Origin of the sequence: Robertmurraya massiliosenegalensis JC6 (assembly GCF_000311725.1) — a bacterium.
GTDB lineage: Bacteria > Bacillota > Bacilli > Bacillales > Cytobacillaceae > Robertmurraya > Robertmurraya massiliosenegalensis.
This window is the reverse complement of the sequence record NZ_HE978514.1, coordinates 428,840-486,510: the sequence shown is the minus strand read 5'-3', so window position 1 is coordinate 486,510 and position 57,671 is coordinate 428,840. Positions and strand designations below refer to the sequence as shown.

Below are 57,671 nucleotides of genomic sequence, written 5' to 3'. Positions count from 1 at the left end.
CCTCCATGCAAGATTTAGTAAAGTATATGGGTATCCATCGTCGTAGTTTATATGATACGTTTGGTGACAAGCATACTTTGTTTATAAAAGCATTGGATCGTTATAATGAAATAATAAGAACTAGAATAGAGAATGAAGTAAACCAGCTGAATTCGGTAAAGGATGCTATCAGGAATTTATTTGAAATGATAATTGTCAGAGATATACAACAACCTATTGGATGTTTGACCGTAAATACGGCAGTTGAGTTGTCATTACATGATGAACAAGCAGCAGAAATGGTAGTAAAGAGTTTTTCTAAGACCGAATTATTGCTAAACAATCTAGTGCTAAGAGGTCAAAAGTCTGGGGAAATATCTAAAAATCATGATGCAAAAAAAATGTCGGAATTTCTTCACAATTCCTTAGTAGGACTAAGAGTTATGACCAAAACTACTGATGACATAGAAAAATTAAATAATATTATTGATATGTCGCTCTCGGTATTAGATTAATTTTTTTTACCTTATTGAGAATGAACGTTCTCAAATGTAAATAATCAATCTAGCTGAACTTAACTTGTGAGATCTCAAGTAAAGTTCCCCTTTATATCTATTAATTCTTACTGATAAAGGCTAAATGATATTTTTAATTACTTTAATTTTAGGAGAGATAATATGAAATACACAGTTATTACTGGAGCAAGTTCAGGTATAGGGTATGAGACAGCATTAGCATTTGCTGCTCGGGGAAAAAATTTAATTATAGTTGCTAGAAGATTAAATAAATTAGAAGAACTAAAAACCGCAATTCATAATATAAATCCCGATTTAGATGTTATTATTTTCACAATTGACTTGTCTGTCACAGATCAGGCATATATCTTGTATGACAAATTAAAAGGGTATGAAATTGAGACATGGATTAATAATGCTGGTCTTGGTGAATCCGCATTTGTAGCAGATCAAAATTTAAGCAAAGTTGAAACGCTGTTACGGGTTAACATAGAATCATTGACAATCCTTTCTACATTATTTGTTCGAGATTATGCAGAGAAAGAGGAAACGCAGTTAATAAACGTATCATCGGCACTTGGATATGCAATTGCTGTTGGTACTATAACTTATTCTGCGTCTAAATATTATGTTAGTGCCTTCACTGAAGGTCTTGCAAAAGAACTAGAATTAAAAGGTGCAAAATTAAAAGCAAAAGTGTTAGCACCAGCAATGACGGAAACAGAATTCGCTACAAATGCTACTGGGTTGGATAATTTCAATTATAAAGAAAATTTACCTATGTACCATACAGCTAAGCAAGTTGCTGGATTTATGATGGAATTATACGATAGTAATGCGGTAGTAGGTATTGTAGACCAAAATTATGAATTTAAGATAAGGGAACAAATTTATCCAATAATAGGATAGGTTTTAAACAATCTTTAAATTCTTTTATTTGAAAGGTGAAAGAATGAATAGATACAGTGGAATGCAGAGAATACTTTCCATGACTTCATGTTTTTCTTTGAGCGTTCAACTAAAACAAAGAAATCTGCAAAAATGGCATCTTTATAGAGGAGTTGAATAGAAAAAAGCAAATTCCTTTTTTGTAATGCCAATTCTTGTGCAACCATTCCACCAATTGAAAAACAAAGAATCTCGATACCGATTAAAAAGGAGGAAGTTATATGAGCAAGTTATTTGAATCAGTCAGAATTGGAAATATAGAACTAAAAAACCGTTTAGGTATGGCACCAATGACAAGGAGTAGAGCACTACCAGATGGCACACCCAGTGATTTGGCGGCAGAATATTACGGCCAGCGTGCATCGGTTGGTTTAATAATAAGTGAGGGCACTCAACCCTCAGAGGATGGTCAGGGTTATACAAATACACCTGGTATTTATACAGAATCGCATATTGAGGGGTGGAAAAAGGTAACATCAAAAGTGCATAACGAAGGAGGACGAATCTTTGTTCAACTTATGCACGTAGGCCGTGTCTCACATCCTGACAATACACCTCATCATCGTCAAGCTGTAGCCCCTTCAGCTATTGCACCTAATATAGAAATATTTACAGCACAAGGGATGAAGGAAATTCCTACACCTAGAGCGTTAAGTGAAGGTGAAATTAAGGAAGTCATAAATGAATTTCGCCTAGCAGCAACTGCGGCGATTGAAGCTGGGGCAGATGGGGTTGAAATCCACGGAGCTAATGGTTACCTTATTCAACAGTTTTTAAGTGAAAATGCTAATCAACGTCAGGATGCGTACGGTGGAACGATTGAAAATCGCTCACGATTTGCCATTGAAGTAGCAAAAGCAGTTGTTGATGAGATTGGTCCAGAACGAACAGGTATACGTTTCTCTCCTCAAGGAACACTAAATGGAATAGAAGAGGGAGAATCAAGTAGTGAAATGTACCGTTATTTAATCGGTGAGTTAGATAAGCTCAATCTGGCCTATCTCCACATCATGCACTTCGGAAATGAATCATTATTACAAGAGATCCGTCAACTTTGGTCGCAAGCACTTCTTGTTAACCGAGCAGGACGTACTTTAGACCAACTTACGCTAGACTTGGATAATGAACTTGCGGACGTTATAACTGTAGGCACTTGGATGATAGCCAACCCAGATTTTGTCGAACGATTGAAATTAGATGCTCCACTAAATACTCCTGATAGAAATACCATTTATGCAGGAGGAGCAGAAGGGTATATAGATTATCCGTTCTTAAAAGAATAAGGTTTTAACAGTTAACTCACATAACAATTTAGATTAATATGGTGCTTTAGGATACATCGACTAGACTATATGAATGAAATAAATGAATGATAAAAAACCATCAATGTAAGAGTTGGTGGTTTTTTTAAAGGAGATTAAGAATATGAAAGCAGCTCAAATACAAAAATACTCAAAAAACATTGAAGCACAAATTGTTGATATCCCTATACCAAGTATTAAAGATAATGAAGTGCTGGTAAAGGTAAAAGTTGCTGCAGTAAATCCACTTGAAATATTGAATATTACAGGAAGTGTAAAATTAATACAGGACTATGATATGCCTCTTGTATTAGGAAATGAACTAACAGGAATTGTTGAAAAAGTGGGTAGTCATGTATCTGGTTTTAATGTTGGAGATTCGATTTATACAAGACTGCCTATTGAAAAAATTGGGGCATTTGAAGAATATGTTGCAGTTGACGCTAAATCCATATGGCACTTGCCGGAAAACTTAGATTTCGTTACTGGAGCCGGTGCACCTTTAACGGGTCTGACGGCATACCAAGGCCTAGTAGAAGAGTTAGAAGCAAAAAAGGGACAAACAGTGTTTATTCCGGGAGGATCAGGAAGTTTTGGCCAAATGGCTGTTCCTATAGCTAAAGCAATGGGATTAAAGGTTATTGTTTCTGGTAGTCCTACAGCTAAAGAGAGAACGATGAATGCTGGTGCCGATCAATATATTGATTATACAAAGGAAAATTATTGGGAAATACTAGACGAAGTTGATTTTGTCATCGATACTCTAGGTGCTGATGAATTTGATCGTGAGTTATCCATTATTAAGCCGGGTGGTCGGTTACTAAGTCTTCGTACTGGACCAAATAAAAAGTTTGCAATAGATAAAGGTCTGCCTAAATGGAAGCAAATTATTTTTGGATTAGTTGGCTCAAAATTTGATAAGAAAGCAAAGAAAAAAGGTGTTCAATATCGCTTCATTTTCGTTAGAGCTGACGGAAAACAATTGGAAAAAATCACAAAAATCATTGAAGAAAATAATATTGTTCCTGCCATTGACCCTACCAATTTTACAATTGATGACATTAATGCTGCACTAAAATTAGTGGCAAATGGACATCCAAAAGGTAAAGTAGTTATCAAATTTTAGGTATGCAGGAGGGGGAGTAGCAATGTCGGTTCATTATTCTTACATTGACGCACCTAACTTATTCATTCAGCATCAGAATGGGAAACGGTTTGCATATAGAGAATTAGGTGAAAAAAAAGGAATCCCAATTATTTTATTGACACATCTTTCAGCTAATCTTGATAATTGGGATCCTAGGATAATTGATGGTCTTGCTAAAAACCATTGGTTCATCGCATTTGATAACATGGGGGTAGGACTTTCCAATGGTAAAGTACCAGACAATATCCCTCAAATGGCAAATGATGCAATCACATTTATTAAACTATTAGGATTTTTAAAGATAGATTTGATAGCTTTGTCAATGGGAGGTATGATTGCTCAAGAATTAATCTTAAAGGAACCAAGGTTAGTTAGAAAGCTGGTATTAGTTGGTACGGGACCTCGAGGCGGTAAAGGTATTTCCAATGTCACGTATATTACAAATCTTGATTTAGTTCGTGCAATATTAACTTTCAAAGATGTAAAGACCTATCTGTTTTTCCCAAACACAAAGAATGGTAAGAAAAAGGCTAAAGAATTTCTAATTCAACTAAAAAGAAGAAAAAAACATCGAGACAAAACTATTAGTTTAAGAGCCTATAGAATGCAATTACATGCAATTAAGAAATGGGGCAAAGACAAGCCTGCGGATTTATCCAAAATTGTTCAGCCAACACTAATAATAAATGGAAATCATGATCGCATGGTTCCAACAGAAAATTCATATGACTTGGCAAATAGAATTGCTGATAGTAATTTAAAAATATTTGACCATGCAGGACACGGTTCCTTATTTCAATATCCAAGAGAGTTTGTAGAAATGATAAAAATATTTTTAAGATGATATAGCTTTATTGTTTGGATTTAACGTTAAACAATCACAAAACTTGGGGGCGTTGATCCGGAAAGGATCAACGCTTTTTTCGTTTAGTTTTCCTTGGTACTATCTAGTAGCATGAAGGCACAGGGATATTATGTCTCTCAAATAAAAGTTCCTGGTCTGAGATAAAATTAAAGGTTCTTAGATGAAAAATACATTCGAATTCAAAAGGTTTTTCTAGTGCTTTTTCCTGGCACACAATCGGTTTTTTTTTCGGTTCAAATTCTGAGGTTTATATGAAGTTTCACTTTTACTTAATTAGTTCATAATCTTTTTTAAGTTCATTCCAGCTACAAATTCCTTCTACTACAACTAAGCTACCATTCCAAGGGCATAGCATTTCATCAGGATGTACCCCTAAAGATAATAGCCTTTTTTGTTTATACATATCATATCGCAAATCATTAATACTAGCCTGTAATGACATATTAAAATCGTCATTGGGTATACCGAAAATTACTAACTCGCTTTTTTCTAAACCTTCTTCATGTAAAAATAGATAAGTTAATTCCTGTGTCATTTTTATACCTTCTCCTTCGTATTATGTGTTTGATTTATCTAGCAACGTAAAAATAAATTTGTTGAAAATCATCTTATGGTAGGACTAACCGAATAGCTAGTTGATAGTAATTACTTGTATACAAGGTAGAAAGGACTTATTAAATATATTTTTGCTCTTAAACCGGAACCTCTTTATATTATCTCCAAGGTTTTCATTCTTTTATAACTGGTCTTATCACTCAAATGGAAAGAACTTTTATATTGTTTGTATTCATACCATATTAGATATTCTAGTCAAAAATACTAAATATGTACTTTTCATAAATCAATTTTCAAACTATAATTAAAATTAGCGAACAACTGTTTGGAAGGTTGGGTCAATATGAATTACTTTTGCATACAAAAATATAAGCCATTTTTTATAAAACTCGTGTCCTAAAAAGGATGCGGGTTTTTTTGTTGGTTGCCCGTAGTCAAAATAGGGAGAAGGAATAGCCTGATCCAAAATATTATCAATTCCAAGTGAATTATTGTGAACATTTGAATCAACAATCCCAATCAAACAGTTGAGAGCAAAAGTCTTTTATAGAAGGGGAGTGAAATAGATGAAGAAAAATAGAGGGGTGCCAAGTGAATTTGCCGATTCAATGGAACATTATCGAATTAAGAAGGGGATTTCTCAAAATAAACTTGCTGATTCTATTGGGGTATCGTCTGGGTATTTATCCAGAATTAAAAATGGAAAGCGGCTGAACCCTTCTGTGCCAATCGCTATGGCAATTGCAAAAGAACTCGACATTCCGATGGAAGAACTAATGGTGATGCTAGGATTGAATAACGAGTTAAATGACATTTCTGAGTTGATTTCAGTAAGTGAGTTTACTTTTAGGGGGCAATTGGTTAATCCAGAGGCTAAGGAAGTAATCTTGGATATTTTGAGTAGTATCCTACCGCATATTATGAGAGGTGATACGGAATGAGTAAACAAGGTTCAAAGAAGGAAACAATTTTCACTCTTTTTTTGAAGGAGCACCCTGAAATCATTCAAGAAATTATAGGGATCCCTATTGAGAAAATGAAGATGGAATACAATAATGGCTCCCAAAGAGTAGACTTACATGGTGTTAATAAGGAGAAGAAAATTGACATTTATGTTGAATGCCAGATTACCACGGCGGATATGAATCATTTAGAGAAAACAAAAGATCTAATTAATAATACGGCAGAAGGATATGTAATATGGATTGCTGCAAAATTCCGCAAAGATTCTTATATAAAAGAAATACAGGAACTACTTCGGAATAGTCCGAGAAAGTACATCAATTTCTTTGCTGTTGAAATACATCCGGATGTAGTAGAACTGCTTAAATATCTCAATAATCAGTATGAACTTGATGTCCTCACGAATTTGAAAGTCATCAATAAAATTCAGCAACCATTAAGATTAGTGGCTGACCATTTGAAGATGCCACCTACTCATATTGGGAAAGCCTTTATAGGAGAACGTCAATATGATTTTAGTAGGGAAGATGAAATAAAAGACTATTTACTTGATCAACTTTTAGAAAGAATGCCCTATTACTTAAACTTCCACAATTCTAAGAAGCATTTACAAAATAGCAAAGTAATGCAGATAGGGGGCGGCTTAGATGAGGTGATATACCATTGTGCCGTGCGTGATGTACGAAACCGTGCATTTGTGGAAATACGCTTTGGGCGTAGTAAGGAAGAGTGGTATCAGTCTTTTAAAGACAGAGAGGATTTATTGAGAAGAGAAATACATCCATTAATCCGTTTCAATGAGAATAATAGAAGTATTGGCGTATACCTTAGCCCAAATCCAAACGACGTTCCTGGAGTGGTTATGAAGCTAGTAGATGTCTTTGAGAGGTTTATCAAATATTTCTCTCAATATACCTACGGGAATAAGCGAATAAAAGATTCAGCGTAGATTCACTGCTTAGGGTGTTGTTCTGAAAAATCAAACATGATTGATGTTAAATAAATTTTAGGAGGAATGAACAAATGACTAATGAAGAAATTAGAGTTCAACTTAAATCAATAGAGCAGATCGTGAAGGAAGGCTTTGAAAAACTGAATCAAAGGATAACAGCTTTGGATGAAGGGTTTGAATCTAACCAGGAGCGTTTTGATGTACTCGAGGAACATGCTGTTATGTTCAAAGACGATATGGATGAGTTAAAAAAGAAATATGATAGCTTGGAAAAGGTAATCTTAGAACGCCATGAGAAAAACATTGAGTGTTGAGAATGGAGGGCTACATACAGTGGACTCACCAACATATCGGATAATAAATATTTATGCCCAAACAGATAAGAGTGCTGAAAGTGTAATTGTGGGGTCCAGAGCGGGTTTAGAAGCACTGAGTAAGGCTTTGGAATTGGCACTGGAGAATGGAGAGAGCAGTTGCCGTGTAGCACCCAATGATATGGACACTTATGAAATAAGGGTTCTCCTCAATAATGAACCAATAGATTCTCCTTTCTGGAGTAAAATGAAGTTACCCTATAGCGAACTTGACGATTGCTGTAATGAAACCGTAAGTCCCAAGGAGTTTCTTGATTTTGGGATTAGAAATTCAGAGGACTTGATAAGGAAAGAATCATTGATGAAAAAAAATAGAGAGATCAGTGATAAAATAGGATTTTATTATTATGTAGGGGAAAAAGATACAAATCAAACAGATACAAGGGAACAAAATCCTTAAAAATCAATATTCGTTCAGGCTGGATCTTTAAGATCTAGTCTTTTTCTTTTTCCATACATCATTTATCAATAATACTAGGATTCCATTATTTTGGAACACTTACTTAACTCATGTTTTTATTCAGTTGGGTTTCTCACTCCATAGCCAGAGGGAGCATTTAACTTTAGTTGAAAGGAAGTATTAAAAGATTATTTTGTGAGTGTAAGAATGATAGACTATTATTTGTATTTTTATGGTAAGTTTGTAATGAGGATACAAGCAATAATTAATAGGATAACTCACAAGAAAAGGGTAAGCAAAGGAGTAAATACATGTTAGATTTTCTATTTGATTTGGATAGACACAGGAATAAAAGACAATATTCAAAAGAAAAAATAAGAGATTTAGATTTATTATTAGAATTGGAAACGAAGAAAATTGAAGAAGATTCTGAGAAGAGTCTTCTAAATGTTTTACACAAAAGCGGAGAACATATCATAGTTTACCGTGATGTCTTTGATAAAGAAGAAAAATTTGGTGTGTTTTATATTGCACTTAAAGTAATTCATAAAAAAGGAATTGTTTTGAACCGAATCCGATTAAGTGCAAATTACAAAAGTGATGAGGTAATTGAGATCTGTGATATAGAAGTTTTTGGAGAAAATGAAGGAAGGGGTTACGGATCAATTTTACTCAATTCATTAATCCATTTTGCAATTGAGAATTCTGTAAAGACAATTTCGGGGTGGATTTCACAGACAGACAAGGATCACTTTGATAAGCTAGATTATTTCTATAAAAAGCATGGTTTTGATGTTGTATGGGGTAATTCTAGTCACATTGCAAATAAAGCCGCAGACATTACATGGACCAATCCCATGTATAGATTGTCTAAATAGGAATCTTAAAATTGTACCACACATAAATGTATTTTTATTCTTTATTATTAAAGCAAGAGAGTGATGTGGCTAGAAGGACTTTGTGAAAAAATCCACTTAAAGTAACGGGCAGTTTAGTAAAAGAATGGATATTATAATATAGGTTGAATTATAATTTAGAAAATAGATTCTAAAAGGAGTAGACTTATAATGGAAAAGGTCACACCATTTTTAATGTTTCAAGAGGGCAAAGCAGAAGAGGCAATGAATTTTTACACATCTCTGATTGAGGATTCAGCAATTACAAATATTGTTCGATATGGTGCAAATGAAAGTGGGGATGAAGGAACTGTTATGCAGGCTACTTTCACCTTAAAAGGTCAAGAATTTATGTGCATAGACAGCAATATTAAACATCAGTTTTCCTTCACACCTTCATTCTCATTATTTGTTACTTGTAATACTGAAGAAGAACTTGACAATCTTTATCAGAAACTGATTGAAGGTGGACAAGCACTTATGCCAATAGGAGATTATGGATTCAGTAAGAAATTTGGCTGGCTAAATGACCGTTATGGAGTTTCGTGGCAACTAAATTTACCTAAATAATATGAAGAACTTAATACCCTATTCATACCAATAAAAAAAAGCATAAATTGTTAAACCAACGGGTGCGTAAGTTAATCAAAATAGTTAATACTATTCTACTGTAAGGCTGGATCTAATAATGACTCAGTCTTCTTCTTTTTGCTAATATCCTTTTAACCCTTATCACAATTAACTATGTTTAGTGTATTCATTACTTTTCCAGTTGCTTTCCTCGCCATATAAATTCAATGGATTACCAATACTATTCAGTGAGTTTCCTAACTTTAAATTCATTTCTAAATCTCAGAAAGTCATTATTTATCACCACTTTTTTACTCGATATTCCCCAAAAACGAGGTGAGCAAACAAATGAGATAGAAGAAGCTGGTTTCGATCGTTTTAAATATGTGTATACACTATATATTAATTCAAACTGAAAAATCAGATAGGTACTCACCACTTTTCCTTATTAAAACATAGTAGTATCAAGACCTCAGATAAAAAGTGTTAACAGTTTTGGTCCGTTTTAAAACTGTTAACACTTTTTAATGAATTTTGTATTATTCTTCAATTTCGACATCCCAACTATTTATAAAATCCTCACCGAGCAGGTTCTTTAGTTCTTCTTCTAAAGTATCACTATCTCTTCTCGCTTTAAGGTATTCAAACTCCTCTTTTGGTACGAAGTAATCTCCCTCTATTTGCTTTCCAGAAAGGTAACCTTCTTTAATCCAATTTTCCACTTTCTCTAATCTAACTTGATAAAAATCAGAGACTGCTTTTGCCGAAATATAAGGTATTTCAGTTTCATCCCTGCCGCCACGATTTTTTCTATCAATTTGCCGCAAGACTTCTTCTGCTCTTTCATCCTGTTCTCTTGTTGTGATGAAGTTAGATTTTGGTATCAGCCAATCTCCATTCTCATTTTGAAAAGCATTTGGGAATCTTCCCCTTATACACATGTTTATAACTGTAAGCTGATCTAAACCTAATTTTTTTGCTACCTCATCAATGTTTAAACTATCCATATTTTTCACCATTCTTTCCTTTGTTATTGTAATTTTTTGTCATGTATTTACCTTGATTATCGCATTTTTATAAATTATAATTCAATGTAAGACATTAAAAAAGCAGGGATAATCATGATAAATAAACATTTCATTCAAAATACATATAAAAAAGGGCTCGTATTCTAATCAAAGAATACGGGCTTTTTTATTGCCAATTGGCAATAAAGCATTCAAGAAAATGAAGTGATTTTACTTGTCTCTGACAATGGTTCTTGCCTACTGTCAATAAAGTAATGGAGGTCGATAATTATGGGAGTATACCTAGGATTGGAAATTGTATCAGATTATATTAATCAAGACGAATGGGAGAAGGTTTTCGAAGAAACATTGATACTTATTCAAGCCTACCCTTTTGCCACATTGAGTGTGGAACAAATGGATGATTACAAACAATTAGTTTTGGAGCCAACAAAAGAACAACGCTTAGTTGTTTATGGGGAAACGGAAAGGTATTGGCAGATAAATGGCGATTTAGAGAGTAAAGAAACAGGTGAAAGTTTCAATCTCAGCTCAAACATAGATAAATATAGTAAGCGGAAGGAAGATATACAAGAGGAAGACATTCTCTTATATCAATTAAGGAATAGTGAACGAGGAGCTTCAAAAGTATTCTATTCAAAGACCCAAGGATTGCCGTATCATATTCCATTACTAGCTATTGCTGCGTTGATTGAAAGCCGATTTCCTCAATATGCCTGTGTATATGGAGATATTACCAAAGAACAGGCTCAAAAGGCAGTGGAATGGGCAAATACGAAACTGGATCTGGATAAACCGATAAACTTACCCGTTAGAGTAGACACGTCAAAACTTTTAGAACGGTTGAAGATAATAGATTCCAAAGAAAAGCAACTTTGGAAGGCTCATCATCAAATGTAAGAAGGGTAATACTTTCTCCCGTTACGTGTTTAACTTGAGCAAGTATCTTGACCAGGCTGTTGTAAGAGAAGTTTTGCCTTGTGTTTATAGTGGAGAGAAGTTTGAAGGGTATGACCGAGTGCATTTGCCATTCCATCGATTAGCAGATATTTTTGCAGGCAGAATTCTTCCAACATACTATGAGGCACTTAAGAAAATCACGGGTGTGTATTGTTTGACAGATACTCATACCGGGAAATTATATATTGGTTCTGCTACAGGCGAAGAAGGAGTTGCTCAAAGGTGGGGTAACTACCTGGATTCAAAGCATGGTGGTAACAAGAAACTCATAGCACTTTTTGGGAAGAAAGGTGCAGAGTATTTTGAAAAGTATTTTACATATACCCTTCTTGAATATTTCGGACTCTCTTATGATCCAATAAAGATTCTTGAAAGAGAGCAGTACTGGAAACGCTGCTTTGATACAATCAAGAATGGATATAACGATAATTAATGAAAATTTGAATTTTGTCATTGTCACGAAGAGTAACATTGATGTCACGATTCATATATGGACCAACTGAGTTTATAGTAATACTCTATGAAAAAAAGAAAAGGAGTGAAGTTACTATGACACTAGGCAAAAGAATAAAACAATTAAGAACGGAAAAAGGTATTTCTCAGGAAAGGCTGGCAGAAAAACTAAATGTTTCCCGCTCGGCTATTGCAAAATGGGAAACAGATGGCGGTATTCCTGAGTTAGGCAATCTCTTACAGCTTGCGACCATATTTGATGTCAGCTTAGATGTATTGGCTGGGAATATGAAAAGTCAGGACGAAGAAAAAATACCTGTTTCAGCATCCCATTCCAGATATGATTTCGGAAATAAATACTATGACATTGAACTTGAAGGCTGGAACGATGGTGTATTCGATGTATTTATTTTGGCTGAAGATGAAGATTTCCTATACTATCAAAAGAATGTAAAAAATAAACCCGTATATGGAATGATCGGGAAAATGCATATTACCTCGGTTTCGCCAGCGAAAGGTACGGATACTGAGCGGAACCATGTAATAAGAGTAGATAGAGATTATTTCTGCAATAAGCCGGTGATGATTGAACAGGTGAAAAGAGAGGGCTTATTAAAAGGGTTCTTTGATTTTCGTGACGATGATTATCGCAATGTAGTGATTAGTGTGTTTGATTCGTCAATCATCCGCTTGCAGTTTGGCAAAGAAATCAATCTCAGCGATGTTACAAAGATTGAAGAATTGCCGGATTAGTCGTTATAATTCTAATTTTCCTATGAAAGATGGCTTAAATTAAGGATGTCATGGAGCATAACACGGATGTTTTGGTGCATTTCCTGTGTTATTTAGAATGATTAGTGTATCTTGAATTTAGAAATTAAATCCAAGGTGGAAATATTATGTTATCAGAAAAGTTGAAGTAATTACGAAGTGAAGCTGGATTAACTTAGGAACAGGCTGCAGAAAAAATGGGTGTTACAAGGTCTGCTGTTACAAGATGGGAAACAGATAAAGGAATTCTAGATATTTCTAATCTTATTGCAATAAGTGAACTTTATAACATATCTTTAGATGAATTGATAAAGGGAGAAAGTAAAGTCGAAAAAAAATAGAAGTTGACGGGAAAGCATAGAAATGGCATGCTGGTTATGGTCTATCTTATCGCCATAGTGGCATATATCGTTTATTTTGTAGTAGTTCATCATATTTTTATGATTGGTTTTTTGATTTCTACATTATTTATGTTAGGAATAGAGTTGTGGGTGTATTTTAGAAAGAAGGTTTAGTCAACAAAATTGTAATTTATTCGTTCTTAGAATGGTATGCCTTTTTATTAACCTGCACGATCAACAAGGCAACTCAAGGTTGTTATCGGTTAGACATACCGATTTTGGTGCAAAATGGGTGTTCCACAATTCCCGTGGACACTCGTTCAAATAGTGCTTCGTTGGAGAACCGAGCCACTGTGAAACGATCGCAAAGTTTGTTCTTACATAAATATGAGAGCCTTATCCCTTGGTGGATAAGGCTCTTTCAGTGTTTAGAACTTCACGAACAGAACGGGGATTCGAATTATTAATGATAAATAGAATGTAGAACAATGTATGAAACAAGATTTTTCGGGTGGTGATAGGCACTTTTTTAACCCATTCGGGCTATTATCTAGTAACTCAATTATATATATAATATTTTGGAGAACGAATGAAAACTCTTTGGGTAATGAAACGATCGTAACTAAGGAAGGATGCCGATGATAAATGAGTAAAGCTTTAAAGAAACCACAAATTGACCCTACTCAACGAAAACAACAAACAAACGGGAAAAATTTATACAATACTGTATGGAGATGGCACTTCTTTGCAGGTGTTTTTTTCTCGCCTTTAATCATATTTTTATCTATAACAGGAGCAGTTTACCTCTTTAAACCTCAAATCGAAGATAAAATGTACGAAGATTATTATTACGTACAACCAGGGGAGCAAAAACGATCATCGACTGAACAAATTGAAGAAGTAATGAAGAACTATCCAAATGGAGAAATAACAAGCTATACACCATCCTTTGAAGCGGATAGGTCATCTGTGGTTGGTCTGAGTACGATTGGTGAGAACCTATCTATCTATGTTAATCCCTACAATGGTGATATCATCGGAGATTTAAATGAAAACGATCGTTTTATGGCATTTGTTAAAAACCTTCATAATGGCGAATTTTGGGGCGGTACTTTAGGAAATTGGTTCGTTGAACTTGCTGCTTGTTGGACAATCATCTTAATCATTACTGGTGTTTATTTATGGTGGCCACGTAACCAAAAAACGATCTTTGGAACATTGCTACCTCGATTAAGAATAACTAAAGGGAAACGAGTCCTTTGGCGAGATTTGCATTCAACAACTGCTATCTGGTTATCTTTACTTATTGTAGTTCAAGTCGTTTCCGGACTTATGTGGTCAGGTGTTTGGGGTAATATGGCAAATAATCTTGTGGCCAAGACAGATGCTGGCAGTCCTGCAGGCGTGAACCCTTGGGAAAGCTATGCATTTCCGCAATCTACACTGCCAACAAAAGAAGTTGCCGATGATGTACCTTGGGCTGCAGAAAAAATGCCAGTCCCCCAATCAAATGACAAAGGAACAAAATCGATTTCAATTGAAGAAGTCATAGAAACAGTATCGGATAATAAAGTTCACCCAGGCTATAAAATAGTTTTTCCTCAAAATGAATCGGGGGTTTACACTGTATTTTTATCCCCTAACGCAATCTATCCTGATAAACCGATGCCTTGGACACAACAAACCTTACATATTGACCAATATGATGGAACTGTTTTAGCGAATCTTGGCTGGAAGGACTATGGAATATTAGGGAAATTAATGACACTGGGTATCGCTTTTCATCAGGGGGATTTTGGTTTAGTAAACCAACTTGTCGTTCTTGCTTTAGTTTTTGGAATTGTTCTGATTGCAATTAGCGGCTTTATGATGTGGTGGAAAAGAAGGCCTAATGGAAAAATGGGTGCTCCATCATTACCAGAAAACATTAAATTGATGAAGGGTGTAGCCATAATAGTTATTGTTCTAAGTATTTTCTTCCCACTAGTAGGCATGTCTCTGATTATAGTATGGATACTAGATTGGTTGATTATTAGAAGAATTCCAAAGTTTAAACGTTGGATTGGATAGAGTGATATTTTTAAAATTGGAGGCTCAAACATAAAATGAGTAAGTTACAATTAATAGTGCTAGGGTTAATTTCCACTTTCTTCCTTTTGTCAGGATGTACAGCACAAAACGGCCAACAAGCTAAAGAAGTACCTCAAATTATAAATGCAGAAATCATGATTCCAGCAAGAATTCCCCTTCATACAGAAAGTGAATTGAGTGTTAAAGTATCGCAAGGTACAGATGTAGTGGAAGATGCTGATGATGTTAAGTTTGAAATTTGGAAAGGTAATAGTCAGGAAGAAGGCGAGCTACTAGAGGCTGAATATAAAAAAGATGGAGTATACAGTATTCAAAAGACATTTAAAGAAAAGGGTTTATATTACGTCCAAACCCATGTAACAGCACGCGATATGCACGTAATGCCAAAGAAACAATTTATTGCAGGAACTGCTACTAAAGAAGAGCTTGAGGAATTAGAGAGAAATTCACAAAATCAAGAGGTGCCAAATGACAATGGTGATGACCACTCACATCATTAATTTGAATTATGAGTATGTCAGCGTTGGTATTGATGAGTACTTACTTTATTGAAGGGATATAAAAACATTTGTAGTAATATTGAAAAACCTGAGTTGAAAGCTGAAAGAATAAAAAGTTACGCTGAATATCTACCAAGGGATAAGTTTGATTTTGATTGTGTGAAGCAATTAAAGAGCCTAAATAGAAGTGAAGTAATTCCTTTGCTACCAGTTCTAATGGAATGGATTCAGGACATGAAGTGGCCAATAGCAGAGGAAGTTTCAGAACTCCTTTTAAAATAAATATGAATAAGATGGTAAGGATTAAACAATCAGGTTCGAATCGACTTTGAAGCATAATAATCATCTTATGGTGTTAGTTGGAAAGGAGTTTTTGATTTAGCAGCGAATAAAGTATAGTAAGAGTGCTATAATGAAAGTACTGAAACCAATAAGATGGCGGTGATTACTATGTTATCGCAACAAGAAATTCTTAATGAACTTTCTAGAAACTTGAAAATGTGGAAAGAATCATATGGTGTTAAGCGTATTGCTTTGTTCGGCTCATATACACGTGATGAGCACAAGGATAAAAGTGATATCGATTTATTAGTTGAATTTGATGAAATTGCTTTGACATTTGATAATTATATGGGTTTAAAACTTAATCTTGAAGATCTTTTTCAAAAACAAATAGATTTGGTCATTATCGATGATATTAAGCCAGCACTTAAACCAGCTATCTTAAGGAGTGCCAAGTATGCAGAGGGAGCCTAAAGTCATTTTAGAGGATATTTATTCTGCTGCGATAAGAATTGAAACCTACACAGAAGGCTTTTCATTTGATGATTTTGTTGAGAATGATTTAGTAGTCGATGCAGTCATAAAAAACATATTGGTTATAGGAGAGGCATCAAAGAGTATTCCTTTACAGATAAAAGAGGAAAACGCACAGATTGAGTGGAGAAAGATGGCTGGAATGAGAGATATGTTGATTCATGGATATTTCTCAATTAACTATCGAATTGTATGGGATGTTGTTCAAAATAAAATTCCCACGTTGAAGAAACAAATTCAAGAATTAATATAAAAAAGGCAGCCCACACTACTTGGTGAGCTGCCTTTTTTGGTGGAATGAAGAAAAAACATCCCCACTCTCACCCTTAAACACTTCTCTTAAAACCTAAATATCTTGTACCCTGAAAGGTTAGAATGCCATTATCTCCTTCTGCCAGTTGACCATATTCTGAGCCGGATAGCTGTAATTCTAGACGATCTCCGCTTTCAAATTCGAAAGTTGTAAAGTAGGTCGTTGTTGAACTGTGGCTATGATGGCTCTCATGATGATGCGTATGTCCACTAACATTTGTGCGTTTTATTTTTACTAGAGCTGGTACAGATAATCGTGGTGATTGCTCATTTACTCTCCATTGCTTAACACCTTTAAAAAGGGAAAATAAAATGGTTCCGATTACAATAATAAATACAATTCCGATAAAAATAGGAGCGAAGCTAAATAAAAAATCTCCAGCGGGATCATGAAACATCTCTCATTACCTCCAAATTCTACTTTGTTATAACTCCTTATACGAAAAAAGAACATGGAAAGTTTCGGTCCTAAAGGTACTAAAAATCACAAGGAACATAGGGGAGAAATTAAACGAAAAGGGAAAGGCTGCTTTTCGATTTATGAGAATTCCTATGCTATTATAGGTATCCATATACATTCATTTATCAAAACACAGGAGCAGCAAATGATTTCAACAAAAACCTACATCAAAGAGTGGCAGCAAGCACTGCAACAAGAAATAAATTACTTGAAAAAGTTTGGCGGAAGCCGTTATATGGTGACCAATGGACGGCTGTTATCGAATGATGGCGGGTATAGCTATTATTTTGATACAGTCACCTCCTTACGCATTCCCGTTGGTTCTACGATTAAATTGGAATGGGGTATGATGCAAAATAGTGGAAGAGTGCTATCTTCAGAGGGAAGAGGTGTGATCCTATTACTAGAGAAAAGCTTTGGAGACCTCATTTCGGATGCCTATTTACTACATGATCCTTGGGAGCTTCTCGAGCAATTAATTGAAAGGCTGGATGCCATTAAAAAGAGCAAGCAGAAGCGACTTCGAGTGAAAAGATTAATGAATCCTTCGGTGCAAACGAAGCATCCAAAAGAAAAGATTAAGAGCAATGTCCATGAATTGGTCTTGCGCTCAAAATACAATCCAGCAACGTTCGTTTGGGGACCGCCGGGGACTGGGAAAACGTATACTTTGGCGAGAGCCGCAGCCAACAAATATTTTCAACAGAAAAAAGTCTTGATTCTCTCACATAGTAACCAAGCTGTTGATGTATTGATGGGGGAAGTGACGGATTTTATCAAAAAGAAAAACCGATTCCGAGAAGGGGATGTCATCCGGTTTGGTGTGAACGTCGGAGATACGCTAAAAACCCATCAAGAAATCACGACCGCTCAGCTGATGGAGAAAAAGGACCCACTCCTTGCCCAAGACCGAGAGAGGCTCATAGAAGAACGGCGCCATTTAAAGAAAGATTTAGCCAGTTCTTTTAGCAAACGAGATTCGGAGCATCTACTGGAAATTGAAACACAGATTGCAAAGGTTTTGGATAAGGTACGGAAAAAGGAAATGGAGTTCATAAAAGATGCTCTCATTGTCGGGACGACGCTTGCAAAGGCAGCAAGTGATAGTGCGATTTACGAACAGGAATATGATCTTGTCATTTTGGATGAAGCGAGCATGGCCTATGTTCCACAGGCGGCATTTGCAGCTACAATGGGAAAGCGGATTATTATTTGTGGAGATTTTAAGCAATTGCCTCCGATTGCATCAAGTCGAGCGCCACTTGTGGAAAAATGGTTGAAAGAGGATGTGTTTCACCAATCAGGAGTGGTCGAATCATTGAATGAAGGAAAACTTCACCCACAGCTTCTTTTGTTAAAAGAACAGCGGCGAATGCATCCTGATATTTCGGCTTTTACCAATCAGTACATCTATCACTCCTTAGTGGGAGATCATGAAAGTGTTTCTAAAAGCAGAAATGAAATCGTAGCTCGATCCCCTTTTAAAAAGCAAGCGGCAGTGCTATTAGATACTAGTTTCACGGGATTGCATTGTATCTCTGATCAATCAACGAATTCAAGATTTAATCTTTGGCAATTGCTTTTGTCATTTCAGCTGATTTATGAAGCTTACATGGCTGGAATGAAATCGATTGGATACGTGACACCATACCGGGCGCAGGCAAATCTGATGGAATGGCTACTCGAAGAAATGTTTGAGAATGAACGCACTCAAGCGGATATGATTGCGGCGACTGTCCATCGATTCCAGGGAAGTGAGCGTGACGTGATGATCTTTGATACCGTCGATAGTGATCCTCAAGAGCGTGCAGGGATGCTTTTAACGAGCAAGGACAGTGAACGCCTTTTGAATGTAGCGATTACCCGAACAAGAGGGAAATTTGTCCACGTCAGCAACAGACATTTTATTGAAAAGCGTGTTTTTCAAGGAAAAACACTTAGGAAGCTCGTTGATCACCAAGTTCGGCATAATCAATCCGTCACGACAAAAGAAATTGGGACATGGATACAAAATCAGCACACAAAATTAAAATGGATACATGCGTTAAAACTAGAAGCCGTTTTTTTCGACGTAAAATCGGCAAGAACATCCATTTTGATCTCATTGCCTGAAGGAACGGCGTTATCTGAAGAATGGGTGAAAGAGCTAAGTAAAAGAGAATCATATGTAAAATGGACCCTCATTTCAGAGCAAATGTGGGGAAACCCCGATACTTGGCTAGACAGCAGTTTCCCGTTTCCATTTGTCATGATTGACGAGAAAGTGTTGTGGCTAGGACTACCACTTGAAGGGGCTAAAGGTATTCGACCACCTTATGTTGCGGCCAGACTCGATTCGAGCAAAGTGTGTGAGTACTTATTGAAGCAGGGAGAAATGTGACATATGAAAGAACGAGAGACTGAAGTAAAAACTTCTTCGTAGAGTAGTTCGAGTGATAATGTGTACAAGCGTTAAGGTGAGTGGGCGATGAATGAGAAGCTTGTTTATGACTTAGTGTGTGATAAATAAGCTTCTCATATTTGTTTTCTTTGCCAATAATAAATCGCCAGTTGTGTCCGATCACGGAACTCTAATTTATCTAGAATGACAGATAGTGTATTGCGGATAGTACCTACACTTAGGAAGAGTTGTTCTGCTATTTCTTTGTTTGAAAGACCTTGGGCGACTAATTCCACAATATCAGATTCTCGCTTTGTTAGGCCTTCCATCGCTTCTTTGTCTGGTTCCATGATTGTTTTTAAAACATCTGCATCTAAGACCGTTGAGCCTGTTTGTAACGCCCTGATTTGCTGGGTAATGGTGATTTGGCTTCCAGATACGACAACCTTTTTCACTCCAGCGATCTTCTCTAAGCTGTTAATGGGGACTCTTTCAGGATCAGTCACATCAATTTTCACTTTTTCTTCGTGCTGTACCGTTTGAATTAGTTCATCTACTTTACCTTCTTTAATGATTTGACCTTGGTCCATAATGACCACTCTAGAAGCAATGGATTGAACTTCTTCCATATAGTGGGTTGTATATAAAATCGTTGTACCACTGTCTCTCAATGTTTTTACCGCTTCTAAAATATAATTTCTTGATTGTGGATCGATGCCAACGGTTGGTTCATCCATGATTAGAAACTTAGGCCGATGTGTCAGTGAACAAGCAATATTCAATCTTCGCTTCATTCCACCTGAAAATTTGCTGGGCTTCTTCCTACCGCTATCTGTTAAGCCAACAAAATCCAATGCTTCTTCTACTCTTTTTCTCTTCTCTTCTCTTCTCCTTTTAGTCCATAGACTCCGGCAAAAAATTGTAAGTTTTCCTTTGCAGTTAATTCTTCAAATACTGTAATCTCCTGTGTAACAAGCCCAATTTTTTCCTTGATTTGATTGGAGAAAGGACTTTTTGACTGCCCAAACAGCTTGATTTTTCCTCTTTCAATAGGGGTCATTCCAGTTAAAGCTTGAATTAGCGTTGTTTTACCAGCCCCATTTGGGCCAAGTAACCCAATGATTTCCCCTTCATAAATATCTAAATCTATATAGTCTAGCACAACATGGGAGCCATAACGTTTGACAATACCGTGCATAGAAGCAATTGACATATTGTTCATCCTTTCTGTTATCATTACCTTTAGTATGACAAATTCTATTTTTGTTAGTAGTTACAATTGTCATTAAATAGCTACTTAATGATAATAAACTAAGCATGCTTTCCGAACTAAAGAGTCATGGTAGATCAGCTAAATGAAAAGTATCGGTTTGACAAACGTCTAGTCAAGTTTCGAAATACAAGCATACTTGGTTTTGATATAATCAATTTATAATTCATACGAATCAATTCATTGCTGATAACGAGAGGGACTTTCATTTCTCCTATTCATATATTTCATAAACTGATCCAATACTTAGAATATTGACGCCAAGGATAAATCCATAGTATGATATATGTACAGTCTTAGAGTTAGGATTGTACACATGTAAAAGTTAAATACTCCAAAGGGGAGTAGCTAACAGTTATGTCGTCATTACGTGATCATGTGATCACCGGCTTAACTGGCAACGAAAGTTGTTTGCGAGACCTTTGCCATTCGGTAAAGGTAATATAAATTGGAATTCAAGACCTTTACCAATCATATGGTGAAGGTCTTTTTGTTTTTATTTGGAAAAATCTATGCAAGAAAGAGGAGAAGTCATTTTTAATGGACCGTGATGATCATAGGAGATTATCTTTGTTCGTAACATTTATTGTCACCATCAAATTATTCGTCGTGAGCATGATTACGCTAGAGGTGCACTACCCACCGAGAAGTATTGCTATTTCATCTTTAGTGTCGACACCCGTTCACCAATCGCATAAATGAAACGTCACTAAAAATTCGATCAACTAATAAACTAATTATGGGCATCAGTCCATAAGTTTGTGAAATGAGAGAATGGAAGAGTTCATACCTACTTAAACGAAAACCAATTTAGAGGTGAAAATTTGAAGAATCATAACATTGAGAACGTAGTAAAGGATATTCAAGTGCAATCTTCAAAGAATAATAACCCTGTGACGGTAAAAGGGGATTCCGACCTATTAAAATGTGTAGGGGTCGGGACAGATGCAGCCGTATTCCATATCGAAGGGGATACACAATATGTGTATAAGGTATTTAGTGCGGATAAGCTAGAAACAATGGAAAGGGAGAAGCAAGTATATGAACGGCTCGGTGAATCTCCCTATTTTCCGATTTATTATGGGAAAGGTAGTAATTTTCTTATTTTAAGCTATGAAAAAGGGATTACTCTTTACGATTGTCTATTAAAAGGGATTCATATCCCAAGACAAGTGATTGCGGACGTAGAAGAAGCTCGTGCCTATGCGATTTCAAAAGGATTGAATCCAAGAGATATTCATTTGAAAAATATTCTTTTACATGAAGGAAGAGGGAAGCTTCTGGATGTTTCCGAGTACCTAAAGGAAGGAAATGACCACCGCTGGACCTATTTAAAAAAGGGCTATGAAGAGCACTATGATTTAATAGATGGAAAGGAAGTTCCTTTGTGGCTTATCGAAACGGTGAGAAAATGGTATAACCAGAAGCAGGACAGTCCGTTTGATTTTCAAGAATTTGTGCAAAAGTTGATAAGATTATTTCGAATAAAAGATACTAAGGGAGAGTAGAGAATGGATTCAAAAGATCAGCTCATAAAAGAATTAGAGGCCATACAAAAGTGGGAGGAAGAACAAAAGGGTCTATGGATTTGGGAGAGGCTAGGTCGTCTCCCCTTTAAACTCCTTGACCGTCTTACACCACAGTTCATTCACAAAAAAATAGGACAAGCCCTTGATGAATTGGGAAGCTATTTACAGACAGGCGGGCGTTATTTGACGAATGAAAAAGGCATTATTAAAAAGTATGTACAGAAAACAGGTGTTGAGGATATTTCTTTAGAAACGATTTCAGAATTACCGATCGTGATGATGGATGAAGTGAGCGATGAATTGATTCATTCAAGAAAGAACATTGCCATGACACAAGGAGCAACAACTGGAATAGGTGGAATCTTTACACTGTCGATTGATATTCCACTCCTTTTAGGAATCTCTCTTAAAACACTTCAGGAAATTGCCATTGCTTATGGATATGACCCAAATGATAAAAAGGAACGTATTTTTATCGTGAAATGCCTACAATTTACGTCTTCAGACATCGTTGGAAAGCAAGCGGTGTTAAAGGAGCTTTCGGCTTATTCAGATCCTGAACTAGAAACAAAAGATGAAACGTTATCGCAAATTCAAGGCTGGAGAGAAGTCATCATGACTTACCGAGATAATTTTGGCTGGAAAAAGCTATTTCAAATGATTCCAATTGCAGGCATGATCTTCGGTTCTTTTATTAATAAATCGATGATTCATGATATTGGAGAAACAGGAAAAATGCTTTATAAAAAACGCCGCATTAACGAAAAGCTTCATGCACTAAAATAGAAATTCGTATCTATCTAAAACAGCAATAGTAGCAATGATACGAAGTGAAACTCAGATAAAGTAAGCATCCTTTAATCACTCTAGGATGTGTTAATATCCAAGTAACGTTATCTAGTTAAGGAAGTGGATGCCAGTGAATCTTATCGGAAGGGTTATGTTTCAGTAGATGAGTACTTTAAAATCTGCAAGAGTAGCGAAAAATCACTATCCACTAGGCATCAACGTATATGAAGTAGAGATTTCAGGTTTCAACTCTGTGTAGTGCAAGAGTTATAAGTTCCTTGTTAAACCAAGAAAAGTTCTGTATAATTTAGGTAATTAGTATGAAGTTTAAAAAAGACTACCTGATGCCCCGACATCAAGTAGCCAACATAATAGTCGGTCTCTTCAAGGGGCTGGCTACAGTGGTAGAAGTAACCCATCTGAGCGGCTAACTCAATGATGGGTTATTTTTTATGACTGAATGAGAGTATTGTTATGATTAATGCTGCGAATGTTACGGCAAACATTAGTGTTTCAAATACTGTCACAGGCATCACCCCTTTCTGTAGGAGTGAGCCAACCATCCTTGAATTGTCAAACTATTATAGAATAAATTATAGCACATATGTTCGCATTTTTTGAAATTTTATATGAAATCAACTTTGTTTTTCTTTAGTCGCACATATCAACCACCATCGATTCCGCCAACTCTGCTCTGATCTTTGTAATATGGCCCTCCATCAATTCCTTTGCCTGATTAGCATTTCCGGATGCGATCGCAAGGTAAATCTGCTTATGTTCCTCCAATGTATCAGCATAACGTGACGGGTCTTTAAAGCGATGTTTCTGAGTTACCTTAATCGTGTCTTCCATATGTCCTCTGAGAGTATCAATTAATTCTATAAAAATAGAGTTATGGGTGGCCTTGGCTATTCCAATATGAAAATCAAGGTCTGCTTTTAGCCCAAGCACAGGATTCCTCTGGGCCATTGTCAACTGATTCAAAGCTGTATGAAGTATTTCTAGATCTACTGAAGTGGCGCGCATTGCTGCAAGGAAGGCAGATTCGACTTCTAATGCACGTCTTAATTCGAGCATTTCGAAAACGCGTGGATTTTCAAATTTAATTGTTGTAATAAACTCTTCTTTTTTCGATTGGAAGTCAGCTACTTTAATGTAACTTCCCCCTCCAGGTCGAATTTCAATAAGCCCATTTTGTTCCAAAGTTCTTAGAGCTTCTCTAATCGTTGTTCGGCTGACATTGAAATGGCTGGCTAACTTTCTTTCTGAAGGTAGTCGTTCACCCGATTTATGATTTCCTGCCAAATAGTATTTTGATATTTTATCTACTAAAACTAGGTAAGCCTTTTTCTTCTCTGCCATTTCCCGTTACCTCATTTCTAAATAGCTTGCGCTAAACTGCTCTAAATGTATCAAATCTCAAATCGATGAAGCAAGATTTAAAGAATCATAAAATAAAATTATTGAATTTTTCTGATAAGTTAGTATAATTGATGTAACTTGTCGGACCAATTATTCAATTGGTCTAACCAATTTTTTTCAGAAGAAAGAAGGAGCATAGGATGGGAACAGATACTGTAAATTTTGTAAACGCTTTAAAAGAGGTTCTTTCTGAGGAGCAGGTAACAGAAAATCAGACAGTTAGAGAATTGCATGGCAGAGATGAATCATACCATGAGGAGTGTTTGCCTGATCTTGTTGTATTTCCAGAAACAACAAAGCAAGTTAGTGAAGTTGTGAAGCTAGCAAATAACTATAAGATTCCAGTCGTACCTTTTGGCTTAGGATCCAGTTTGGAAGGGCATGTTATCCCATATGAAAACGGTATTACAATTGATTTTTCACGGATGAATCATATTTTAGAAGTACGTGAAAGTGATTTTCTTGTTCGGGTACAGCCTGGAGTGACTCGTACGCAGTTGAACAAAGGATTAAAAAAGTATGGGCTTTTTTTCTCAGTCGATCCGGGGGCTGATGCAACGCTTGGTGGCATGGCGGCAACGAATGCCAGTGGAACGACTTCCGTCAAATATGGAGTAATGCGAGATCAAGTACGTGATCTTGAAGTCGTGTTGGCAGATGGAGAGATTATCCATACAGGCAATCTAGCGGCTAAGTCATCATCTGGTTACCATTTGAATGGGCTATTCGTTGGTTCAGAAGGAACGTTAGGCTGCTTTACAGAACTAACATTAAAAGTATATGGGATTCCTGAACATATCATGGCGGCAAGAGCTTCTTTTCCAACATTAAATAATGCGGTCGAAGCAGTTGTTTCGATTTTGCAGGCAGGTGTTCCGATTGCCAGGGTGGAACTTGTTGATGAGACATCCATGAAACAAGTAAATGATTTTAGTGACACAAGCTATAAGGAAAGCCCAACCCTCTTTTTGGAGTTTCATGGTAATGAAGCTGGCTTGAAACAGGATGTGGCGTTCACAAGAGAAATTGTCAAAGAACATCATTGCCTTGATATTGAATTTGAAACAGACACAGCAGCAAGAAATCGATTGTGGGAAGCGCGACATAATCTTGCATATGCCTATATTCACGGCCATCCTGGAAAGAAAATGATGGTGACAGATGTATGTCTTCCCATTTCGGAACTTTCTGATGCGATAAGTCATGCTAGGGAGGCGGTAGATGCGTTAGGACTTAATGGAGGAATCCTCGGCCATGTGGGCGACGGGAATTATCATGTTCTCCTGATGATCGATATGGGCAATCCAGATGAGGTTGCCCGTGCTGAAAAGTTCAATGAACAAATTGTCCTTTATGCCCTCAAACGAGGTGGAACATGTACAGGAGAGCATGGAGTAGGGGTTGGAAAGCAGAAATATCAGCAAAAAGAACACGGGCAAGCTCTTCAAGTTATGGAAAAAATAAAACAAGCGCTTGATCCAGATAATCTTTTTAATCCCAATAAAATTATAAAGACAAAAGAAAGAGTGTGATGAGATGAAGGTATTGGAAGCGGTTAGTACGATTGCAGGAAAATATTTTGCTGTTTGGGTGATCATAATGTCCATTATTGCCTTCATGTTCCCGGAACCATTCTTAGGGTTAGGGGGCTATATCACGATCTTACTCGGGGTTGTCATGTTCGGAATGGGACTTACATTGAAGGCGGTAGATTTTAAAATCGTCTTGACGAAACCTCTACCTGTCATAATCGGGGTATGTGCGCAATACATTATCATGCCACTGGTTGCTTTTGCCATTGCAAAATTGATGAACTTACCGGCAGAACTAGCAGCAGGACTGGTGTTGCTTGGTTGTGTACCTGGGGGAACAGCTTCTAATGTGATGGTCTATCTGGCAAAAGGAAATGTGCCTTTGTCGATCGCAATGACATCCATTTCAACTTTACTTGCACCGATCATGACGCCATTGATTCTCCTATTACTTGCAGGTCAATGGATGCCAGTTGATGCGGTTTCGATGTTTATGTCAATTGTGCAGGTCATCATCGTTCCAATTGTTTTAGGTTTAATCATTAAACGATTTTTCCCTGTTGCAGTGGAAAAGAGTCTGCGGGTATTACCTCTTATTTCAGTTGCCGCCATTATTACAATTGTAGCCGCAGTTGTCTCAGGCAATTCAGCAACGATTGCCACATCCGGACTTCTCATCTTTACTGCAGTCATGCTTCATAATGGATTTGGACTGCTACTCGGCTATTTTGCAGGAAAAATGCTTAAGCAGGATGAAGTCAATCGCCGTGCCATTGCCATTGAAGTTGGCATGCAGAACTCCGGATTAGGCGTCGCACTCGCAACAGCACATTTCGGCCCATTAGCGGCACTCCCAAGCGTGCTAGCCGCCGCATGGCATAATATTTCCGGACCGATTCTTGCAACCTATTGGTCGAAAAAGCCGGTTGTCAATAAGGAAGAGGAGCCAGCAGATCGCCCGATTGGAGTAAATGTATAAATTCTGTGGATAGTGATTTTTAGATGCTAAAATATTGAGGGATTACAAGTTTACCACGGTGAAGATATGAGACCCATACGATTCCACTTTCGATTCAGGAAGTGGATAGTATGGGCTTCTAGCATTCACTCAAGCTTTCTGACTTATTTTTAAGTTATTTTAATATTTTATTATTATTCTATCTTGAAATTTATGTCCTTTTCTTTTTTCTAATAAATTTATACTTTTTTCTTTAATTTCTTTTAAACATTCGAGTAATTTTTCAGGTATTAAACTTTCTACATCTTCTAATTCCGTTCCTAAATGTATAACTTCTAATACTTCTTTTGAAATGCCCATAGTGTCTATTAATTCCATTATATAAGGGCTAAATAATATCTTTTCAGCATCTTCTATTGTGATCAAATTTTCATTTATTCCCTCAATCAACCCAATAATATTTAAAAGTATTACTTTTTCTAAATCTTCTTTGTTTGTAGCTTTTAATAATAAAGGATCCATATTACTAGTTAACACTCCAACCACTTTTGACTTTACCATAATATACAAAACGTGGATTACTTTGAAAATAGTGAATAGAAACTTTTTTCGTTTTTATCATAGCCATATTTATAAACCTTTTTCCATGTTCCACTTTTCAATTTGTTAACTAGTATAATATAAATTATTTGTAAATGTTTTTCAAAAAAGGAATTAATTAAGACATATAGCTTTAAATCCTTATTTTGGACATTTGTCATTGGGAGATGATTACGGCCACCGCATTTTGGTAATTCCCCCCACCCCCAAAACTCTACTAGTACGAACTCCCTACCGTATGCTAGAATAAACTGTCCAAAATAAATTTAATAGATCCTTACGAAATGGCAAACCTGTTGAAAGATGGGGACGCAAAGCCACAGGCCTAAAGCGAAAGTTGTTATGGCGGCTGGGTTACCGAATAAGCTGGTTTTATTTTATAAATCCACTTGTTTCGGGGTGGTTTTTTTTCTGTTTATAAGTTAAAAGGAGTGACAATAGTGAAATTAGTGTTTAAAAATACTTTAGTCATAAGCTTATTAATAACGATCTCCATGATTAGTATTTCTGCTTTTGGTTACCTCAAGGCTAAAGACTTTCTTTATGATCGGTTTGAAGCTCAAGCCTACGATCAGCTTGAATCTGTGAAAGCGAATATCGATCTTTGGATCAAGAGCAAAGAAGACGCAATGGAGTACATGGCTGAGGCGGATGAATTAAAAGCAGGGAATGTAGAAAAGGCAGATGCTTTAGGAATGAGAATTGCCGAAAGAATGGATAACCCTGATGGCTTTGCTTTTATTGATGCAGCAGGATTCTTATACTTAGGCGGAGCGAAGATTCCTGCTCATGATTTTCCTCATTATTTAGGTGGAATGAATGAGCTTACACAAGCCTATGATCCAGTTCCTTCAGAAACGCCAAGTCTAAATGGTGCTCCTATCGTATTAACGTCCACTCCTGTATATGGCTATGACGGAGAAGTAGTTGGGGTCGCTTCTGGTGGCGCTCCGATTGAAAGCCTATTAAATATTATCTCTAACATTCAATTAGGGAAAAGTGGATATGTAACAGTCTTTACGAACGATGGCACGATTGTTGCTGGTCAAAATAAAGAAGATACAATTAATAAGAAAATAGCTGACTATGAAAATAGTGACTTAGATAAATTAGTTGAAAAAAGTATTAGTGGTGAGACAGATGTCATTGAAACGAAATTTAATGGCGAAAATAGTTTAATTTTCTACAGCAAAGCAAGTGAGATGGACTGGGGGATTATGGCTTCCGTTCCAACAAAAGAGGCATATGCTGATGCGTTTTCATTGTTGAAATATTTTATAATTATTACGATGGTCTTCATTGTAATAGGTGCAATCATTAGTTATGTCATTAACCGAAGAATGCTCAAACCAATTAATGAGATAAATGAACGAATCGCAGAACTGGCAAATGATAAAGGCGATTTGACGCAAAGATTAACAATTAAAAGAAAAGATGAAGTTGGGGATCTAGCAACGAACTTTAATTCCATGCTTAATAGTTTACAGGAATTAGTGGGTGGCGTTCTCCAAAAAGGAGAGGCCGTTTCAGAGAATACGTCCGCCTTATCTGAAAGTGCAGAGGAAATGGTGCAACTATCAGGTGATGTTACGAAAAATGTGCAAATGTCTGCAGAGATTACTGCAGAGCAAGAAGAAGGTAATAAAAAAAATCTTGAATCGATTACGGAAATTACGCAAAGCGTATCAGAAATTAAAGACCACTCTTCATTAGTATCTGAGAAGACAAAGAATGCGTACAAAGAAGTGGAAGTGGCAAATGAAGAGATTAAATCGTTGATTGGGCAGATGTCCGAGATTCAGGATTCTGTAAGACATTCATCTGATATTGTTAGGAGATTAGGAAATCGTTCATCTGAGATTGGCAATATCGTTGAAATGATCACGGGCATTACTGAGCAAACGAATTTACTTGCCTTAAATGCGTCCATAGAAGCAGCTAGAGCTGGTGAACATGGGAAAGGATTTGCAGTTGTGGCGAATGAGGTGAAAAAACTAGCGGAGCAATCTGCAAGGTCAGCGAAACAGATTTCAGAACTTGTAAGTGAAATCCAATCCGAGACAACAAATGCAGTTGTGGAGATTGAATCTGGTACGAGCCAATTTGGAACAGGGATGGAAAGATTAAAAGAGGTAAATGATAGCCTACAAAGCGTCTATCACTCAACGGAAGAGTCGACAAAAGAAGTAGATGAAATTTTCATAGAAATTGAAAACCTACTTTCGAAGGTGAAAGATGTGGAGGGAGTCATTCATGAAAATTTAAATACATCTTCTGAGTCATCCCTATATATTCGCGAAGTTGCTGCATCATCAGAGGAGCAGTTATCGTCAATAGAAGACATAACTGGTTCTATAGAAGAAGCTGCGCATATTGCAAAAGAACTAAGAGAATTATTGAATCGATTTAAAATATAGAAGGTGCAAAGCTGTGTTAAAAGGTCATCGGTGATGATCTTTTAATACAGCTTATTTTTTGCTTTCTTTGCAAACATCGTTTTTTTAACATGAAAAATGATTTAATCATTATGTAAATTAAGAATGAATGATGAGAGCTTCCTATTGACATTTTAGATAGAGCCCTGTAATCTATATATGAACATATGCTCATATATAGAATGTAAGAGGTGATAATAATGAGTGATGAGAAGAAGTATGAAGGAAAGAGTAAAGAAGGGATGAGGGATTTGGATGAGGAGACATTATTTGTAGTCTCGCAAACATTCAAAGCTTTAAGTGACCCAACAAGAATTCGCATTTTGAACTTATTATGTACTGGGGAACATTCCGTTAATGATATTGCAGAGACACTAAATTTAGGACAATCGACGGTCTCTCACCAATTACGTTTTTTGAAAAATTTACGACTGGTCAAATATAGAAGAGCAGGAACAACTTTATTTTATTCGGAAGACGATGACCACATCATGAACTTACTGAAGCAAGCAATTGAGCATGCTACACATCATTAATTTGTTTGGAGGAACTTAAAATGGGACATAACCATGGGCATGACCATACGCATGGGGCCAATAAAAAGACATTAATGATCAGTTTTATCATTATTACAGGGTATATGATTATCGAAGCGATTGGGGGATTTCTTACCAATAGTCTTGCATTATTATCGGATGCTGGACATATGTTAAGTGATTCCATTTCACTTGGAGTTGCTTTATTGGCATTTACACTAGGAGAAAAAGTTGCTAACCATAGTAAAACATATGGGTATAAACGATTTGAAATACTGGCAGCTGTTCTTAACGGTGTGACACTCGTATTCATTGCCATCTATATTTTTTATGAAGCCATTCAGCGTTTCCAAAATCCTCCTGACATTGCTTCAAGTGGGATGTTGATCATCGCCACGATTGGATTACTTGTCAATATACTTGTTGCTTGGATTATGATGCGCGGTGGAGATGTAGAGGAAAATTTAAATATGCGTGGAGCCTATTTGCACGTGATCAGCGATATGCTAGGTTCCATTGGGGCCATCGTTGCGGCCTTACTGATTATGTTTTTCGGTTGGGGATGGGCTGATCCATTGGCAAGTGTTATTGTTGCAGCACTTGTATTGCGTAGTGGTTATTATGTTACGAAGTCAGGACTCCATGTCTTGATGGAAGGTGCGCCACAAAATGTGGATGTTGACGATGTGATTCATACAATCAAAAATAAAACAGGCATTGTTAGTGTTCATGATTTACATGTTTGGTCCATTACAAGTGGATTAAATGCATTATCTTGCCATGCTGTTGTTGATGCTCAAATGACCATTGCTGAAAGTGAACAATTGCTCCTTGAAATCGAACATGATCTTGAGCATAAGAATATTCACCATATGACGATTCAATTAGAAACAGTTGCCCATCTACACGACAATTCGATTTTGTGTAATGCGAAAGCTGTTACATCTGGTCATCATCACCATCATGATCACTGAGCGATTTTGATAAATACGCATTATGGAAAGAATTAATAGTAAATTTAGTGAAAGGGTATAGTTGTCCCATCATAGAAATCATTATGCCGAAAGTATGTAAGTTTAAAATCATTTCTTACATATTTTTGGTTTTTTATTTCAAACAATTCTCCTTCTCTTCTAATGATCCATAAAAAAATGGTATAGTCTAGATGGTATAAAAAGTTAAAGCTCTTTTCGCAAATATTGCTGCTTTTGGAAAATAATAAGTTCATAAAATGCCTATATCTCCTCGTAGGGACTAAAAAGAGAGGAAGCGAAAAGTGCCGTCGCACATTTAATGTATAGCAGGTAAAAACCGGCTTCTGGGTTTTTACGAAAAACCACAACCTATACGAAAATAGCCAAAGTTAAAGAAGTAAGGAGTAACCATGAAGGAAATTGAAAGTAAATTAAATAAAAAAATATACTATAGTATTGTTTGGACGGTCATTGCCATTATATTAACGGGCTTATTCGCTGACAATCCACGTCTAAATGAATTTGATTTGGGCTATGTATTTCAATTAATCACAGGGTTCTCCCTGTCTGTTTGCTTACTGCTTTATCCAAAGAAAGAGACGGATTTAATTAGAATATGTATCATTGTATTGGCATCGATTTATTTTTATACACTTTTTCTTTTATATCCAGAAACAAGTTCTAATTTTATTCTACTATGTTTTATTCCAGCGTTATCGATTCTATTTTTCAATTCTAAGCTCTTTTATTTCTCCCTCTATTTAAATGCGATATTAATATTGATTTTGTTTACGTATGTTCTGTGTGTTAGTAATGATCATGCTTATGTCAATTTGGAGCTAGATTTAATCGGGAATTTCATCAACTTTATTGCAAGCCAAGTCATTGTCTATTTCATCTTTCATTTAACCAATGCGCGAATGAAGCAACAGCAAATATATTATGAACAAATTCAGCAGTCTGAACGACTAAAGACATCTGGACAGCTTGCAGCAGCTGTCGCTCATGAAATCCGGAATCCTATCACCGTGGTAAAAGGCTTTTTACAATTGTTTAGAGAGGAACAAACATCGCTAGAGCGAAAGCGACATTTTAATTTAATGATCGATGAATTAAATACAGCGGAGCAAGTAATTTCACAATTTTTATCTATGGCTAAGCCAGAACAAGAGAAAATAACGGAAATTGTGGATGTTAGAGAAGTTCTCCAAAGTGTTACAGATTTGCTGCACTCCTATGGACTTTTGCATGATAACCGGATTGAATTAAAGGTCAAAGGCGACTGTAAAACTTCAGCTAACATTATAGAATTAAAGCAACTTTTCATTAATCTTATTAAAAATGCGATTGAAGCTTCGAAAATAGGTGATCTCGTGGTAGTATCAGCAGAAGTGGAAAATGACTTTGTGATCATAAAAGTTATTGACCGTGGCAGAGGAATGTCAGAAGCGGAAGTTGCATCACTCGGCACACCTTTTTATTCATTAAAAAGCAAGGGAACAGGCCTAGGTTTGATGATTTGCTATAATATCGTTGAAAAATATAACGGCATCATTGACTTTGAAAGTAAACAAGGTGAGGGAACCACCGCAACCATTCGCTTTCCGGCTGTTAACAAGAACTAGAGGTTTGGCGAGTTTCACCATATCGAAAAATAGAGCCTAAGAATCCGACTTCTAATGGCTCTTTTTGATGTGCTTTTTATTTTTTTGATTATAAGAAAGTTTCACGAAAATTCCGATGGATCCTGATCTAGTTATTATATAATACCAGTATATAGGAAGTAATTTGACGATCCGTTTCATATACGAAATCTTTGGAAAGACGAGATGATAATATGAAAAAGAATTTAGTTGCCATTCTTGAGCAAGCAAAAAGGTCCACGATCACACTTAGTGACCTAGAAAAGGTAGCAGGACCACAGAATACGTATGATGATTTTGCAGCGAACGTTCGAATATTAATGGATGAAGGTTTTTTGACCGCTGTAAAAAGTCATGGCGTAAATTGGTGCGGGTTGCCAAATCGTTTCCGCATTCAAAAAGGGAAAGTGAAGCAACCATTAATTGAAGAAATTCAAGAGATGCAATTTAAAGTTCATCCTGCTATGGACTTACGGCCCTATTTCTCTGCAGCTAAAAAGAAATGGAGCGAGGATCAGCCATGGATATGGAAGCTCAATGAGTATTTACAGAGAAATGGATTACCTACTACCTATACGAATAGTTCGGAACGTTCCTATGAATTAATGAAAGACGAGAAATGGATAGATGAAAAGGGTGGCAAATCCATATTAGAAAAAATAAATCTATTTGATAAGTTAAAAATAATGAAGACGCCAGATCCACTCATGTTTGCCTTAAACCCGACCCAATTACTATCGAAACATGGTGTACATCGACACCTCGTTGTTGAAAATAAAGCAACCTATACAGGATTACTCGATAAATTACGAGATACTGATTTTACTACATTAATCTATGGTTCAGGTTGGAAAATTGCTTCAAGTTTGAATCAATTAACGAAACAACTTGGGCTTACGAATAAAGATATTCAACATGATATTTACTATTTTGGAGACTTAGATTATGAGGGGATTAGTATATTCCATCACCTTCATGAAAAATATGATGTGAAATTAGCGACCGATTTTTATGAGGCAATCATTCGAAAACCGTTCTACAAAGGGAAAGAAAACCAGACAAGAAACGATGCAGCGGTTCAACATTTTTTACAATATTTCAATGAGGAAGATCAAGAAAAAATTGCATCCATGTTCAAAGAAAATGGTTATTATCCTCAAGAAGCGTTAGCGAAGGAAGAGTTACATACTATTTGGAGGAAGGCATTATGGACACACAATTAAAAGGGATAACGGAAAATTATCGTGAACGTATGCAGCGATTAGCGTTATTCGATCCGTTATTCCGACTAGAAAATAAGCGAGAGAAGGATGAAAATAATCAACCGATTGATTACTTCGGTTATGGTCTCTTAACGCTCTTATTTTTCTTTGAAAATATGCTAATTCGAAACAAAAAAACGAGTATACAGGATTTAGCCCAGTATTTATATGAACTAAATCAAGGAAAATATGTATTATCGCTAGAAGGTTTTGAAAAAATTGCGCGAAACGTAGTGGATACCTTTCGTCCCCCAAGCGGAAAGCGAAATGAAAAGACCTTTTATAACTGGGAAACAAGAGAATATGAATCGGTCCAGTTATCAATATTGAAAGCTGATCGATCAGATATGGGTACGAATACTCAATATTATCAATTAGCTGACCAAGGGTTAGAGCTCGTTTTTGCCACGAAAGAGTATTTTACCGAGTTTCAGTTGTCCATTAACCAATTAGTCTTAAGGAAGCAATTAGAAAAAGGGGAATTTGTAGGAGCGTTAAGACAAATTGATGAAATGCATATTGATGTGGAATCGTTGCGTAATCGAATGACTGTTGTCAAACATGAAATTCAACGAAATATTATATCTGATGAAACGTATGAACGATATAAACAAATGGTTGAGGATATTAATGCCCGACTCACCAGAGAAAATGAAGAATTTAGTGAATTGCATACATTTGTAAAAGATACGAAGAACCGCTTAGCATACGATATGAATTCGGAAAAAGATCGAAAAGCGTATGAGTTGATTTTACAAATTGATCGAGAGCTAGGGGAAGTTCATCATGATCATACGATGTTATTGAAGGAAAGCATTGATTTAAAAACGACTGCGTTGCATGCAGCACAGGAAGCTCTCTATTATGTTGGAATTGACTCCTTTAACTTTAAGCAAGAGATCGCCGCACCACTAGCAAGCAAGCCTTTGCCTTTAGTCACATCGAAACGATTAATCGAACCATTTCTAACGATTGAACAAAGTGAAACGTGGTCACCGCTCGTTATTTTTTCAGAGCAACGAATTGAAACCCAGGACGGGATTGAGCGCACGACTGACTTTGATGATCTCTCAGATGAGGAACTACAGGAGCTAGAGAATGCAAAGGTTCGAAAACAATTTGGGGAGATTATGACGCTCGTGTTAAAAGCCATGGAAGGTAGAGATACAATAACGTTAAAAGAAGTAGTTGGGCGGATGTGTGAGGAAGATGGGGAATGGTTAAATAGACGGATTTTTTACCAATTTTGGTATGTGATGCATCAACGTTCGCCCATCATGTATGAAAAAACAGATGACCGCCATGAATCATTATTCGAAGAGGTTTTAGAATTAATTAAACACCAATATTCCTATATCGAAGTGGAAGAAATACAAGAAATTATAAAAGCAACGGAGCGCTTTTCCATTCAGAATATGGTGTTGCGTTTAAGGGTAGGTGAAAATGATGGATTATAGACAAGAAGACGTGATAAAGGCCTTTCAAATTTACGCAAAAATTAGTCAAAAAGGATATAGCGAGGGCGATGAACTTCGATTGTATTTAGCGGAAGACAAAGTGCGAGGATTGGTTGATCAATTCGCTAATGAAGTAGATTGTACGATTTTCTCTGTTGGTGAACGCCTCTATTTTGTTCCATTAGCACTTAATTCTCCCTTTCATATATCGAATGACACGTTGAAGAAAACCTATTTTACTGGAAGAACCGTTAACGCAGATATATATTTCATGTATGTGACGATCATTATCCTTATTGGAGAATTCTATGATAGCTACCAAACAACGGAGCCTACACGTGATTTCATTTCCATGAGTGACTGGTTGGAGCAAGTAAATGAACGACTAGAAGCATTACAAGCCATTGATGAGGAAGAATTAAAAGAGTTAGAAAAAGAATATGAATACAGCTGGGGTGCCATTATTGAAAAATGGGCAGATATGGATGACTTAAAAGAGACTGCAAAGGCACAGACAGGAAGAACAATTAGTCGACTTAGCTTTCTCCATACGGTGAAACGATTTTTAGTGGCTCAAGAATTAGTTCAAGACATCGGAAATGATGAGTTACAATTGACGGAAAAAGCAAAGGTTATCGTTCAAAGGTACTTTATGGAGTTGGAGTACAACCGAGGGATTTTGGAATTTATTTATTCATTTGCTCAACGAAAGGAGGAAGTGTAGATGCCTTCGATTTCAAAAATTAGATTCACCAATGTCGTCTATGAAGGTGGAGCAAAACGTTATAATGACGACATTTTCCTTTTTGATAGCCACAATGGTGCAATTTTGTTAGAAAATGGGGGTGGAAAGACCGTATTTATTCAGACGGCTATCCAGGCGATTCTCCCCAATGCGGAACTTGCAGAACGTAAAATGAAGGATACTCTTTCATTAGAATCTTCGAGTGCGCATATTGCGATTGAATGGATTATCAATGAAAAGCCGAGGCGCTATGGGCTCACAGCTGTTACCTTATTTATGGCGAAAGAGGGAGTAAAATCATATCGTTATACCTATGAGTATGAAGAAGGGGACAAGCATCGAATTGAGGAGCTACCCTTTGTTAGGCAGAGTGTCGATAGCAAGGTACGCCCTGCAAACCGTGATGAGATGAATGAATATTATTCTATGATGAAATCCACACATCCATTGAAAGCAAATACATTTGATACGGTGAAAGGCTATCATCAATATTTAGAGGAACGATTTAAAATCATTGCTTCGGAATGGAAAAAAATTGCGGTTATTAATAGCTCAGAAGGTGGAGTAGAGAGCTTTTTTGATGGTTGTAAAACGACTTCACAGCTTGTTGACCAGTTACTGATCCCGACAGTAGAAGAAGCGATTGCTGGCAAAGGCTCTACCGATTTCGTCCAAACTTTTGAGAAGCAGCGTGAGCATTTTAAAGCACATAAACGGTTAAGACGAGTGATCGAAGAGAACAAACAAGTAGAAAAGCAAATTGAGAGTTACGTGTCTTCTTTTAAACAATTAGACGAAGTAGAAAAACAATTAGAAGAACAAAAAGTGAATGCGAAAGCTCTATATCTTCATACAAAGCAAGAGCAAGAAGAAACGAAAGAAACTCTATCAAAAATTCAGACTAACCTAGAAGATTGGCAGGCTGAAAAGAAAGAGTGGGAGCGTAAGGAGAAATCTTATGAAATTACACTTTTAGAGCAAAAGAGAGATGAAGCCTTTGAAAAATACAAAATGGAGCAGGATGAATTAGAACAACTAGTGCAGGACGGAAAAGTAAAAAAAGGCCGATTAGCACAGCTTAGAGTTTCGAAGGTGAATGGGGAAATAACAAGAAATGAACAATTGCAAAGCCATTTTAAAGAGCAGTTAAATTTACTAGAAAGAGATGAAGAAACGAGCGACCTAGAGGAACAGTTAGCAGACAATACGGCTTATTTGAAAGGGTATTTCCTTAATGAGGAAGAGAAAATTCAAAGAGATATTAAGCAAATAGAGTTGCAACAAGGTCGGAAGCAGGATGAAATTACTATAAGTAAAAAGGAATTACGTGGTCTTGAACAAGAGATAAGAAACTGGCAACTAAAAGAAACGGATCAAAATAGTAGGAAAGAGTTCGTTGAAAAAGATATGCTCGAATTGGCAAAAGAGATTTTGGCTAATCCTTTAAAAGAAAGAGTAGAGGATGAATTTCCAAAATGGGAGCATGACTACCAGAATTACGATAAAGAGATCATCTCTTTTGAAAGACATATAAAAGAACTGGAGCAAACAAAACGTGAGCTTAAAAATACTTTGCCAATTATACAAGCTGAATACGAACATTTCCGCAAAGAGACAATCACGTACAAACAACAAATAAACGTAATTGAAGACCAGCAAAACGAGATTTTATCTGAAGTGATTGTTCAAATGCCTCAATGGCATCATTACACTTCGATTTATGAAAAAGAAGAAACGATGATTACTCAGCTTGAGGAAAAAGTAGAGAAGTTATTAAGAGAAAAAGAAGAACTCTTATTTAAAGAAAGACAAGCAACGAGATCTGCAGATGACTATGCAAACAGTACTACATTTACTGCTGACCCGAAACTCGAAATTTGGAAAAATCGTTGGCGAAATCAGTTTGCATATCTTGAGCTAGGGGCCGATTTCGTTCAACAGGCTGCCCGTTCATTGGGAGATGCAATAGAGGATTATCATTCTATTTATCCGTATTGGGCTATTACGTTCATTGTGACAGAATCAGAAATACAGAAATTACGAGAGAAACTACTTTCTGTCGAGATGGAGATGACACATCCAGTCTATATTTGCACGGAAGAAGAAGCACGGATGCTCATTCGTGATCAGAAAGAATCCAGTGACCAGCATATTTTTCCTCGTATTTGGAAGGAAAATCTGTCTAATGAGAAGTTTAAGGATTGGAAAATGGAGGTTCAAAAGTTAGCGGATCAATCAAAGGAAGAGCGATTGAAAAAAGAAACAGAACTTCACAGCTGGAGAACAATTTTGTCAAAAGTTCGTGAATTTGTAATGAAGTATCCGTTTGAACAGTACGCTGAATTAAAAGAGCAGTTTAAAATAGCTTCTGATGAAGAAGCAAAACATAAAAGGGTATTGCATGAAAGAACGATACAAATTGAACAGAAAGAAAAAGAGACAGTCGATTATCAAAAGCGATTATCTGAAGTTAGAGATATTTATCAAGGCTTAGAAGCTCGGCTTTCGAAAGGAAGAAATTACTTTTCGAAAAAGAAAGACTTTGAGTTTTTTAAGCAGGAACTAATAAAAATTCGCGAGGAAATCGATAAAGTATCTAAAAGGCTGGAACGCTCTGGGAGGCTTCATGCAAATCTAGAGGAAGAACTTAGTGCATTAGTTTCACAATTAACTTTGGCTAAGGAGCCACTATATAATTTAAAGGGTGATGCCTATTATAAAGAAGTCATGGATGCTCAACCAAAGTACGCTGCCAAAAGCAAGGAACTTTTAGTAGAAGAACGGAAATCATTAAGTAATAAGCTACAAGATAGGCAACAAGGAAGAGAAATAATAGAAAGTAATCTACAAAATGTCAAAGAGAAGCTTAAGGAGCTAAGCAAAGAAAAGACATTGTTCATACAACAATACGGATTAGTTGATGCAATCGAGTTTCCAGCTCATGGGGACGAAGAAATCATCCGGCTTAGTCAGTTAATTAGGAAACAAGAAGAAAGAATGGAGTCAATGAAACCTAAAGTAGATCGACTTTGGGAAGCGTGGAATAAAGCCAAAAATGAATATGACCTCCGTAAAGATGATTTTCAGCAAGTTTACCAGGAAATCGAAGTGTTTAAAGAGTCTCTCACACAGGTAAAGGAACAACTTAAGCTTGAGCAAAAAAGATTGGATGAAAGATATCAGTTTTTAACGAGTGAACTAAAGAGATATCAGACTTTAGAGAAGATCATTGAGAAAGCCATCGTAGAACTAGAGAAGCAAGATATGCGCTTTGCTTTTTTACATGAAAATGTCCGTGAACATCTATTAGAAGATCAAATAAAAAACGATTATGCGTATAAGCGAATGAAGATTATTTCAGAGCTAGTGAAAACCATCACCTCTATACAAGATAAAGTGACCTCTCTGGAAAAAAAGAGAAATGAAGAAAAAGGACATTTCGTTAAGTTCTGTAATAATCACATCATAGACATTAAACTACGAAATACATGTATCACAGGGATTGAACATAAAACGACATATGACGATGTGATCGAGTGGCAAGAAAAAATGAGCGATCGGATTTATCGTACAGTAAAGATTGCCGAGGAAGATATGAGGGAGCATGATAAGCAGTTGCAACAATTCATTTCCCATCTGCATCTTTATCTCCAAACCATTGCAGATGAATTAAGGTTAATTCCAAAGCAAACGCGTGTGAAAGTGGAGGATAAAACAAAAGACATTTATATCTTCTCGGTTCCAGATTGGGATGAGCAAGAAGGAAAAGAAGCCCTCCGTCATCATATCGATTGGATGGTGATCCAACTAGATAAAGAAGAATATAGAGACGATGAAGGAAAAGAAGACGAGTCGCTAATTCGCAAACAAATTGAAAAATGGCTCCATACAAAACAGTTACTGAAGAATGTGATGAAAGAAAAAGATATCAGCGTAAAGTGTAGAAAAGTCAGCAACGATGGAAAAGTAAGCGGTGCACTGACTAGCTGGGAAAAATCAAATGCTTGGTCTGGTGGAGAAAAATGGAGTAAAAACATGACACTCTTCCTTGGCATTCTGAACTATTTAGCAGAAAAGAGAGTACCACTACAAGGAAACCAAAAGCGTCATCGAACAGTTATTGTCGACAATCCTTTTGGAAAAGCATCAAGTGACCATGTGTTAGATCCAGTATTCTTTATTGCTGAACAATTAGGTTTTCAAATTATCGCCCTTACTGCTCATGCAGAAGGGAAGTTTATTCGAAAATATTTTCCTGTCATTTACAGCTGTCGCCTTAGAGAATCAGCAAGCGGAGAAACAAAAATCATGACCAAGAATAAAGAAATCCGAACCGCATTCTTTAAAGACAATGACCCTGAAGCAATGGTAAGACTAGGGGAACAGGAACAGATGGCATTGTTTTAAGAGCCAAAACAAGGCTGCTCTCTTAAATCTGGTAACCACTACAGTACGATAAGCGGAGAATTTCCTGTTACATCCATAATGGAGATGGTTTTGGAGAAAATAGGGGAAGAATTTCCGCTTATGTATAACAAAAACGTCAATTTTCACGTTTTTTCAATTGATAGACGGAAATTCTCCTGCTATTTAAGCTTGTTTTCAAGTTATTTACTAATTAAGCGGAATTTTTCCTGTAATATATCAGGATCAAACTTGAGGGTCTCGCTTGTCTTGAGCTTCAATCCCGTTGGGGGCATTTATTTGTTGGTAACGTTCCAATAAAAGAGTCATTAACAAGAAAGCAAGAGGAGAAAACAACCCGTTTTCTCCTCTTGCTTTCTATCATGGGTTTTTAAATTCTAGATATTTGGGAGCAAAGCAATATGTACAATTAATTTGCACAGCAACTAGAGTTTGAATCAAAATGTTTTATGAAGTCAGAAGCTTCACCAAATCATTCATTGGAAGTGGTCTACTATAATAATATCCTTGAATTTGATCACAATTGATGTGGCTAAGGATCTCATCTTGTTTCTTTGTTTCAACTCCCTCAGCAATTACGGTCATGTTTAGGCTGTGAGCGACTTCAATCAAGGCTTTGACAATCGTTATATTATCTGTATCCTCTTCTAGTTCTCTAATAAACTCACGGTCTATTTTTAATACATCTACTGGGAGCAGTTTTAGATAATTTAAGGAAGAGTATCCCGTACCAAAATCATCTAGAGCTAAATCTACTCCAATTTCTTTCAGGCTATATAGTTTTGAAATAACGTACTCTGGTTGAGACATTGCTACGCTTTCAGTGATCTCGAGCTTTAATTGATCGGGCGCAATATCAAAATTATGCAGAGCATTTTCAACTGATTGGATTAAATCTTTGTGAAGGATCTGAATCATTGATATATTCACAGACATGGTTAGCGAATTCCAACCAGAATCTTGTAAGGATTTTAAGTCCTTACAAGCCTTATTTAATACCCAGTCTCCGATTTTTATGATGAGCCCAGTTTCTTCGGCAACAGGGATAAATGTACTTGGTGAAACAAATCCAAGGGTTGGATGTTGCCACCGAATTAATGCTTCCAAGCCAATTATCTTTCCCGTTTCAATGTTTACTTGAGGCTGATAATACAAATTTAGTCGTTCTTCTTCAATGGCTATTCTTAATTCGTTTTCAATAACGACTCTTGATACAATATCTTTATTAATTTCGGTACTATAAAATGTATAGTTATTCTTTCCGTTGTCTTTTGCTGTGTACATCGCAATATCCGCATTTTTGATTAATGTGTCGAGGTCTTTACCATCTTCAGGATAAAGACTGATTCCGATACTTGCAGACAAAAAGTATTCATTTTCCCTTACCTTATATGGAATACTTAATGATTTCACTAGATTATCAGCTATTTCTCTGACTTCAGATATTGCGTCAATTCCAGGTACGAGAATAATAAATTCATCCCCACCCAATCGTGAAATAATGAAATGGTCACTGCTGATTTTTTTAATTCGATTGGATACTTCTAATAATAATGCGTCTCCGGCTTATAATGGAATACCGATGACAAGAAAAAATAAAATGGTCCATAACGTAAAACTTTTCTTAACCTTGTAATATAGGGCTGCAATGACAGAAATCTCTATCACTAAGTATAACATCCCGTAGAGGTTATTCCATAAAAAGACAGTATAAAGACCTGAAATAATGGCTGCAAAAACAGTAAGTTTAAAAGTAAAATAACGAATAATAATTAACATAAAAACTGAGCCAAAGATAAAATTGATTCCTAAAAATAGATCTACATTAAAAAAATTTCCTAGAACTCCTAAGATCACAAGGATAATGTAGCCTATCGTTCTATTTCTATTATTAAACATATAATGTCTCCCATGATGACGGTAATTGAATTCGACATGATTCGCATTTATAATTATAAAGGTTTTCAGAATGGATTTAGGTGTATTTACGAAAAATTTACATTGAGATGTATGCAACAAGATTTAGGTAAAAATATAAAAAATTGTAGGAGAATAAGAGATAGATTCGGTCTGGATTAATTTGGATCTAAGATTGAAATGGAAGAGTATCAGGTTATAAGTAATCCAGTTAGTTATGAAGATTTAATGTTGTTCTTACTTAAAAAGGGGCAATTTCTTTGTAAAGAGCATCAGTATAATGGTGTGTGATTCGAACAGTTCAGGTGGACAGCGTGGGCACTATAATTTCTCCTTAAAACAAAAAAACCACTCGCAAATGATAATGCGAGTGGTTTTTCATATCATTACTTACCTGCTAATTGAACGTCTTTTTTCTCAGTGTTTTTTACATCGAAACGGTCAGCGTTCATTACTTTAACCCAAGCAGAGATGAAGTCACGAACGAACTTTTCTTTGTTGTCGTCTTGTGCGTAAACTTCAGCAAGAGCACGTAGAATAGAGTTAGAACCGAATACTAGGTCAACACCTGTTGCTGTACGTACTAGCTCACCAGTTCCGCGATTACGACCTTCAAATACGTCGTTACCTACTGGAGTCCATTTAACATTCATGTCAAGTAAGTTAACGAAGAAGTCGTTTGTTAGTGTACCAACACGGTCTGTGAATACGCCGTGCTTTGTTCCACCGAAGTTTGTACCAAGAACACGCATACCGCCGATAAGGACAGTCATTTCTGGAGCTGTTAGCCCTAGAAGTTGTGCCTTGTCAACTAGTAATTCAGCAGAAGCTACGCTGTACTGTTGCTTTTGATAGTTGCGGAAACCATCTGCAATAGGCTCAAGTACGGCAAAGCTTTCAACATCTGTTTGTTCTTGAGTAGCATCACCACGACCTGGAAGGAACGGAACGGTTACATCAAAGCCTGCATCTTGAGCAGCCTTTTCAATTGCAGCAGTACCACCAAGAACGATTAAATCAGCTAAGCTAACTTTCTTGTCTAAATGACTTTGAATTCCTTCAAGTACAGTTAGAACTTTTTCAAGTTGTTCTGGTTGGTTTACTTCCCAGTTCTTTTGCGGTTCAAGACGGATGCGAGCACCATTCGCTCCACCACGCATATCAGAGCCACGGAATGTGCTTGCAGAAGCCCAAGCTGTTGTTACTAGCTCACTGATTGTTAGCTCAGAGTCAAGAATTAATGCTTTAATTTTTGCTACTTCTTCTTCAGTTAAGTCATAATCTACTGTTGGAACAGGATCTTGCCAGATGAACTCTTCTTCAGGAACTTCTGGACCTAAGTATCTAGCTTTTGGACCCATATCACGGTGGATTAATTTAAACCAAGCTTTTGCAAATGCATCAGCAAACTCTTCTGGATTTTCATGGAAGCGACGAGAGATTTTTTCATATATAGGATCATGACGTAATGCAAGGTCAGTTGTAAACATAATGGTTGGAACTTTAACAGATGGATCCTCAACATCTGGAGCAAGGTCTTTTTCAGCTGGGTCTACTGCCATCCACTGATATGCACCTGCTGGACTCTTAGTAAGCCACCACTCATATCCAAATAATAGATCGAAGTATCCATTATCCCATTGTGTAGGATTAGCAGTCCATGAACCTTCAAGTCCACTAGTGATGGTGTCACGGCCTTTACCGCTACCATGAGTGCTTTCCCAACCTAGACCTTGAGCTTCAAGAGGAGCAGCCTCTGGCTCAGGACCTACTTGAGCAGCATCACCTGCACCATGTGCTTTACCGAAAGTATGTCCACCAGCGATTAATGCAACTGTTTCTTCATCATTCATTCCCATACGGCCGAATGTTTCGCGAATATCACGAGCGGCAGCAATTGGATCAGGCTTTCCGTTTGGTCCTTCTGGGTTTACATAAATAAGACCCATTTGAACGGCAGCAAGTGGATTTTCAAGCTCACGATCACCTGTGTAACGCTTATCATCTAACCACTCTTTTTCAACACCCCAGTAGATATCTTCTTCAGGATGCCAAATGTCTGGACGACCTGCACCAAAACCTACTGTCTTTAAGCCCATATCTTCAATCGCTACGTTACCTGCTAAAACAAGTAAGTCAGCCCAAGAGATTTTGTTGCCATATTTTTGCTTGATTGGCCATAATAGGCGACGTGCTTTATCAAGGCTAGCATTATCAGGCCAGCTGTTAAGAGGAGCAAAACGTTGGTTACCACTGTTACCGCCTCCACGGCCATCTCCAGTACGGTATGTACCAGCAGCATGCCAAGACATACGAATGAAAAATGGACCGTAATGACCATAATCTGCTGGCCACCAATCTTGGCTATCTTTCATTAAAGCTTTTAAATCGTTTTTGAGAGCATCGTAATCTAGTTTCTTAAATTCTTCTGCATAATCAAAGTCTTCTCCCATAGGATTAGATTTCTTATCATGCTGACGTAGAATGTTTAAGTTTAATGAATTTGGCCACCAATCAGTATTTGTTGTACCACTAGTTTTTGGGCTAGTAGCACCTCCATGAAATGGGCAGCCTTCAATGTTAGCACTGTTTTTGTTGTCCATTACTCTTCTCTCCTTTAATATATATTTATTTATGAATCTAGTCGAAACTAGAACATAATAATAATTATTATTATGTAATCATTATATTAATCTATTTGAAAAAAGAAAAGCAATAACTCTTAAAAAATGAAAAAAATATTAGAAACCTAGTAATGGAAAGGGACGGGATTAGTATAAATAACTAACTGATTACGTGAATAATGAGGTAAATAAGTTGAAACACACTTAATGTTTTCTCAAAATATTGAGAATGAATAGGTACAATTAAAAATGGTTCTATTTATTTTCTAGTGGATTATGTAGGAACGGAAATTTTCCTTTTGGAAAAGATCCCCTCTATATGATAGTCCATTCACGGTCGTAACTCAACAACTAAACTAGTTTCAGAGAAAGAATTCACTTAAATTTCAAAATTATATAGTAAAGTAAAAATACATATTTTAAATACGAGTTGACAGGTAGGAATAATGTGGTTTATGATTTGGATAATTAATTTTCAGAATTATAGGATGGGGGAGGAGTAGCCATGAAAGAAATTTTCCCAGTTATGGAAGGGGCTGAATCCTTTTTTCTAAAAGGGAATGAGATTGGACTGTTGCTTTCACATGGATTCATGGGAACTCCTCAAAGTGTTCAATATTTGGGGGAGAAATTTTCAGAGTTGGGGTATACAGTCTACGCACCAAGATTAACAGGACATGGAACCGCTTATCAAGATTTGGAGAATGCTACGTATGTAGATTGGTTTTTAGAACTTGAAAAGGGATATCATTTATTAAAAAAGCAATGTTCGACCATCTATGTGATGGGACAATCGATGGGAGGGACATTAACGCTTTGGCTTGCGCATAAATATAAGGATATAAACGGGATCATGCTGATTAATCCAGCCTTGACTCTACCCAATTATGAAAAATGGAACGGAAAACAGGAGCCGAAATATCTTGATGAGACAGCACCAGATATTAAATTAAATGATGTTCATGAAATCACCTATCCTAAAGTTCCTCTGCAAGCGATCCATCAACTGCAAGAATTAATGAAGAAAACGCCTGAGATTTTACCAACAATCAAGGTTCCAATACTAGCTTTTAAATCAGCCATCGATCATGTTGTTCCACCCGAAAATACGAAATATATATATGAAAAGATTGGTTCCGTTGAGAAGGAAGTGGTCACCTTGCATAATTCCTATCACGTTGCTTCAATGGATCATGATCGTGACAAAATTATTGCTCAAACGCATTATTGTATTCAAAGGAAAATAAGCGAAAGAGTGAAAAAGTTGTCTTGAAGGGAAAGACCATTTTTTTTAAAAGTAATTCAGACTTTACCAATAGGTTTTAATGTATTATAGTAGTGAATGTTGTTAATTTATACATAAGGAGGAGACTTAATTTGAATACGTTTCTTGTTATCGTCAATATTGCTATTCTATTAGCGATTATTATCGGTTTATATATCATGCAAAAGAAACATGTGACATTCTCAAAGCGAGTTTTCGCAGGGCTTGGTTTAGGTATTCTATTTGGTATTATTATTCATCTTATTTACGGTACATCATCTGAAGTAACGGATACGACGATCCAGTGGTTTAATATCGTTGGTTCAGGTTATGTTAGCTTGCTTCAAATGATTGTCATGCCGTTAGTATTTATTTCTATCGTTGCGGCATTTACGAAAGTTACGGTTTCAAAAAATCTTGGTAAAATTAGTTTTTACGGAATCGGAATTTTGTTAGTTACAACAGGGATTGCAGCTGCAATCGGAATCGGAGCTGCACTAGGATTCGGTTTAGAGGGTGTTCAATTGCAAGCAGGAGATGCTGAAAATGCGCGCATTGAATCACTTACAGAGCGAGTGGCAACAGTTGAAGGGATGACGATTCCACAGCAAATTCTATCGTTTATTCCAACGAATCCATTTGCAGACTTAGCAGGTTCTCGATCTACATCAACAATTGCAGTCGTCATTTTTGCATCCTTTATCGGTATTGCTTACTTAGGGGTAAGAAGAAAGCAACCTGAACAAGCAGAATTATTCGCAAAAATTGTGGAGTCATTCTACGCAATCGTAATGCGTATCGTGACATTAATATTGCGTTTAACACCATATGGAGTATTAGCATTAATGACAAAAGTAGCGGCAACGAGTGATTATGCTGCGATCATGAATTTAGGGAAATTTGTGATTGCATCATATGTAGCGCTTATTGCGATGTTCCTTGTTCACTTATTAATGATTAGTGTTGCAAAGCTAAGTCCCGTTACATTTGTGAAAAAAGCTTTACCAGCTTTAACGTTTGCATTTACTTCTCGTTCAAGTGCTGGGACATTGCCACTTAACATTAAAACGCAAACAGATGGTTTTGGAGTTTCTCCAGGGGTTGCCAATTTTGTCGGACCATTCAGCTTAACGATTGGGCAAAATGGATGTGCAGGTATCTATCCAGCGATGTTAGCGGTTATGGTTGCACCAACTGTGGGAATTAACCCATTAGATCCTGGCTTTATCATATCGTTAATTCTTGTCGTAATTATTGGATCATTTGGTGTTGCAGGTGTAGGTGGTGGAGCGACATTCGCTTCTTTAATCGTACTTTCAGTATTAAACCTACCTGTAGCAATCGTCGGTCTATTAATTTCAGTTGAACCACTTATCGATATGGGACGTACCGCTTTAAACGTAAGTGGTAGTATGACATCTGGTGTTCTAACTGGAAAAATCACAGGCGAATTTGATGAAAAAGTATACAACGAAAAAGGCGGCTTGGACGATGTAGTCGAAGCGTAAGGCAAAAAGGAAAGGCGGTGCTTATCAACTGCCTTTCCTTTTTTTATGAAAAAATCAATGGGTGTTAAACTATAAAAGGAGAAAGGAGTACTGTAACGATGAAAACGATCCAATTAATTTTAGATGAAATTCAAGGTGTAATGAGGAATGTGGATGAACATTCATTAGAAGAGGTGGCTGCCCTTTTAGCTAGTGGTAAACGAATTTTTGTCATTGGTGAAGGAAGATCAGGGTTTATGGCCAAATCATTTGCGATGAGATTAATGCATTTAGGCGCAAATACTTTTGTGGTTGGAGAAACAACTACACCATCAATTGAAGCAGAGGATATGCTAGTAGCTGTTTCAGGTTCAGGGAAGACGAAAAGTGTTGTGTGGACCGCTGAAAAAGCAAGTTCTGTAGGTTGTGAAGTAGTTGCTATTACAACTGATTCAAATTCAGAACTGGCATCACATGCATCATTTGCGGTTGTTGTACCAGCTACAACGAAATACCGTAATAGTGAAACTGAACAATCAATTCAACCATTAGGAACATTATTTGATCAAAGTGTCCATATCATCTTGGATGCAGTTTGTTATCTGTATTCTAAGGTATCAAGTTTAGAACATGATGAGGTATTTAGACGGCATAGTAATCTAGAATAGAGGAAGTAGAGTAAGGTCATATTCAAAAAATGAATATGGCCTTTTTTGCATGTAAATGTGACCGTTATTTGTAGCCTTTTCGAGCATTTTATTAAAATTTTTTTGTAAGCGTTAAAATTTTATTTGAATTCTAGGACATCCATGTTATGATTTCTATAGCAAGATAGTATTCTAGAAATATATTTTTTAACGCAAATGAAAACGATTCCAATAAGGGCGTGATAGTAATGAGGAATGATGACAATACTCAAGTATTTGATTTAGCTAAACGTACAGCAGATATGCTCGTAAAAATGTTTGGACGACGCTGTGAGGTTGTGGTCCATGATTTTCAAGACTTGAAAAAATCTTTAATATACATTGCTGGTAATGTCACAAATAGAACGATTGGTTCACCCATAACGGACCTTGTTCTAACTGAACTAAGAAAAGACCCGTCCGAAATTGAAGATATTCCAAATTACAAAACACAAGCACGTAATGGGACGTTATTGAAATCTGCAACGGTGTTTTTAAGGGATACGAATGAAAAGGTAATTGGTGCTTTATGTATCAACTATGATATTTCTCAAATGGAGTTGAATGTAAGAGAGTTGGAAGATTTCCTTTCTTTTAATGTCCATGAAGATAAATCAGAGAATTTCCATACAACTGTGCAAGATGTCATCCATGACATGGTTCATCAAGTTTTAGCAAACTTCAAGAAAGCGCATACACAATTGAGTCTTGAGGAGAAAGTGGAATGCGTTCGCTTACTAGAGGAAAAAGGTGCTTTTCTAATTAAAGGATCAACTGAATATTTAGCGAGCGTACTGGGAGTTTCAAAATTTACGATTTATAACTATCTTAACAAAATAAGAACACAAAATGAGTACCAGTTTGAGGAAGACATTAAATAAATATAGGGGGTTTATTAGATGGATATTATTAAAGGTACAGCACTTTTATTATTAGTATTAGCAGGTTTTTCTCTATTTAGTTATAAAGCACCAAAGGGGATGAAGGCGATGGCTGCCCTCGCTGGTGCAGCGTGTGCAGCATTTCTAGTTGAAGCATTTCAATTGTATGTCGGAGGCGATTTACTAGGCATTAAATTTTTAGGTGAAGTCGGAACTGCAGCAGGAAGTATGGGTGGAGTTGCTGCTGCGGCTTTAGTAGCCATTGCAGTTGGGGTTTCTCCTGTATATGCTCTATTACTAGGTGTTAGCTGTGCAGGACTTGGATTATTGCCAGGATTTATCGCAGGCTATTTAGTTGCTTTTCTTGTAAAGTTGATTGAGAAAAAAGTACCTGGTGGCCTAGACTTAATTGTTATTATTTTATTCTGTGCTCCGCTTGTTCGTTTAGTTGGCGAATTAATGTCTCCTGTCGTAAATGCAACGCTTTTGAATATCGGCGGAATTATTACGGAAACAGCAAACAGCAACCCAATTTTAATGGGAATTATTTTAGGTGGGGTTATCACAGTAGTAGCGACTGCACCACTAAGTTCAATGGCTTTAACCGCTATGCTTGGATTAACAGGTGTTCCAATGGCAATTGGTGCATTAGCAGTGTTTGGGTCTTCATTTATGAACTATATTCTATTTGACCGAATGAAGTTCGGGGATCGTAAAACGACAATTTCTGTTGCTATTGAACCGCTAACACAGGCACATATCATTTCTGCAAACCCAATTCCAGTGTACGTAACAAACTTTGTTGGTGGTGCTAGTGCAGGTGTCATTATCGCCTTGTCAGGTTTAATTAATAATGCAACAGGAACGGCGACTCCAATAGCAGGATTAGCTGTTATGTACGGTTTCAATGACCCAGTAAAAGTGACACTTGTAGCCTTATCATGTGCAGCAGTTGGCCTATTATGTGGATTCCTCGGTTCCATCGTCTTTAAAAATTACAAAATTAAAACAGTCGACCAATTACAATCGATTGAGACGGAGAAAGAATCTGCGGCTTAAAACAAGTAGAAAAAAGTGGGCACTATTGTAGGTGCCCTTAATGATAAAGGGGAAATGTACGATGAAATATCGATCAGCGTTTGATATTATCGGTCCAGTGATGGTGGGACCGTCTAGTTCCCATACGGCTGGAGCGGTTCGAATAGGAAGAGTGGCTCGAAGTTTATTCGAAAAACAGCCGAAAAAAGTAGATATCTATTTATATGGTTCATTTGCAACGACGTACAAAGGCCATGGGACGGATTTAGCATTAGTAGCCGGGCTTTTAGATTTTGATACTTTTGATGAAAGAATTCCTCATTCGTTGAAAATGGCCGATGAATCTGGAATGGAAGTATTTTTTCATACAGAGAAAGCGATACCGGATCACCCGAATACCGTTAAATTAAAATTAGAAGATGGAGATCAAACGTTAGAAATTATTGGGATATCCATAGGCGGTGGGACGATTGAAATTATAGAGATCAATTCGTTTAAGCTAAAACTATCTGGAGACCCAGCATTTCTCGTTATGCATCAAGATCAGTTTGGGGTCGTTTCTTGTGTGACATCCATTTTATCAAAGTATAAAATAAACATTGGCCATATGGAGGTCTCTCGTAAAGAAAAAGGGGACATGGCGATTATGGTGATAGAGGTCGATCAAAAAATAGAGGAAACCGTATTAAATGAAATTAAAGAGCTTTCTAATGTAAAAGGAGTCATCCGAATGGTTGCTTAATCCATCGATTTCATCATGGAGAACATCAAGTGGAAAATCATCTAGACATTATGAAATCAATTTAACTCACAACGGGATTAATGGTAAAGAGTAGGAGGACAATATATGTTTCGAAGTGTAGCTGAACTTGTTTCGTTGGCAGAACAACAGCAAGTGAAAATTGCAGAAATTATGATTCGTCAAGAAATGGAAGTATCCGGGTTAACCAGAGATGAAATCATTGCCAAAATGGATCAAAATTTAGAAGTTATGGAACAAGCCGTGGAAAGAGGGTTAAACGGTGTGAAATCACAAACTGGATTAACAGGTGGTGACGCTGTTTTACTCCAAAATTATATTAAAAGTGGCAGAGGATTGTCAGGGAATCTTCTATTGGATGCTGTCAGTAAGGCAGTAGCGACAAATGAAGTTAATGCGGCAATGGGGGTTATTTGTGCAACACCAACAGCAGGATCAGCTGGAGTAGTACCAGGAACCTTATTTGCGGTAAAAGAACAATTGAATCCAACTCGTATGGAAATGATCGAATTTTTATTTACGGCAGCGGCCTTCGGCTTTGTTGTCGCAAATAATGCTACTGTTTCAGGAGCTGCTGGAGGATGTCAAGCAGAGGTAGGTTCTGCTGCTGGGATGGCGGCAGCTTCGATTGTCGAGATGGCCGGAGGTACCCCGCAGCAAGCAGCTGAAGCAATGGCCATTACATTGAAAAATATGCTTGGGCTTGTATGTGATCCGGTTGCAGGACTTGTTGAGGTACCTTGTGTGAAGCGGAATGCTATGGGGGCATCGAATGCGTTAACGGCGGCAGATATGGCGTTAGCAGGAATTACAAGTAGAATTCCATGTGATGAAGTAATCAGTGCGATGTATGAAATTGGGAAATCAATGCCATCTGCTTTAAGAGAAACGGCACAAGGTGGATTAGCAGCAACACCAACTGGCCGAAGATTAGAGGCAGAGATTTTTGGACAGCCGAAGGAGAAGTTGAAAGATTATTTAGTCGGAGCAATTTAATGATATTCAGGTCCAGATTTCGAGAAAAAATATTTTTTCGAATTTGGACCTATTTAATTTTTATAATAGGTTAGATGAATCAATTTCATAAAGGTACTTCACAAGTTAAAAAACGAACGAAAATTTTTGGACTAGAAATGTTCATTTTTTCACTTCGAACATTGTGAAATCGACTCAGATACCTAATAAATTGCCATCTGATACAGTACACCTTCCTCAATTTTACATATAATGCTCAAGAAACAATATAAATGAGGAGGTTTCTGTATGTATTATTATGCCCACCCTTATGTAAACCCGTATTCATATGGATATCCGATGGTGCACCAAACATATGCGTATCAACATGAAGATATGTACCGTCAACCTGTAGATTTAGGGAGATGGTGGCAGGTGGAAGAAGGTTCTTGGAGTGGCGTCTGGACACGTAGAGGGAATAGCAATGTCTTTGATGCCAGATGGACGAGGCAAGGAGCAACACCGATCACAGCTGTGATGACGATGAATGTGTTTGATCGATTTGTAAGCATTTCTCGTCGAAATAGTAGTGACGGTAACAACTGTCAATACGTTGGAATCATTGAAGGTGACAGAGTTAGAGGAACGAGTGTGTGTAATCGTGGTGGCGGCTCTTGGAGTGCAACAATTCAAAGAAGACCAGTAACACCAAGCCTGGGCAGAAGATGGGAAGTGCAAGAAGGTGGTTGGCGTGGTGTCTGGACGCGTCGAGGAAACAGCAACACCTTTGATGCAAGATGGACCAGACAAGGGGCGACGCCAATTACTGCGGTTTTAACAATGTCTCAGGACGGTAATAATGTTCGCATCTTAAGAAGAAACAGCAGTGACGGCAATAACTGTGAGTACAATGGTCAAATGGATGGGAGAACGGCGAGCGGTACATTCACCTGCAACCAAGGTGGAGGAAACTGGACCGCGAATATTAGCTAATTAGAATGAAAAAATCAAGAGTTAATATGAATCAAGGTAGCCTAATTTAATGAGAAGGCTGCCTTTTTATATTTTTAAACGAGTGGACCAGAGCGATTGCGATTTTTGCGATTTCCGGAATTATTGGTCGATTTTCCGGAATTAATTTAATTTTTCCGGAATTATGGGTGAAAGTTCCGGAATTAAGTTGTTTTTTCCGGAATTATGGGCAAAAGTTCCGGAATTAATGCTTTTTTTTGACTACCTGAAAAATATCTGGATAGAATGATCTAAGTTTGTATTCATGTTAAAATGACGATAAAAATCAGAACGGATGGGGAGGAAAAATGACTAAACAAAAAATCTTAATCGTCGAGGATGAGGAAAAGATTGCTCGAGTTCTAGAATTAGAGCTTTCGTTTGAGGGGTACGAAGTGGGAAAAGCGTTAGATGGTTTGTCTGGATTTCAGCTCTTCCAAGAGCAAGACTGGGATCTCATCATATTGGACGTCATGCTTCCGGGGATCAGTGGGATTGAGTTGTTACGCCGAATTCGTTCTGTAGACAAGCATACGGCTATTATCATGCTAACGGCTAAAAATTCGATTGAAGATAAAGTGTCAGGACTTGACCTTGGTGCCAATGATTATATGATAAAGCCGTTTGAGATCGAAGAATTGCTTGCACGCATTCGAGCAAATTTAAGAACTCAAACTCCAGTACAGGTTGTTGAAAAACATGATGAATGGATGACAGTAGGCGATTTGCAGTTAAATGAAGTGACCCGTGAAATTGTAAGAAGAGATCACGCAATCGAATTAACACCGAGAGAGTTTGATTTATTGGCATATTTAATGAAGCATGAGCGACAGGTTTTGAATAGGGAACAAATATTGAATGCCGTTTGGGGATATGATTACTACGGAGACACCAATGTCGTTGATGTTTATATCCGTTATTTACGTAATAAAATTGATAAGCCCTTTGGAAGAGCACTCATCCATACGGTGCGTGGAGTCGGCTATGTAGTGAAGGATTCAAAATGAAGCTTAGGAATAAGATCAATCTTTATACAACCGTATTATTTATTTTTCTATTGGTAGTAGTGAATGGTGTTATTTATTTTTCTTTTAGCAAAATGATGTATGAGAATGAGCTGGAGCGGACTTTAGCTCAGGGCCTGCGTGCAGTGGATGGGATAGGGATGATGGAAGGTGAGACTACTCCTCAAGAAGTATTAAGGGCATACATGCCAATCGATGGAATGCTACAAATTGTCAATGAAGATGGAACTCGAGGGGGAGCGGTGGTCGATCCGAATCAGCAATATTTGCATGATCTTCAAGTGCAGTATTATGACAATCAAATGCAACAAATCAATCGTGATAACGGTGTGAAACATACCTTCGTTTCCATGCCGATTATTTGGCAAAATGGAGAGGTTGCTGCTCTCCAAGTATCGGTCAGTTTACAACAAACAGATGAGATTCTTTCAACACTTCGTATCATCCAAATTATTGTCACCCTTTTAGCGATTATTCCGGTAGTGCTTTCTTCAAGGTTTCTAGGTAATCTTATTACCCACCCGATTTCATCCATGATTAAAACAATGAGAGAAATACGTGAAAGTGGGCAATTTAGACGGATTCCGGAGCCAAAAGATTCAAAGGACGAACTTCATCTAATGGCTGAGACGTTTAATGAAATGATTGAGTTATTAGAGGTCAATTATGAGAAACAAGGACAATTTGTTTCCAATGCCTCTCATGAATTAAATACGCCTTTGACCGTAATTGAATCGTATGCTTCCTTGTTAAAAAGAAGAGGAAGGGAGCAGCCTGAAGTATTTGATGAATCTGTACAAGCGATCCATTCTGAGGCCATTCGCATGAAGGCTCTAACGGAACAATTGCTAAAGCTAGCAAGAAACGATGAAACATTGAAGGTCGAACGAAAGGAAGTGGATTTAAAACATGTTGTAGCAGAGATGGTCCGTACGATAGAACAATCGTATCATCGTAAAATCGAATTAGAAGTACAGAACGAAGTGAAGGTGCATACGGATTTACAAAAGTTTAAACAATTATTTTATATTTTCCTCGATAATGCGAGAAAGTATAGTGAGGATACAATTAAAGTTCGGATTGAGAATACGGAACAGCAGGCTATCGTGGAAATTATCGATTACGGTATTGGCATCCCAAAAGAAGATTTAGAAAAAGTATTTGATCGTTTTTTTCGAGTCGATAAAGCAAGGACACGAAAGACAGGTGGATTTGGGCTAGGGTTGTCTTTAGCAAAAGATATTGCGGACGCAATGAAAGCAGATATACACCTGGAAAGTGTAGAAGGGTTAGGGACAACGGCCAAAATTATTCTTCCACTGTCTCCTTCTCATTAAATTCTCATTTTTATAGGGTAATATTTTTATACAGAAAAAAATGAGGTGAGGTAGTTGAGAATTTTTAGTTGGAAGAAAATCAGTATTAGCGTAGCTGTCCTCCTTCTTGTATTAGTTGCCGTGTGGTGGTTGATGCAGTCGATGACAACGGAAAAAACGGTTTCCGCTGAGGAAGCGACAACAAAGGTTCAGGAATTGTATAAAGGTAAAATTGTCAGCATCGAGGAAAACGAAGGATTCTATCATATTACAATTAAGCTCGATACAGGTGAGTATGAGGTAGAGATTGATCGAGCGACTGGTGATATTGGCAAGCTGAACAGAATAACAAATACAGTTGATAGTGCGCCAAAACAAGACGGAGAGTCTGAAGACAAGGAAGCGGATCCAGCTGATTCTGTTACGGAACAACCACCGAAGCATTTGAGTGAACAAGAGGCGATTTCGATTGCCCTTCAGAGTGTAACTGGTGAAGTAGATGATATCGATTTGGAACAATCAAACGGTCTGATCTATTATCTCGTCGAGGTAGAAGTCAATGATGATAAGGAAGCTACAGTGCAAATTAATGCGATATCAGGTGAAGTAATGTCGATTACGTGGGATGACTAGAGTGGGGGAGTCATCCGTTTTTTTCTCATCAATTTCTCATTCTCCTATTCATGTTCTCTCATTTTGATTGTCTATAGTGTAGATATACCAATTAAGGAGGCAATCAATAATGAAGAAGAAAATAATTGTAGGCAGTGTTGTAGGGGTATTGTTATTAGGAGGTGCCCTTGGAGTAAGTGCTGTTTCAGAGCCAAAAGTAGCATCAAGCAATGATTTAATTACAATGGATAAGGCAGCAGAGATTGCGACTAAAAAAGTAGATGGTGTTGTTGAAAGTATTAATTTAGAGAAGGAAAAGGGCCGTTTGGTTTATGAAGTGGATTTTGATGGACCATACGGTGATGACGATGATGATATTGAAGTGTATGTAGATGCGGTTTCAGGTGAGGTAGTCAAGGTGAAGAATGACGATAAAAATGTAAGTGGAACTGTGAAGCAGACAAAATCAGAGCAAGGCACTCAAAAGACTGCGAGTAGTAAGATAATAACCCAAGAAGAAGCCATTGCAATTGCAACAAAAGATACGCCTGGAAAAGTAATCGAAGTGGAATATGATGACGGTGAATATGAAATCGAAATTCATACTGACACCCATGATGTGGATTTCGAAATTGACGCTAGAACAGGAACGATTCTAGAAAAAGATGTAGATAGACTTGATGATGACGACCGTTATGATGACTAATTAAGAATGAGAAAAGCTTGCTTAATGCAGGCTTTTTTGCTGTCAGGAATTTATAAATTCCCTCGACTTGTCGATTAGTGTTCGATAAAATGTTCGTATAAACAGTAGGAGTATCGGTATGAGTAAACAAGGAAGCGGAGTCATTAAGAACATTTTAAAAGACCATTTTGATGGGTTTTGGAAATTGAACGAAAGGAGATTTCCTGAGGCCTATCGAGAGGATATAAAAGAAACCA

At 37.0% G+C, this 57,671-nt stretch carries 54 protein-coding genes, 2 pseudogenes and 1 riboswitch (1 of these 57 cut by a window edge); of the genes and pseudogenes, 45 read left to right on the top strand and 11 right to left on the bottom strand.

Features of this window, described 5'->3' with window-relative positions; genetic code table 11:
• The 5 genes from BMSHG_RS15915 to BMSHG_RS15890 all read left to right on the top strand — a co-directional run.
• Positions 1 to 494, top strand: the 3' portion of a protein-coding gene (locus BMSHG_RS15915; RefSeq protein ID WP_019155449.1) for a TetR/AcrR family transcriptional regulator. It extends 82 nt beyond the left edge of the window; 494 of the gene's 576 nt are visible here — the last part of the coding sequence; the start codon falls outside the window, past its left edge; the stop codon is at positions 492 to 494.
• A 162-nt stretch (positions 495 to 656) separates the two neighbouring features.
• Entirely contained in the window at positions 657 to 1,403 is a 747-nt protein-coding gene (locus tag BMSHG_RS15910; RefSeq protein ID WP_019155448.1) for an SDR family NAD(P)-dependent oxidoreductase, read from the top strand.
• Between the two features lie 260 nt (positions 1,404 to 1,663).
• Positions 1,664 to 2,725 carry an alkene reductase gene (locus BMSHG_RS15900; RefSeq protein ID WP_019155446.1) on the top strand — a complete coding sequence of 354 codons (1,062 nt, stop codon included), beginning with the start codon at positions 1,664 to 1,666 and terminating at the stop codon, positions 2,723 to 2,725.
• A 142-nt stretch (positions 2,726 to 2,867) separates the two neighbouring features.
• Positions 2,868 to 3,869, top strand: a complete 1,002-nt coding sequence (locus BMSHG_RS15895) for an NADP-dependent oxidoreductase (protein ID WP_019155445.1) — start codon at positions 2,868 to 2,870, stop codon at positions 3,867 to 3,869.
• Positions 3,870 to 3,891: 22 nt separating this feature from the next.
• A complete protein-coding gene (locus BMSHG_RS15890; protein ID WP_019155444.1) occupies positions 3,892 to 4,734 on the top strand; it encodes an alpha/beta fold hydrolase in 843 nt (280 codons plus the stop codon).
• 286 nt (positions 4,735 to 5,020) lie between these two features.
• Here BMSHG_RS15890 and BMSHG_RS15885 read toward each other — a convergent pair whose 3' ends face one another.
• Positions 5,021 to 5,290, bottom strand: a complete 270-nt coding sequence (locus tag BMSHG_RS15885; protein ID WP_019155443.1) for a hypothetical protein — start codon at positions 5,288 to 5,290, stop codon at positions 5,021 to 5,023.
• A gap of 586 nt (positions 5,291 to 5,876) precedes the next feature.
• Between BMSHG_RS15885 and BMSHG_RS27670 the strand changes: the two genes are divergently transcribed.
• The 6 genes from BMSHG_RS27670 (at position 5,877) to BMSHG_RS15855 (ending at position 9,465) form a co-directional block, all read left to right on the top strand.
• The gene (locus BMSHG_RS27670; RefSeq protein WP_019155442.1) at positions 5,877 to 6,251 is read left to right on the top strand and encodes a helix-turn-helix transcriptional regulator; all 375 of its coding nucleotides are present in this window, start codon (positions 5,877 to 5,879) and stop codon (positions 6,249 to 6,251) included.
• A complete protein-coding gene (locus tag BMSHG_RS26360; protein ID WP_019155441.1) occupies positions 6,248 to 7,222 on the top strand; it encodes a hypothetical protein in 975 nt (324 codons plus the stop codon). The genes BMSHG_RS27670 and BMSHG_RS26360 overlap by 4 nt, the downstream gene beginning before the upstream one ends.
• A 74-nt stretch (positions 7,223 to 7,296) precedes the next feature.
• Positions 7,297 to 7,539, top strand: a complete 243-nt coding sequence (locus tag BMSHG_RS15870; protein ID WP_019155440.1) for a hypothetical protein — start codon at positions 7,297 to 7,299, stop codon at positions 7,537 to 7,539.
• A 19-nt stretch (positions 7,540 to 7,558) separates the two neighbouring features.
• Positions 7,559 to 7,999 carry a hypothetical protein gene (locus BMSHG_RS15865; protein ID WP_019155439.1) on the top strand — a complete coding sequence of 147 codons (441 nt, stop codon included), beginning with the start codon at positions 7,559 to 7,561 and terminating at the stop codon, positions 7,997 to 7,999.
• 311 nt (positions 8,000 to 8,310) lie between these two features.
• The gene (locus tag BMSHG_RS15860) at positions 8,311 to 8,877 is read left to right on the top strand and encodes a GNAT family N-acetyltransferase (RefSeq protein WP_019155438.1); all 567 of its coding nucleotides are present in this window, start codon (positions 8,311 to 8,313) and stop codon (positions 8,875 to 8,877) included.
• 189 nt (positions 8,878 to 9,066) lie between these two features.
• Positions 9,067 to 9,465: a VOC family protein gene (locus BMSHG_RS15855; protein ID WP_019155437.1), complete on the top strand. Its 399-nt coding sequence runs from the start codon at positions 9,067 to 9,069 to the stop codon at positions 9,463 to 9,465.
• A 539-nt stretch (positions 9,466 to 10,004) separates the two neighbouring features.
• Here BMSHG_RS15855 and BMSHG_RS27145 read toward each other — a convergent pair.
• Positions 10,005 to 10,472 carry a MerR family transcriptional regulator gene (locus BMSHG_RS27145; protein WP_019155436.1) on the bottom strand — a complete coding sequence of 156 codons (468 nt, stop codon included), beginning with the start codon at positions 10,470 to 10,472 and terminating at the stop codon, positions 10,005 to 10,007.
• A 291-nt stretch (positions 10,473 to 10,763) separates the two neighbouring features.
• On the opposite strand from BMSHG_RS27145, the gene BMSHG_RS15845 reads away from it, so the two are divergent.
• From BMSHG_RS15845 to BMSHG_RS15805, 9 genes and pseudogenes are all read left to right on the top strand, one after another.
• Positions 10,764 to 11,393 (top strand): hypothetical protein, encoded by a 630-nt coding sequence (locus BMSHG_RS15845; protein WP_019155435.1) that lies wholly within the window; start codon positions 10,764 to 10,766, stop codon positions 11,391 to 11,393.
• Between the two features lie 34 nt (positions 11,394 to 11,427).
• Positions 11,428 to 11,886: a GIY-YIG nuclease family protein gene (locus BMSHG_RS26350; protein ID WP_019155434.1), complete on the top strand. Its 459-nt coding sequence runs from the start codon at positions 11,428 to 11,430 to the stop codon at positions 11,884 to 11,886.
• Positions 11,887 to 12,002: 116 nt separating this feature from the next.
• On the top strand, positions 12,003 to 12,659 hold the full coding sequence (locus tag BMSHG_RS15835) for a helix-turn-helix domain-containing protein (RefSeq protein WP_019155433.1): 657 nt from the start codon (positions 12,003 to 12,005) through the stop codon (positions 12,657 to 12,659).
• A gap of 209 nt (positions 12,660 to 12,868) precedes the next feature.
• Positions 12,869 to 13,018, top strand: a pseudogene (locus tag BMSHG_RS28030) (helix-turn-helix domain-containing protein); the annotation flags it as partial.
• 645 nt (positions 13,019 to 13,663) lie between these two features.
• Entirely contained in the window at positions 13,664 to 15,088 is a 1,425-nt protein-coding gene (locus tag BMSHG_RS15825) for a PepSY-associated TM helix domain-containing protein (protein WP_019155431.1), read from the top strand.
• A gap of 35 nt (positions 15,089 to 15,123) precedes the next feature.
• Complete coding sequence (locus BMSHG_RS15820) at positions 15,124 to 15,609, top strand: FixH family protein (RefSeq protein WP_019155430.1); 486 nt, start codon at positions 15,124 to 15,126, stop codon at positions 15,607 to 15,609.
• Between the two features lie 48 nt (positions 15,610 to 15,657).
• A complete protein-coding gene (locus BMSHG_RS26340) occupies positions 15,658 to 15,891 on the top strand; it encodes a DUF5071 domain-containing protein (protein ID WP_019155429.1) in 234 nt (77 codons plus the stop codon).
• 168 nt (positions 15,892 to 16,059) lie between these two features.
• Positions 16,060 to 16,365, top strand: coding sequence for a nucleotidyltransferase family protein (locus tag BMSHG_RS15810; protein ID WP_019155428.1), 306 nt, complete (start codon positions 16,060 to 16,062; stop codon positions 16,363 to 16,365).
• Positions 16,349 to 16,678, top strand: a complete 330-nt coding sequence (locus BMSHG_RS15805; RefSeq protein ID WP_019155427.1) for a HepT-like ribonuclease domain-containing protein — start codon at positions 16,349 to 16,351, stop codon at positions 16,676 to 16,678. The genes BMSHG_RS15810 and BMSHG_RS15805 overlap by 17 nt, the downstream gene beginning before the upstream one ends.
• A gap of 73 nt (positions 16,679 to 16,751) precedes the next feature.
• Here the strand turns inward: BMSHG_RS15805 and BMSHG_RS15800 are convergent, their stop codons facing one another.
• The gene (locus tag BMSHG_RS15800; RefSeq protein WP_019155426.1) at positions 16,752 to 17,135 is read right to left on the bottom strand and encodes a DUF2500 domain-containing protein; all 384 of its coding nucleotides are present in this window, start codon (positions 17,133 to 17,135) and stop codon (positions 16,752 to 16,754) included.
• Between the two features lie 207 nt (positions 17,136 to 17,342).
• On the opposite strand from BMSHG_RS15800, the gene BMSHG_RS15795 reads away from it, so the two are divergent.
• Complete coding sequence (locus BMSHG_RS15795; RefSeq protein ID WP_026073489.1) at positions 17,343 to 19,577, top strand: AAA domain-containing protein; 2,235 nt, start codon at positions 17,343 to 17,345, stop codon at positions 19,575 to 19,577.
• 134 nt (positions 19,578 to 19,711) lie between these two features.
• On the opposite strand, the gene BMSHG_RS29305 is transcribed toward BMSHG_RS15795, so the two are convergent.
• A complete protein-coding gene (locus tag BMSHG_RS29305) occupies positions 19,712 to 20,431 on the bottom strand; it encodes a LuxR C-terminal-related transcriptional regulator (protein ID WP_262362278.1) in 720 nt (239 codons plus the stop codon).
• 8 nt (positions 20,432 to 20,439) lie between these two features.
• Positions 20,440 to 20,790, bottom strand: a complete 351-nt coding sequence (locus BMSHG_RS29125) for an ATP-binding cassette domain-containing protein (RefSeq protein WP_262362277.1) — start codon at positions 20,788 to 20,790, stop codon at positions 20,440 to 20,442.
• Positions 20,791 to 21,671: 881 nt separating this feature from the next.
• Between BMSHG_RS29125 and BMSHG_RS15785 the strand changes: the two genes are divergently transcribed.
• Entirely contained in the window at positions 21,672 to 22,355 is a 684-nt protein-coding gene (locus BMSHG_RS15785; protein WP_019155424.1) for a protein kinase family protein, read from the top strand.
• 3 nt (positions 22,356 to 22,358) lie between these two features.
• The gene (locus tag BMSHG_RS15780; RefSeq protein ID WP_019155423.1) at positions 22,359 to 23,162 is read left to right on the top strand and encodes an EcsC family protein; all 804 of its coding nucleotides are present in this window, start codon (positions 22,359 to 22,361) and stop codon (positions 23,160 to 23,162) included.
• 654 nt (positions 23,163 to 23,816) lie between these two features.
• Here BMSHG_RS15780 and BMSHG_RS15775 read toward each other — a convergent pair.
• Positions 23,817 to 24,527 carry a FadR/GntR family transcriptional regulator gene (locus BMSHG_RS15775; RefSeq protein WP_019155422.1) on the bottom strand — a complete coding sequence of 237 codons (711 nt, stop codon included), beginning with the start codon at positions 24,525 to 24,527 and terminating at the stop codon, positions 23,817 to 23,819.
• A gap of 200 nt (positions 24,528 to 24,727) precedes the next feature.
• Here BMSHG_RS15775 and BMSHG_RS15770 point away from each other — a divergent pair, with 200 nt between their 5' ends.
• Positions 24,728 to 26,119, top strand: a complete 1,392-nt coding sequence (locus tag BMSHG_RS15770) for an FAD-binding oxidoreductase (RefSeq protein ID WP_019155421.1) — start codon at positions 24,728 to 24,730, stop codon at positions 26,117 to 26,119.
• A 4-nt stretch (positions 26,120 to 26,123) separates the two neighbouring features.
• Entirely contained in the window at positions 26,124 to 27,098 is a 975-nt protein-coding gene (locus BMSHG_RS15765; RefSeq protein WP_019155420.1) for a bile acid:sodium symporter family protein, read from the top strand.
• A 159-nt stretch (positions 27,099 to 27,257) separates the two neighbouring features.
• Here the strand turns inward: BMSHG_RS15765 and BMSHG_RS26330 are convergent, their stop codons facing one another.
• A complete protein-coding gene (locus tag BMSHG_RS26330) occupies positions 27,258 to 27,614 on the bottom strand; it encodes a DUF3969 family protein (RefSeq protein WP_187371859.1) in 357 nt (118 codons plus the stop codon).
• Between the two features lie 339 nt (positions 27,615 to 27,953).
• Positions 27,954 to 28,039: riboswitch (cyclic di-GMP riboswitch) on the top strand.
• A 78-nt stretch (positions 28,040 to 28,117) separates the two neighbouring features.
• On the opposite strand from BMSHG_RS26330, the gene BMSHG_RS15750 reads away from it, so the two are divergent.
• From BMSHG_RS15750 to BMSHG_RS27140, 8 genes are all read left to right on the top strand, one after another.
• Positions 28,118 to 30,094, top strand: coding sequence for a methyl-accepting chemotaxis protein (locus tag BMSHG_RS15750; protein WP_019155417.1), 1,977 nt, complete (start codon positions 28,118 to 28,120; stop codon positions 30,092 to 30,094).
• Positions 30,095 to 30,312: 218 nt separating this feature from the next.
• Entirely contained in the window at positions 30,313 to 30,648 is a 336-nt protein-coding gene (locus tag BMSHG_RS15745; RefSeq protein WP_019155416.1) for an ArsR/SmtB family transcription factor, read from the top strand.
• A gap of 20 nt (positions 30,649 to 30,668) precedes the next feature.
• Entirely contained in the window at positions 30,669 to 31,622 is a 954-nt protein-coding gene (locus BMSHG_RS15740) for a cation diffusion facilitator family transporter (protein ID WP_019155415.1), read from the top strand.
• A gap of 410 nt (positions 31,623 to 32,032) precedes the next feature.
• Positions 32,033 to 33,247: a sensor histidine kinase gene (locus BMSHG_RS15730; RefSeq protein WP_019155413.1), complete on the top strand. Its 1,215-nt coding sequence runs from the start codon at positions 32,033 to 32,035 to the stop codon at positions 33,245 to 33,247.
• A 212-nt stretch (positions 33,248 to 33,459) separates the two neighbouring features.
• On the top strand, positions 33,460 to 34,488 hold the full coding sequence (locus tag BMSHG_RS15725; protein ID WP_026073488.1) for a Wadjet anti-phage system protein JetD domain-containing protein: 1,029 nt from the start codon (positions 33,460 to 33,462) through the stop codon (positions 34,486 to 34,488).
• Entirely contained in the window at positions 34,473 to 35,984 is a 1,512-nt protein-coding gene (locus tag BMSHG_RS15720) for a hypothetical protein (protein WP_019155411.1), read from the top strand. The genes BMSHG_RS15725 and BMSHG_RS15720 overlap by 16 nt, the downstream gene beginning before the upstream one ends.
• A complete protein-coding gene (locus BMSHG_RS15715; RefSeq protein ID WP_034658896.1) occupies positions 35,971 to 36,708 on the top strand; it encodes a DUF6063 family protein in 738 nt (245 codons plus the stop codon). The genes BMSHG_RS15720 and BMSHG_RS15715 overlap by 14 nt, the downstream gene beginning before the upstream one ends.
• Positions 36,709 to 41,136: a coiled-coil domain-containing protein gene (locus tag BMSHG_RS27140; protein WP_019155409.1), complete on the top strand. Its 4,428-nt coding sequence runs from the start codon at positions 36,709 to 36,711 to the stop codon at positions 41,134 to 41,136.
• Between the two features lie 465 nt (positions 41,137 to 41,601).
• On the opposite strand, the gene BMSHG_RS26320 is transcribed toward BMSHG_RS27140, so the two are convergent.
• From BMSHG_RS26320 to katG, 4 genes and pseudogenes are all read right to left on the bottom strand, one after another.
• Positions 41,602 to 42,438 carry a putative bifunctional diguanylate cyclase/phosphodiesterase gene (locus BMSHG_RS26320; RefSeq protein WP_262362281.1) on the bottom strand — a complete coding sequence of 279 codons (837 nt, stop codon included), beginning with the start codon at positions 42,436 to 42,438 and terminating at the stop codon, positions 41,602 to 41,604.
• Positions 42,412 to 42,708, bottom strand: a pseudogene (locus tag BMSHG_RS29300) (diguanylate cyclase domain-containing protein); the annotation flags it as partial. The gene BMSHG_RS26320 and the pseudogene BMSHG_RS29300, both read right to left, overlap by 27 nt.
• A gap of 12 nt (positions 42,709 to 42,720) precedes the next feature.
• Positions 42,721 to 43,053, bottom strand: coding sequence for a hypothetical protein (locus BMSHG_RS15695; protein ID WP_019155406.1), 333 nt, complete (start codon positions 43,051 to 43,053; stop codon positions 42,721 to 42,723).
• Between the two features lie 404 nt (positions 43,054 to 43,457).
• Positions 43,458 to 45,674: a catalase/peroxidase HPI gene (katG, locus tag BMSHG_RS15690; protein ID WP_019155405.1), complete on the bottom strand. Its 2,217-nt coding sequence runs from the start codon at positions 45,672 to 45,674 to the stop codon at positions 43,458 to 43,460.
• Between the two features lie 526 nt (positions 45,675 to 46,200).
• Between katG and BMSHG_RS15685 the strand changes: the two genes are divergently transcribed.
• The 12 genes from BMSHG_RS15685 (at position 46,201) to BMSHG_RS15630 (ending at position 57,435) form a co-directional block, all read left to right on the top strand.
• Positions 46,201 to 46,968, top strand: a complete 768-nt coding sequence (locus BMSHG_RS15685) for an alpha/beta hydrolase (RefSeq protein ID WP_019155404.1) — start codon at positions 46,201 to 46,203, stop codon at positions 46,966 to 46,968.
• Positions 46,969 to 47,072: 104 nt separating this feature from the next.
• Positions 47,073 to 48,467 carry an L-cystine transporter gene (locus BMSHG_RS15680; RefSeq protein ID WP_019155403.1) on the top strand — a complete coding sequence of 465 codons (1,395 nt, stop codon included), beginning with the start codon at positions 47,073 to 47,075 and terminating at the stop codon, positions 48,465 to 48,467.
• A 98-nt stretch (positions 48,468 to 48,565) separates the two neighbouring features.
• Positions 48,566 to 49,114 (top strand): 6-phospho-3-hexuloisomerase, encoded by a 549-nt coding sequence (gene hxlB / locus BMSHG_RS15675; protein ID WP_019155402.1) that lies wholly within the window; start codon positions 48,566 to 48,568, stop codon positions 49,112 to 49,114.
• A 227-nt stretch (positions 49,115 to 49,341) separates the two neighbouring features.
• Positions 49,342 to 50,013 (top strand): helix-turn-helix transcriptional regulator, encoded by a 672-nt coding sequence (locus tag BMSHG_RS15670; RefSeq protein ID WP_019155401.1) that lies wholly within the window; start codon positions 49,342 to 49,344, stop codon positions 50,011 to 50,013.
• Positions 50,014 to 50,031: 18 nt separating this feature from the next.
• Positions 50,032 to 51,072 carry a PTS sugar transporter subunit IIC gene (locus BMSHG_RS15665; RefSeq protein WP_019155400.1) on the top strand — a complete coding sequence of 347 codons (1,041 nt, stop codon included), beginning with the start codon at positions 50,032 to 50,034 and terminating at the stop codon, positions 51,070 to 51,072.
• 61 nt (positions 51,073 to 51,133) lie between these two features.
• Positions 51,134 to 51,793 (top strand): L-serine ammonia-lyase, iron-sulfur-dependent subunit beta, encoded by a 660-nt coding sequence (gene sdaAB, locus BMSHG_RS15660; RefSeq protein WP_019155399.1) that lies wholly within the window; start codon positions 51,134 to 51,136, stop codon positions 51,791 to 51,793.
• A gap of 105 nt (positions 51,794 to 51,898) precedes the next feature.
• A complete protein-coding gene (gene sdaAA, locus BMSHG_RS15655) occupies positions 51,899 to 52,807 on the top strand; it encodes an L-serine ammonia-lyase, iron-sulfur-dependent, subunit alpha (protein WP_019155398.1) in 909 nt (302 codons plus the stop codon).
• A gap of 267 nt (positions 52,808 to 53,074) precedes the next feature.
• Positions 53,075 to 53,758 carry a hypothetical protein gene (locus BMSHG_RS15650; protein ID WP_019155397.1) on the top strand — a complete coding sequence of 228 codons (684 nt, stop codon included), beginning with the start codon at positions 53,075 to 53,077 and terminating at the stop codon, positions 53,756 to 53,758.
• A gap of 326 nt (positions 53,759 to 54,084) precedes the next feature.
• The gene (locus BMSHG_RS15645; protein ID WP_019155396.1) at positions 54,085 to 54,783 is read left to right on the top strand and encodes a response regulator transcription factor; all 699 of its coding nucleotides are present in this window, start codon (positions 54,085 to 54,087) and stop codon (positions 54,781 to 54,783) included.
• Complete coding sequence (locus tag BMSHG_RS15640; RefSeq protein ID WP_019155395.1) at positions 54,780 to 56,138, top strand: sensor histidine kinase; 1,359 nt, start codon at positions 54,780 to 54,782, stop codon at positions 56,136 to 56,138. The genes BMSHG_RS15645 and BMSHG_RS15640 overlap by 4 nt, the downstream gene beginning before the upstream one ends.
• Before the next feature lie 54 nt (positions 56,139 to 56,192).
• Positions 56,193 to 56,750 (top strand): PepSY domain-containing protein, encoded by a 558-nt coding sequence (locus tag BMSHG_RS15635; protein ID WP_019155394.1) that lies wholly within the window; start codon positions 56,193 to 56,195, stop codon positions 56,748 to 56,750.
• A 109-nt stretch (positions 56,751 to 56,859) separates the two neighbouring features.
• Entirely contained in the window at positions 56,860 to 57,435 is a 576-nt protein-coding gene (locus tag BMSHG_RS15630; protein ID WP_019155393.1) for a PepSY domain-containing protein, read from the top strand.
• Positions 57,436 to 57,671 lie beyond the last annotated feature (236 nt).

Coding starts and splice junctions, on each gene's coding strand:
- BMSHG_RS15910 (WP_019155448.1), top strand. CDS start 657: ATGAAATACACAGTTATTACTGGAGCAAGTTCAGGTATAGGGTATGAG.
- BMSHG_RS15900 (WP_019155446.1), top strand. CDS start 1,664: ATGAGCAAGTTATTTGAATCAGTCAGAATTGGAAATATAGAACTAAAA.
- BMSHG_RS15895 (WP_019155445.1), top strand. CDS start 2,868: ATGAAAGCAGCTCAAATACAAAAATACTCAAAAAACATTGAAGCACAA.
- BMSHG_RS15890 (WP_019155444.1), top strand. CDS start 3,892: ATGTCGGTTCATTATTCTTACATTGACGCACCTAACTTATTCATTCAG.
- BMSHG_RS15885 (WP_019155443.1), bottom strand. CDS start 5,290: ATGACACAGGAATTAACTTATCTATTTTTACATGAAGAAGGTTTAGAA.
- BMSHG_RS27670 (WP_019155442.1), top strand. CDS start 5,877: ATGAAGAAAAATAGAGGGGTGCCAAGTGAATTTGCCGATTCAATGGAA.
- BMSHG_RS26360 (WP_019155441.1), top strand. CDS start 6,248: ATGAGTAAACAAGGTTCAAAGAAGGAAACAATTTTCACTCTTTTTTTG.
- BMSHG_RS15870 (WP_019155440.1), top strand. CDS start 7,297: ATGACTAATGAAGAAATTAGAGTTCAACTTAAATCAATAGAGCAGATC.
- BMSHG_RS15860 (WP_019155438.1), top strand. CDS start 8,311: ATGTTAGATTTTCTATTTGATTTGGATAGACACAGGAATAAAAGACAA.
- BMSHG_RS15855 (WP_019155437.1), top strand. CDS start 9,067: ATGGAAAAGGTCACACCATTTTTAATGTTTCAAGAGGGCAAAGCAGAA.
- BMSHG_RS27145 (WP_019155436.1), bottom strand. CDS start 10,472: ATGGATAGTTTAAACATTGATGAGGTAGCAAAAAAATTAGGTTTAGAT.
- BMSHG_RS15845 (WP_019155435.1), top strand. CDS start 10,764: ATGGGAGTATACCTAGGATTGGAAATTGTATCAGATTATATTAATCAA.
- BMSHG_RS15835 (WP_019155433.1), top strand. CDS start 12,003: ATGACACTAGGCAAAAGAATAAAACAATTAAGAACGGAAAAAGGTATT.
- BMSHG_RS15825 (WP_019155431.1), top strand. CDS start 13,664: ATGAGTAAAGCTTTAAAGAAACCACAAATTGACCCTACTCAACGAAAA.
- BMSHG_RS15820 (WP_019155430.1), top strand. CDS start 15,124: ATGAGTAAGTTACAATTAATAGTGCTAGGGTTAATTTCCACTTTCTTC.
- BMSHG_RS15810 (WP_019155428.1), top strand. CDS start 16,060: ATGTTATCGCAACAAGAAATTCTTAATGAACTTTCTAGAAACTTGAAA.
- BMSHG_RS15805 (WP_019155427.1), top strand. CDS start 16,349: ATGCAGAGGGAGCCTAAAGTCATTTTAGAGGATATTTATTCTGCTGCG.
- BMSHG_RS15800 (WP_019155426.1), bottom strand. CDS start 17,135: ATGTTTCATGATCCCGCTGGAGATTTTTTATTTAGCTTCGCTCCTATT.
- BMSHG_RS15795 (WP_026073489.1), top strand. CDS start 17,343: ATGATTTCAACAAAAACCTACATCAAAGAGTGGCAGCAAGCACTGCAA.
- BMSHG_RS29125 (WP_262362277.1), bottom strand. CDS start 20,790: ATGTCAATTGCTTCTATGCACGGTATTGTCAAACGTTATGGCTCCCAT.
- BMSHG_RS15780 (WP_019155423.1), top strand. CDS start 22,359: ATGGATTCAAAAGATCAGCTCATAAAAGAATTAGAGGCCATACAAAAG.
- BMSHG_RS15775 (WP_019155422.1), bottom strand. CDS start 24,527: ATGGCAGAGAAGAAAAAGGCTTACCTAGTTTTAGTAGATAAAATATCA.
- BMSHG_RS15770 (WP_019155421.1), top strand. CDS start 24,728: ATGGGAACAGATACTGTAAATTTTGTAAACGCTTTAAAAGAGGTTCTT.
- BMSHG_RS15765 (WP_019155420.1), top strand. CDS start 26,124: ATGAAGGTATTGGAAGCGGTTAGTACGATTGCAGGAAAATATTTTGCT.
- BMSHG_RS15745 (WP_019155416.1), top strand. CDS start 30,313: ATGAGTGATGAGAAGAAGTATGAAGGAAAGAGTAAAGAAGGGATGAGG.
- BMSHG_RS15740 (WP_019155415.1), top strand. CDS start 30,669: ATGGGACATAACCATGGGCATGACCATACGCATGGGGCCAATAAAAAG.
- BMSHG_RS15730 (WP_019155413.1), top strand. CDS start 32,033: ATGAAGGAAATTGAAAGTAAATTAAATAAAAAAATATACTATAGTATT.
- BMSHG_RS15725 (WP_026073488.1), top strand. CDS start 33,460: ATGAAAAAGAATTTAGTTGCCATTCTTGAGCAAGCAAAAAGGTCCACG.
- BMSHG_RS15720 (WP_019155411.1), top strand. CDS start 34,473: ATGGACACACAATTAAAAGGGATAACGGAAAATTATCGTGAACGTATG.
- BMSHG_RS15715 (WP_034658896.1), top strand. CDS start 35,971: ATGATGGATTATAGACAAGAAGACGTGATAAAGGCCTTTCAAATTTAC.
- BMSHG_RS27140 (WP_019155409.1), top strand. CDS start 36,709: ATGCCTTCGATTTCAAAAATTAGATTCACCAATGTCGTCTATGAAGGT.
- BMSHG_RS26320 (WP_262362281.1), bottom strand. CDS start 42,438: ATGTACACAGCAAAAGACAACGGAAAGAATAACTATACATTTTATAGT.
- BMSHG_RS15695 (WP_019155406.1), bottom strand. CDS start 43,053: ATGTTTAATAATAGAAATAGAACGATAGGCTACATTATCCTTGTGATC.
- katG (WP_019155405.1), bottom strand. CDS start 45,674: ATGGACAACAAAAACAGTGCTAACATTGAAGGCTGCCCATTTCATGGA.
- BMSHG_RS15685 (WP_019155404.1), top strand. CDS start 46,201: ATGAAAGAAATTTTCCCAGTTATGGAAGGGGCTGAATCCTTTTTTCTA.
- hxlB (WP_019155402.1), top strand. CDS start 48,566: ATGAAAACGATCCAATTAATTTTAGATGAAATTCAAGGTGTAATGAGG.
- BMSHG_RS15670 (WP_019155401.1), top strand. CDS start 49,342: ATGAGGAATGATGACAATACTCAAGTATTTGATTTAGCTAAACGTACA.
- BMSHG_RS15665 (WP_019155400.1), top strand. CDS start 50,032: ATGGATATTATTAAAGGTACAGCACTTTTATTATTAGTATTAGCAGGT.
- sdaAB (WP_019155399.1), top strand. CDS start 51,134: ATGAAATATCGATCAGCGTTTGATATTATCGGTCCAGTGATGGTGGGA.
- sdaAA (WP_019155398.1), top strand. CDS start 51,899: ATGTTTCGAAGTGTAGCTGAACTTGTTTCGTTGGCAGAACAACAGCAA.
- BMSHG_RS15650 (WP_019155397.1), top strand. CDS start 53,075: ATGTATTATTATGCCCACCCTTATGTAAACCCGTATTCATATGGATAT.
- BMSHG_RS15645 (WP_019155396.1), top strand. CDS start 54,085: ATGACTAAACAAAAAATCTTAATCGTCGAGGATGAGGAAAAGATTGCT.
- BMSHG_RS15640 (WP_019155395.1), top strand. CDS start 54,780: ATGAAGCTTAGGAATAAGATCAATCTTTATACAACCGTATTATTTATT.
- BMSHG_RS15630 (WP_019155393.1), top strand. CDS start 56,860: ATGAAGAAGAAAATAATTGTAGGCAGTGTTGTAGGGGTATTGTTATTA.